Genomic DNA, 56,024 nt, shown 5'->3' on the forward strand with positions numbered 1-56,024 from the left:
CCACTTTCTCTCACTGGGAACTATTTCAGAGTTCACAGTAATAAGTGCCTCCGGTCTGTATTTCACTTTAATTTCATTGTCTTGCAGCGTAATGCTGTGAATAAACGTCTTAAAGAATTCACGAACTTTACCCGGGTTATTGGTGGTTTTGATGATATCAACCAGCAATTCGCTCAATTCGGTAAGGTCAGTTTCGGAAATTTCCAACTGTGGTGGTTTTTCCGTTTCGGCCACGGCTAATTCAGTATTTAATTTCCTAATCGTTTCGTTGTTAGAACGTAAACGCGGTGCAAGGTCTTGCACGTTGTAAATGCCTGTATCGTCTTCCAGTAGTTCATATAAGCGCGAATTCTTGCGCTCATACTCTTTAATTTGCTGAACGATTTCGTTGCATCTGTCTCGCTTTTTTTGCGCCCAAGAGCCGCACAGGTCGTTAAGCTGCAATAGCAAATCTTTCAAATTTCGCTCTGTAAGCACTTCTGCGCAGATAACATCCGTCATCCAAGGGTCGAATATGGCTGAATTAATTCTACGGTCTTCACAGCCCAAACCAGCCTGTTTAGTGCTGCAGTTGTAATAGTAGTAAGTCTTCGTTGCGCCTTTTGCCTTTTCTATCTTCATAGACTTACCGCATTTGCCGCATTTCAATAGGCCAGTAAAGAAACGAGTGCTTTTGGGTGAACCGCCCTCTTGCACCGCTTTTTGGGTTTGGCTATCCATTGTTTTTTGCACAGCGTCGTACAGTTCGAAAGCAACAATCGGTTCGTGGCTATCTACCACTATCCATTCAGAACGAGGCAGTGAACCATCGCGGCCTTTTTTACCGAAAGCGATACGGCCAACCACACGTTCGTTGCGCAGCAAGCCAAGAATTGAAGTCTTATTCCACTTCTTACCACGATTAAGACGCCCTTCAGCGTTAAGTAGCTCAGCTATTTGTTTTCCACCATAGCCAGAAAGCTTTAATTCGAATATTCGGTTAACAGTGCCAACTTCCATCGGGTTGGGAACTAACCTGGTCTTATTTTTCTCTCCCAGTACTTTTTCAACTTGGTATCCAAATGTCAGATAGCCACCATTGAAATAGCCCTTTTGGGCATTTGCGATCATAGAGCGCTTAGTGTCTTGTGAAACTTGGCGAGAATAGTACTCGTCGAATAGCTCTAAAATCCCCTCGTAAATAAAGCCAGAATCGCCTTTGTCGATGTTTTGGGATACATAGCTTATCTTGGTACTGCTATTCGCTAATCGTCGCTTATTTAGCTTTGCTTCAAGCGCATTCCTGGCAAAGCGTGAAGTACTCCAACAGATAAAATAATCAACGTCGAAGTTTTCACAGTATGAAATGGCTTGTTGGAATGCAGGACGGTTGTCAGTGGCGCCAGAGATACCTTCGTCTGTGAATACTTTCTTCACATCGGCCTCGAGCGATTTTGCGTGGGCTAGGCATTTGTCTATTTGGCTTTGAACAGGAAGTTCCTTTTCGGCTTGTTTCGCAGTGGAAACACGCGCATATATTACACAAGTGGTCATTGTTAGTTCCTAAAATCACTATCTAAGGGGTACTTCCCCCAATTCGTACTTTTTTGCTATTCGTCTTATTGTATCAGGAGAACGAGACATTCCATGTTTTTCTAGTTCTTTGGTTATCTCGGTGCAGGACATGTTGCTTTCAATGAAGCATTTGATGATTTGTACGCATTGAAACTCTTGGTACTTCTTAATGGAAGGTACATAAATTTTATCTTGCTTCCACTGGTTTTCGGGGCAGCTGGCGACACGCCATATTTTTATAAACATATCAGGGCCGGCGATTTGTAATATTTCTCGCCAAAACTTAGGTAAGTTCAGCTTATTCAGTTCGGCCATTTTCAGCGACTTTATCTCTGCTGCGCTTTCACTCATGATTTTTGCCTTATAACGAAGTTTAAAATCAGTGCAGATATGCTGGTACCCACCCTACCCTATCTGAGAAAGCCCTTATACTTGCCGAGCCCCCACCCCTTCTAATGATAATGCATGATGCTGGTAGATTGCAGGATATTCGTACAGTAAGTATGTGTTTAAGTTGTATTTCTATTTTTTATTGCGCTTTTTATTAAATGAGTGTGGCTACAGGCTGTGTTCTATCGTGTGGGTTCGGTTATGTATTGCGTATTTTGTATATAAAGCGCAGTAAGAGTTCCCGCGAACCAAAGTGCTATTGTCCGTTTAAAAAGAGAGTTTCAAGGGTTGCTGCGCACACCCTCAAACATTCATTATCTATTAGTTGGTGGTACAGACTATATAATTTCCACGCACCAGAAAAGAACCAAAGGCGTGTCTGTGTAAAGCTTTCTGGTAAATTTTAGGTTCTGGTGAGAGAGGGGTTTGCTTTAGCGCTGGGGTAATTGGCCCAGCGCTATAGTGATAGTGAGAGGTTATTTCTTCAGGGCGTTAAGAAGTGGCGTTACTGCAGTAGTAATCTTTCCTAGTGGATTACCCTTATCGACTTGCTTGGTTAGCTTACGTAATGCGAGTTGAGTATATATCTCTGTGGTCTTGGGGTCGCTGTGGCCTAGCAGTGTTTGCCTGGTAATAATGTCTAAGTCTTCCTCTGCGTATTCGGTACCAGTAAGGTGTCGTAGTGCATGAGGGTGAGCCTGATTGGTAGGAACGCCAGCTGCAATGCCTCGTTTATGAATCATTTTCTGAATAGTGCGCGGTGATATTCTTCTGTTTTCACCGTAATAATCCCAGGGCTTAACTCTACGGTTATTAGTGCTGATGAATAACACCTGATCACCATTGGGTAGTGTGCGGTCGATATGGCGTAAATCAGGATGGCCGATATAAACACGCAGGAATAGTTGCACTTCCATAGGCAAAGGAACCTGCCGTTCTTTCTTCCCCTTCTCAACAACGCGAATAGCTAAACGTTCAACACCGTCGTGCTCATAAGAAACAATGTTAGAGAGGTTTAGCGACACAATACCAGCCAAACGCAAACCACAGCCACCCATTAGCGCAATAATCGCAGCGTCTCGTATACCAATAAATGTTTCCAGGTCACAGCTTTGTAGCAGCTGCTCGAAAGAACGCAGGCCCATAGCAACGGGGATTTTTTGCGAAGATGCTGGGTAAGGTAATGAGGCGGTAAAATTGACGTGTGTATGGCCTTTATTAAATAGGTATTCATAAAATCCACGCAATGCAGCCACTGCAGTTCGCCGGCTTTGCGGTACCAGCTTCATTTGATGCAGGAATAACCCAGTAAACTGTTCAAGCTGCAGCTGTTTGGGTTCGTAAGGGTCTACTAGCGACTTTTCGCAAAATGCGAGATAGAGCGTTAGATAATAGCGGTACTTCTTAATAGTTTCGGCTGAACGGCCTTCATTCAGCTGTTTAAACTGCAACCACTCATTCACCAATATCTGCATTTTAAAGGATCCCCAGGGGCATATTTTCACGGACATTTGGACATTTAACCCTTTTTAGCGATGCAGGCCGCGCAGAACAAGGGCAAAGCACTGTCCAAAACTGTCCAAAATTTACGGACATGCTCTTTTTTTTCGGACAGTTCCGACCAGTGACGATTTTAAAACTGGACATCTCCCTTTTATCTATATTTCTTTATCTTATTAATTCTTAAAGAAAAATAATAATAATAAGAGAAACAATGAAACGCAGAAAAAAACAAAACTGACAGAAAACGACTGAAAACGGACAGAAAAACCAACAAAACTGACAACAATAAAAAGCGCAATAAAAAATAAGGCATAAAAAACATAAACATAGGCGATAAAAGAAGGATAAATGCTTCAAATGTCCAATGTCCAATAGTTGCGCCCCCGTATAAAATGTAAATAATGCGCGTCAGCAGCCTGTTTGGCTGTTTCAATTCGTAGGGTTCGGTTTGGCAGTGAGGTATACATGATTTGCCTGCCACCGTCGTTTGACGGTAAGCAATTAAGAGCTTTACGCAGGGAAGCTGGGCTTACTCAACAACAGATAGCAGAAAAGCTGTGCATTAGCAGGGAAACGGTTGTAGCTATTGAAAATAACAAGCCGTCGGCAATAGAGGGGTTGAAACTTAAAACTATTCAAATGTGGTGCTGCGCCTGCAGGCCCAGCGTGAGATATAGAACGTTGGATAGTTTTACCCATTACTTACTTAACTTAGTCAGCAAAAAAGAATATGAATAGCCTGGCTTATAGCTAAATGTTTAGTAATGTGAATTTGAATTAACAGATCGTACTACTTTAGGCTGATAGTATTGAATTGTTTACAGCGCAGTACTAAAGGAATAAACATGCAGCAAAACACCTTTCTTTTATCCAGCCTTTTATCCTCTATCAAATCTATGCTTATCAACATGGAAGAAACCGGCACAGACCACACAGCAGCATTGCACTGCCTTATTGAGCAGTGCGAACGGTTGATTTGCACTCACATTACGACCGATTGATTAACAGACCAATTACCATTGGTGTCGCCAGTTACAGTACAACCAAATTTAGTTCTGACGTGGCCCCCAAACATATTTTCAGCTGTAACAAATCCCAAAACTTGATAGGTATTTTGTCTCAGTTTTCCATCTGAACGAACGCTAGTATGTTTTGCAGTAGTATTTCGATGGTCAAAATCAGCTGATGAAGGGTTACTTAATTTATTTTCTATTGCGGTCATGCAAACGGCAATAGCCATACTTTTTGTTGGCTGATTTGTCTCATTTTTTTTGCTGCATGATATTAATAGTATAGAAAATGTCACGATGATGAGTGCTTTCAAAGCAAAGTCCTTTTATGGTTTAAAGCACTAAACTATGTGTTAAAAATAAAAAGCGCAATAAAAAAGCCCACTTTAATTTGTGGGCTTTCGTTTGTTTAACGTTCGGCTTTTACCAGTATTTCTATTTTTTCGGTGGCTGGTTTTAGCAGCTGCACCATCTGAAACGCCTGTAAGTGCTCTACTGGCCCATCATCCATGTTTTCAAATAAGCTTTGAAGGCCTTTTAAATATTCGCTAAGTTCGTAGGCGGTTTGATATCGGCTTTGATTTCTCATGCTACACCCCTAGTTCTAGCTGCTGACCTAGTAGCTCGGTGTTTGGCATGGGTTCACCCAGCTGGTTGCAGATGTTACGCAACGTAGTGATATAGGCACTTTTGGCAAACTGGTCGCGACAATTCACCAGTTCCTGAATGAGTTTGATTTTTTGGTTGCGCAGCGCAATAAGGTCTTTGGCTGGTAATGTGCCGAAATACCCCTGTTTACGAATAGAGGGTAATACTTCCTCGCACACCCACTGCGTAAATTTAACGGCTTCGGGTTTGTTAGAGCGAAATGCGATCATGTAAAGCGCTGGTTCGTTAATGAAAAAGGTCTCTTTTACACCAAAGCTAGTACGGAGATTGCGTACCACTTGCCACGTTTCTGGCAATTTTTGCAGGCTTTTTGTCCCTCTCCATGCAATTTCGAGGGCTTCAAATACCTCTTTTGCGACAAAAAATGCATCACCATTTTCATCGATGGCGGTATTTATTTCGGTATTGGAATACGAGAATGGGTTGTTGTTTGCCTTTAATTCGGCATTGAGAAATGTCGTCATTACTGACTCCTATTGTTTTTTAGTAAGTGTTGCCACCATTGGGTGGCGGGTCTCAACTAGAGCAACAATAGTAGCTCCGGGCCTATTTCCCCTAAGGGTGTTTTATTACGCCTCTCAACCCGCCATAGATAGATTTATGGCGTGCGACTGCTTTACAGGCACAAAAAAACCGCAAAGGCTAACGGGTGCGGATAACCGCTATTGTTTTCTAGTGCCTGTAAAACTACACCTGAATTATTCGGGTGTCAAATAACCTATTCCTCTTGTTGTTCTAATTCGCTTAATGCGTATTCGGCAACGCAATGGCAACCCGAACATGACATTATAATCATTGGTTCACCATTAGGTTTTTTGCCAGCTTCAATATAGGTGTCGTCAGAGTCACAATATTCACAGACAACTTTCAACGATGTGATTATGTAGCTTGGTAAGTTTTTAGCCATGTTTCACCTCACGCTTTACGATAAATGCACCTGCATTGAATTATTCGAACCCTTAAGGGTGCGAAGTTTCCGTTCCCGCCCCTACTTTTGGTGTTTCGTGGCGGGTTTAGAACCCTTTAAAGGGTTCTTATTGAGCAACTGCCCCCTCCTGTGAGGGCATCTGTTGGTTAATAGTACAATCTCATACATCAAGTGCACCTTGTTTGCCGATTGGAATGTCTAGGCCGTACTCTTTATTCAGATGCGCTGCCGCCCACCGCTTAAGCTCGGGGTTTCGTATGGCATCCACTTCTCTGACAAGCTTCAATATCAGGTCACGCCCCGGCTTCAATGAAAAACCTTTGGTCTCGTAGTCGTGTAGTGCGTTATCCCACTCTTTGTGTTTGGTTTCGAGCCAGTTTGCTGCATCGTTCTTATTGTGGCTTCTTAGTTGGCGGGGGTTAATTGCATTCAAGAACGCCATTACACGGTCTATTCTGATTAGATACGTGTCTTTTTTTACCCCCATATCGCGAATATGGGGGATGCTTTCATCCCCCAAGATGAAGCCAAGACGACCAGATGTGTATTCACATCCACTTATTTTTTTCTTCTGGTTATTCCAATCTATGCCTATTTCGTCACAGATTGGTTTAAGTGGAACCCGGTCATGGCCATCTGGGCACGGAACAACCGGAAGTAAAATCTCGCCATAGGCAATGCTTATATATATTGATTGGTTCATTGTTAGTTCCTTAAGGTTAGTAGTATGAGCGATAGAACGCCGAGCAATGCAGAGTAAAATAAGCCCGTTGATAAATGCTGCATTGTGTTTTTGAACCACTGGGGTTCGTGAGCGCAGCTTATCGCTGCGCAAATGCCAATGAGAACGTAGGCTTTCATTCGCTGTGTGCCCTCCATTCTTCGCAAAACATGTCTTTGCAACCATCAAAGGTGTATGGGTTGTACTGCCATGATATTTTCCCGCACGAAGGACAATTCCAACGTGTTTTACCAGATTCGCGACGCCTCTTTTGCTGCTTAAGCCATTCTGGCTGTTTGAGTCCAGCAGACTGAACCATTTTCCTTCTGTCGAACTTAGAAAAATCGAACGTTTTACGCTTTTTCTTTTCAGCCATTTCCAAAGGAATATAAACATTCCTATTTTTTACATGCGTTGGCAAACTACCGTATTTAAACTTCATAGCTTTGCTAAAATCTAAAGAGCGGCCTAGATGTTCTGTCTCAGAGCACCAATAAACGTCGTTTCCGTCCCACTTCCGAGCTATAAACGCTACGAAGACAGTGTTTTCGTCTACGTCTTCTGGAATATAAGTTTCAATTGGTATGTACTGACAGTCGACTTTATAAACGGTTAACGCATCCACGCTATCGGCACAAATAGGCTGGTCGATTTCTCTGCCACTATCCCAAGCACGCTGCGCTTCTTCTCTAGTGTATACATGGGCCTCTTCGACGTTTGTTGTGTAGCCTTTTCCATCTTTCCGATGAAATCCAACATTACTGCCTACGTTGTCTCTAAAGCATGCGAGATAAAATCTATCTTTCATTCGTAAAGCTCCCACACCTTTAAGCCCATTTGCTTTGCCATCTCAAAGTCTTCAATGCGGTGGCGCTGTTCACGAGTTACTTTTTTGCGTTCTTTCGAGCGCTTGGGAAGCGTGTTGTTGTTTCGGTTGCGTAGTGAACCTACTTGTAAAAATGGGTTTTCTTCAATCATTGCTAGTTCCTTGGTTTATTTATTAGTTGGCCCGTCTGGTCCACGGGGTTAATTAGCTTTGCCTTTCCACGAAGTTTCGAGAATGTTGTATTTGCATTCGTCGATATCTTCTAGGTAAGTCACTTCGGCTTTGATGGTGTAAACACCTTCTTCTGGCTTAACATGCTTTGGTAAGCGGTCGTGCCAGTCGTCGGTTCCCCAGTTCTCAATGTCGCCGGTGATTGTGTCTGGCGAATCTGAGGTGACACTTAAAACGCACACACCTAATAGGCCAGTGCATACAACAATTTCGGCTGTATCTATTTCAGTTTGCATCATTAGTTCCTTGGAAAATTAAGCCCGTCTGGTCCACGGGCATGGGTGTTAAATACCTTGTGCTTCTTTTTTGCCAAGCAGCTGCACGTCGCCGCTTTGGTCTACTATGATTTCGCAAATCGAGCGTTCTTGGCCGTTGCTGTCTTTGTATTCGCGTGTTTTCTTCTTACCTTCCACATACAACTGATCGCCTTTCATTCTGAACTGCCCGACAATCTCTGCGCGTTTTCCCCAAATGATGCAGCGGTGCCACTCGGTTTCCTCTTTGGCGTTACCGTTTCTGTCCTTGAATATTTCGGTATTTGCCAGGTTAACCACGCACTTAGCCGTACCATTTGGTAGATATTGAACTTCAGGGTCTGCACCCAAGTTGCCAATAATCTGGACCTTATTTAGTCCTTTTGTCGCCATTGATGCGCCTCCACATTTTGCTTTGTTGAACATGGCGAGAACGACGTTCTGCAACCAGCATCATAAAAATTAATAGAATTAAACACGCTTGTAGTGCGTCACTTTTAAAGTACACCGACGCTACTGTTACAAGCCCCAATAGCGCTAACAGAGCGTTAATCAATTTCACTTGTAAGCCCTCTTTAAAATACGGGTTCTGCGGTGAGGTAAACGGTGCTCACTGTGCAGTACTTCACCTGGTAACATTTCGCGCCACCCTTCCACCACGTTTGGCCCTTTGCCTTCCCACTCAAAATCCTTTGCTGGCCCTTCAAAAAAACTGTCGTCTTGCAGGATCACACTTACGTTCTGCTCTTCGCTAACAGGCATTTGCCCGAAATTTGGTAAAAATGACATCATAAAAAAATCCTCAATGGTTGTTGTTAGTTCACTTTAAGGTGTGACACGCAGACGCCCCCACTGCGGCCAGATAGTTTTACAAGGGCATGGCGGCTACTAGGGATGTCCCATGCTGGCGAAGAGGTACGCACAATTTCAAAGTTGTAATTCCCCTTCACAGGGAAATATTTAAATTGGGTACCTACTGGGTAAGTTTTGTTGAAGTATTGCGCTTTCATAACATCGGTTCTCTGTGGGCACGTAGCGTCTCTGGTGCAGTTACGCTAATGCCGTATTGTTCAAGTTTCTTAACGTCTAGCTGTTGCATGTGGCCGCTACGGGTACCGTTAATGCTGCGAACTACGCTGTCGTTGTGAATAACGCCTGCTTGCTCCATTTGGTGCTTAAGTACTCGCGCTGTTTTCACGGGCATGTTGTTGTATTTTTCACGCAGGGCCACGCTGGTAGATAAATGCGCCATCATGTGCTTAACACGCACACATAGGTAACGTGGCTCTTTATCGTTGTGAGGCTCACACTCAAATACATAGGGGTACACGTAACGGCCAGCGGCAATTTCGTCCATAATGATTTCAACAATCCAAATCCATGGGTCGCGGTCGTTAGTGGTGTCTGAAATGTGGCTGTTCATTTCTGCAATTAGGTCACGTTCGAAGTCGCCGTTAACGTCTTCGATACCTGTAAACGCGGTAAGCAAACGCCATGCAGTCATAAGCGCAGAATAGTTATCTACCATCCGATCGGCGCCCTTATCGTTGTCTTGTGCACGGTTGTAGGCTTTGCACTTCTGCTGTGCTATCTCATAATTTTCTTGCACCGTTTTACGGCCCAGCTTCGCTAACCATTCCATCCATTCATACATTGGGAACTTTGGTAGGCTCTCGTTAAGCATGGGGCCTTTACGGTTGCTTAAATCAGTGCGCACGGTTTTACCCGTAAGGCTTTCTACTGGCACGTCTTCACCTGCGAGTAATACAGGCGCGGCGATAAGGAACGGGGTTTGTGCACTGCCACGGGTTGTTTCGGTGTAGTTGTAGCTTTCTTGCAGTAATGAGACGGCTCGTGCAATAACGTCTGCTTTTTTGGCGCTCAGTTCTTCCCATCCTACGGGGTGGCTGGTACCTGATACCGACGTCATTAGTCGGTACTCGGTACCAATACTTTGACCACTGAGAATTTTCATGCCCGTGGTACGTGATAAGCGCTTAAGTAACGTTGATTTACCGCTGGCCTTGCCTGCTTGCATTATAAAATGCGGCCAAAAACCTAGATAAAGTTTCAATTGTGCGCCAACTATCCACACCAGGGCTCTGGCTGCAGCGTTGTCCTTGAATGTTTCCTGATAGGCTTCGACCACTTGCCCAGCATGTCCACGCATACCACGAGGAAACGCAAAATTGTGATACGGGCTTTGCTGTGCGGGTTCAGTGAAAAAGCAGTCTTTACCTTCGTTTACTTTTGGCTTACCTGCCAAGTAGCACAGGCCTACAAAGTTTGCCGCTTGCACACTGCCTATACCAATGGTGCGTTCGAATATGTTCAGCATGCGAGAAAACGCACGTGGGTTATAGATAGGGCCGCTTTTACGCCAGGTGTCTAAGTTGTGCAGCTGCTCGTCGTTCATTACTCTTCGCTGCAGCGCTTCATCGTGTCTGGCCGTTTGATACATGGCAACAAATTGAACATGAGGGCTGTCGTCATGCTCCCCAGTAGTCGTTGCGCTGGCACTGGCTATTTCAACACGGCTTAAGCCTGCGACTCTAAAGCCAGCCACATCAACAAATTCTAGTTTTTCTTGGCCGTCGTCGTCTCTCGACATTTTAGCCATGCTGGTAAAGTCGTCTTTTACGCGGTACTTCCAGTATTGCTGGTAGTCGTGAGTGGGCAACCATAAGCGCGGCTTGTGCGGTTTATCTTCACTGTTGCCGGCTAAGCCTGGTATTAACCACGGCTCACGCTTCTTAAAGGGCTCTTTACTTTGCGAGTCTTTATAAACGTCGTTAGCATCTTGCCCGTATTCCCACTCGCTGCGGTCGACAAAAAAACAAGGCACCCCCGCTGCAAGGCAACCTTCGTGAATGCGCCACTCGGCCTCTGCAGAATAACAACGGTCGGGTCCGGTGGGGTTTCTTTTATCTGGCTTAGGTTCGTCCTTGTCGTAACAACATATTACGGTTTTACCCAAGAATAGCTGCCAGTTCACTTGTACTTGGGTTCCTCTTAGCGCCACGGCACAGGTGGTAGGGTCGCTGCTAAACGCCGCTTCAATACTTAATGCATCTAACGGGCCTTCAACAACATAAACAGTTTTCGCTTGGCGCAGAGCACGGGGGTCTAGCATCCAAAACACGCCATTTTTTTGGCCTAATGATTTGGTTTTCATGCCGCCGTTTAGCTCGGGCACATAGTAGCGATAGTCAACAGCGGCTAGCATTTTGGTATTAGGCTGATAAGTGATAAAGCTTACCGCTTCGCCGCCCCAGTGCGGTTCACCTTGGGCCACGTTCGGGTTGGTGTAGTTTGTCCAACCTAACGTTTTCTGTTTAATACCTTCAGTAATGATGTGATCGGGAATACCACGTTCATTTTTTAGATAAACCCTGCAGCGCTCTTGGTCTTCTAGGCTTTTGCCAGCGATGTATGACAGCTTAGCCATGTCGTCGGTGGCTTCTTCGGTTTCTTCAGGCAGCGTTAAAAACGGTAAAAAATACAGTTGATGCACTTTTTTATTTGCCGCTGGGTAGTCTAAGTCGAATACCCACATAGCTAGGTCGATGATGTTACCGCCGTTCTGATTATCGCGGTCGCGCCATACATCAAACTTAACGCCAATAGTAATTTCTGGCCGTTCTGCGTGGGCGCGTTTCCATAGCTGCTGTTCGCCGTTATCGCTCACTTTTGTGAGGCCCATACGCTCGGCAGCGTTTGGCAGAGTGATACGTTCTCTTAACTGATCTAACGTCAGCATTTCTTACCTCGTTTTTTTAATTAAGTGGTGACGGCGTTTCTAAGCGACGGGCAAGCTTCAATACACCCGTTATAACAATGAGCTCAGCGAACTTTTCGATGATTTCCGTGTTATTAACAATGAAATCGCTTAGCGCTTCGGAATTAGGCAGTAATTCGCACCACTCCCCTTCAGACTTGTTTTTCAGCATTTTCAGCTGCTGCGACAACTCCGCTTCGGTCGCAGCAATTTGCTCTTCTAACTGTTGCAAATATTGTTGTGTAAAAGGGTTGTTGTTAGACATGTTGCTTAGCACCCAACCTTTAGCCATTCGCTCACAGTGCGAGTACTCGCGCCTGCATGCATAATTTGCTGAATCGCTTCTACGTTATGTTTTTCAGTGACTAGGCCTGTGTAGCTTTTCTGCATATTCCATTTGCCGGCGCATTTGTCTTCACAATTCACTGTGGCTAAATACACAGGCCCCATGCCAGGCATTTGCAATGGGAAGTAATTTACCCTGGCAAACGTAGTGCGCAGGTTTTTAAGCTGGTTGTATATGTAATTACTGCTCATGGTGAATAAGTCCTTGGCTGCGCTGGTTTTCTAATAACTTGTCTTCTTGCTCACGTCGCTTGGCATCGGCCAGCAACCGTTCACGCTGACTGGCTATTTCATCGCGCAGTGGCTTAAATGCTTTTTTCACGAAAATCATAGGGCTGCCTCCTGCATGCTTTTGCGCATGTCGTCTCGACTGGGCTGTGTATAAACTTGGGTGGTCGTAATGTGCTCGTGACCTAGCACCTCTTGCACTTCACGCAGCGCTGCGCCGGTTGATGCATTCTGTAAACGACGAACTGCCCACGTGTGGCGAAGCCAATGCGGTGACGCTTTTACGATGCCGGCAACATTACACCAATGCGTCATACGCTCCTGATAACTGCGAATACTCATGCGCTGGCGACGTCTAGATAGAATTAGCGCTGTATCGTCGTACGCTTTTTCAGGTGCTGCAGCAATCATACGCTTGCGAATTTTTAGCAGCGCTTCAAGAGCGCGACGGGCCGCATCGACAAGGTAAATTTCTTGCTTCTTATTTAAGCCGCGCTTGTTGCCTTGCTTACCACCTTTTTGCATGTGTGAGGCAATGTGCAGGTAGCCTTTATCTAGCGCTAGCAGTGCGTCGTCTACGTTCAGCAAATGCACCGTTTCAACACGACGAGCCGTATAGCGCATTAATAGCATCCAGTTAAGGTCGCGCTCTGCTTCAATGTCTTTGAATTTACGGATAGTACTAAACAGCACCTTTTCTTCTTCACGGGTGAAACTTTTAACCTCAGCCATGTGCCCGCTCCTTTTGCTGTTGCTTTGCCAATAAACGTTCTGCTAGTTCATCGCCAAAAAATAAACCTAATGCACCAGGCTTAAGGGCAATAGTTTGACTGGCGCCACAGTTCGTGCTTACTGAACGAATGCCAGCCTTGCGCAATGCGGTTGGAATGTTGGTTTCATTACTCATGGGGCAACTCCATTTTCAACATGCCAGCATTGATGCGCACAATTTCGTGCAGGCCTCTACGTTGACGCTCGTTAAGCTCTGCGTATTGCAGATTAAGCAGCGCTTTAAGCATGGTTTCTTTCAGTTGAAGCTGCATTTTCTGGCGTTTGATAATGAGCTGCAGTTGAAGTGGTGCCATTTCGCCTTGCTCTCGTTGTGTCGCATCAGCTGCAGCCACAGGTAACATTTCAACGTTTGAATGAGCCATGGTCAGCCTCCGCTTTGTTTTGAAGCACAATTTGCATTTTGAACCAGTGGGCAACTTTGATATTGCCAGCCCTGGTAATGCTGTTGAGCTCGGTTGGGGTAATTACGTCGTCTTCGATTGCGTCGTAAATGGTTTGGCAGGTCTGCCCTACAGACGCTTGCCACGAACAAAACTGGTCTAGCAATTTGCCCTCTGTCTTAGGGCTAGCATCAACCGGCACAGCAACGAATCCCAACATGGCGTTAATCTGATAAAGCAGCGAATAACATTGGGTGGTAGCCATCATTTCAATAGCGTCGATTAGTCCTAGCTTATAAGTGGGTAAATTAGGGTTGAGTTCGTTGCGTACTGTATTCGCCGTCTTACCCAATGCGCATGCAAACACCTCTGCAGCATGGGGGTGGCTTTTGAGTAGCAGGTGCGCAGAATGCAAAACTGCGTTATAATTCCTTGGACTTTGCATTAGATCATCCTCATGGTTATGCATTGTTAGTTCCTGCCATGGGCACCTGGTCCGTGCTCGTGGCAATCACCTCTTCTTCGCTTGTACCAAGCAAATTCAGTTCATCGTCTACCTTCTCGGGGTTAAATGCGTGAAATAACGCTGTGAAGTCGTTTAGTGAAATGGATTTAACGAACGCAATGCAGCCATCAAACATGAAGAACATTGACGCTTTCATTACATCGCCATCAGGCAAACTCACTTTAAAATTTCTAATTCTTAGCGACGAGCCGTAGGCCATTTGATAACGGCCAGAATCCATACACGTGATGCTGTAACCGTTGTTGTCTTTGTCCACGATGGCATTGCAAGAAAGTCTGACTCTCAGCTGGCCTTTGTCGGCATGTGAATTTTTAGACTTTTCTCTTACAGCCGAATTAGCGGGTGTGTGCTTTACTTCAGTTAATGAAGGCATGCAGGTTACTCCTGAATAGCAGCTGAAGTCGGGGCTTCAAAATTACTAATACCTGCCTCTACAGCCAACGCAATGATTTGCGAGTTAGAGCGCTTTTCACGCTTAGCGGCCGCCTTGATACGTTTTTCTAATTCAGCACTGGGGCGAAAACACATAGGTTTGTTTTTTACGCTAGACACTGCGAAATCCTCTTTTTTGAGTTAGTATGTTTACAAATGAATACAATGTTTATTATAGGTTCAATATTTGGGATTTGAATTCATTTATTGGGATTTTTAATACCGATTTTGAATAAGACTATGAATTATCCAAACGAAAAAGAATTTACGCCGCGTCTTGAATGGGTGTTGGCTGACAGAAAAATAACGCCATGGGCTAAAAAATTGGGCTTATCATCGGGTACGGCCGCACGATTATTAAGTAACGTGGTGCCAGGTACCGACATTCTAACGGCTATCATGCGCACTGAGCATGTGAACCTGAATTGGTTGCTGGAAGGGAAAGGCACGCCGTTTATGTTAGATAGCTATACGAACGCAGACACCTTCGAAAATATGTTATCTATTCACGCACAAGACGCCCAATACACTGCATATTTATCCGTTGATATGCAAAGCGGTATGGCTTCGGTTGTATTAATGCAGCCAGCTACGTTCGAATTTAAAAACAAGTCTATTGAATATCAGCAGATAGAAACACTCTATGGCCCGTGCAGAAACCCGTTGGCATTATCCGAGGCATTAAAGGGGTGTGACATTCACAGTTTCAGTTTAACGCAACTTGATGCAATGGCATTTAGCCGTGGGCAGTTCGGTACCTATAAGCTACTGGGCGACGACAAGCGTAAGGGATTGGTGAGTAAAAGTGGTGGCGTCGACTTCATGGTGCAAGACGGCAAGAGCGTCTACTTTGCTGAAATAAAAAATCAGACTAGAAAAGAAGGTGTGACAGTTAACCACCTTGTGCCTAAGAACTTTACTTTTTCTATAGATGATAAATTGGAAGTACTCAATATGGTGATCATGTGTGCCGAAGAGCATCATATTGCTGATAAACTGGATAAAGCCACGAAAATGGAAGTGGTAGAAACGCTGGAAGAAATGCATAAGCCCGCATCTGAACTTACTCCCACTGAAATAGAGTTCGCGCTACGGGCCAGTGTTCACTAAGCCCTTTTTTGTGGCCTTTGCCCAAACCACCAAAAGAATATAGTGGTGGCAATGTACGCCACCATTCGCCAAATCTCCATTGCGGCCGCTAAACGAACGTCTTCACCCAGTCCGTCGACTGATTCAACCAGCGCATTGGCTTCTACCAAAATAATAGTAATTGCAACAGCTACGTAAACCGTTAATGACGGTCGTACTAGCCCCCGTATCACATCAACTATACCAAGTAAGCCAATAATCCACGTTGGAGCCCCGTTCTCTGGCATGTATTGGCGCTTGTCGTGTTCGTAGCTTACGGTTTGCATGGTATAAGCGTTGCTGTCAGCTTGGGCGCTGGCTTCTTGCTGAAGAATACGCAGATTTGCGGTAGATTCTAGTTCTACCATTTTCGCGTCGTGTGCGAGGCGCACATTCTCTTGTTTAATATCCAATGCCCGGGTTTTGTATTGAAACAAGCTTTGCACTGCAGAGCCTAAAATACCCGTTGCCCCACCACCTACTACCGCCATTAATGCGTCACCTATCCACTCAATCATGCTGTTTCTCCCAAGCATTGATAATTGTTATGCGTGCTGGTTTGCCAGCAAGAATGTTGTTGAAGTCGCCTATTGCCCTGCGTGTATCGAAAATGGCGCGTTGGTTTTGGTAGGTACCGACGCGGTAACCCATTAATACACAGCCTAGAACGCTGGTCTTAAAGCCTTTTTCTTTGTTGCCGGCAAACGTGCCAGCATGAGCGAGAATACCGCTTCGTTCTGGCACATCTTCAATAAGATAAAGGTGTGAGCGGCCACCAATTGGTTTACGGGTTTTCACCAAACGCATTGAGTACGTGCCTGCAGTAATGCAGCTAAGATTGGGTAAGTTATTGCGCCACGGCAATTCAAGAGTGTGTGCAGACCAGGGGCCAATGTAGATATTGCCTGGTGTACCTTGGTCGTCGGTCTCGTGCCGTATTAGCTGAATATTCAAAATTTCAACTCTACTTTGACCAGGCGATCGTTAATGTCTTTGTTCACCAGCTGCTGTTCACGCATCTGCGTTTTGACTTCTTCAAACTGTCGACGCCATATTTCTTGATCACGTGCTGCGTCTTCGGTGGTATAGCGTTTTTGATTAACCAGATTAAAGGTGGTGATAATTGGCCCAATGCTAGCTTTAAGCTCGGCCATTTGAATATTGAGTTTTTTAACTTCTTCCTGCAGCTGATTATCTTTTGACTGAATATCTTCAAAAACAAAGTTACTCAGGAAGATTAATAACGACAGTATTAACGTTCCCGAGTTGTGATAGAACCAATTTGTAGGCCCTGTTTTGTCTATGTCTGCCATTACCTTACCTGTTCAACTAAAGTAGAAGTTAACAGGTTGCATTTTGACAATTGAATACGCGCAGTGTTAGGGCAATAGTGCTGTCTATTTCATCTTCATAGACGTAACAGCTTCGCGACCTCGGCCCCAATCAATGTGCTTTATTCCTCGTAGTTCAGCCCACTGACGAATAGCGACTTTTATAGGCAGTGATAGGTTACCGTGCCCTAGGTACACGGTAACGCCATCAACCCCTTCAGATTGAGCAATAAATTTAAACACGCCCTCTGGTGATTTCAGTCGCACAATCCTTGCTGTTATGTATTCTTCAACTTCAATATCGTTCAACTGCGTTACCTTATAAGACATGCTTATGTCCTCATTAACCTTGTTTTCTGAAATAAGACGCTTTCTGATATGGCTCTATGACTTTTGCTGTCATTACGAGACCGTCTTTATCGTCGGTGACATACAGCACGAATGTCAGTGTCAAATTACCGTTTTCATCCGTTTGCAAATCACCAATTCTAGCGGCGATAACATCACCACGTATCATGTGAGGGTCGTCGATAGAGCTTATTTTTGACGTTGGTGTAGATATGACTTCGACAGCATGTACACCTGGTTGGTCAAACAAAAAATATCCCTCTGCAGAGGTTTGTATTCCATCGCTTGGGGTAACTAGGAAGCGGAACGCTTCTCGGTTAGAGCGCCCTTCAAATGCTTGCACCGAACCGTCGTTAACCACAGTCCATTGACGTGTATCCAATAGTTTAAGCATTTCGCTAACAGCGAACGCGGCCACATCGATGTTCACGGTACCAGGACTACTTTCTGCACCTTCATCGTCAACAGTAACCAGCTGAAACGTTAAGCGCTGCGCTGTTGTTTTGCTTGGAGACGTTGCCGTAGGCCTTGCAGGGTCTTCTAGGTTAAGGATTACTGTATCACCCGCTGTTTGCGTCCACCGCCATTCGACTATAGTGCCGTCAGTATCTTGCGAACCTGCACCATCGAGCGTGAATTGCGTTGCTGCAGCTACCGATTGGTCGGGGCCAGCGTTTGCGGTTGGGGGGGTATTAGCTACTAGCGCTGAAACCTCATAATTACTGAAAGCACTGGCAACTAAGCTAAAATCACCTGCCCCGTTTGGTAATGAAATCGGCTGGCTTCGTGGGTAAGTAAGACTGCTCGCTGAACTTCCTTTACCCCAGGAAAACCAAACTTTGGCTGTCCCTGTTGGTATCTCGTTCACTGTAATCGTAGCAGTATTAGCATTTTTTCTTTCGAATGATGATACCGTGAGCGCACCAGAACTATCTTCTACATAAATACCTTCTGTCGAATAAGTGGTGTCTGTTAGTAGTAGATTGGCACTAAATGAAACATCAATTTCAGTAGATGAATCACCTGTATTGGCCGAGATAATAGAAGGGATAGAGCCACTAACCAGCCCTCTCATTACATAATACTGAGTAGCGACCTGTTGACCTAATTCAATATAAGCCGCGTCAGTTGCGTGAACTCCATCTTCATTTTGCGATGTGTAAACATTAACTGGGTAGGTATTATCATCTGAAACAATATAGTTAATTTGAGCGTCACGAATTGCTTGATGGCTTGTATTAGTAGCGCCTCCTCTGGTATCGCGACCAAATGTAGCCATAATAATTTCAAGTGTGCTACCGCCTTTACCCGAAAAAGTTCCTCTAACGCGAGTAAAGAACTCATTTAAGGCGCTTAGATACTGAGTCTCAGTCACACCTTCTAAGCTGTCTTTTGTTCCCTGATGCCACCACATAAACGCAATTTCATTAGCGCCTGATGTTGCCGTATTTACGGCATTTACAGTATCGGGCCACAACGAACCACCACTTGAGCGATTCCAGTAATCTGTCTGCCCTGATTCTTGCGTTAATGCAGTACCACCAACACCAGTATTAATAATAAAAACTGGACAATTTTCTGCTGTGATGATTGCTGACGCTATCGCATTAGCGCCAACTCCGGTAGTTGGAGTTACAAACCCGCCATTTGAGTAGACAAAATACCCATCCAATGGGGTTACTACGCCGTCTGTATTCATGTCTTCAGAAAGCGACTGGCCACCAATTAAAATAATATCCGCAACATACCAATCGTTTGTTTGTAAGTCGTTAACGCTCGGTTCGTTTGAAAATCTAACTTCAACGTGAATAGGCGTTAATGATGGTGAGCGGGTAATGCTTAACGTAGATGACACGCCAGATGGTGAAGTATCGAACGTCGCCCAATCTTGAAGCACAGTTGAATCATCAGACGCATCCAATAAACGATACTGCAATGAAGTAGGTGAGCCAGTATACGTGACATTAAAATCAACAGTTGCAGTACCACCACTGTCGCGCTGATATGGATGGTTGTTTTTGGGTGCTTCATCAATGGATATGGAATCTGTTTCAGCAGGAGGCTCAACTGTACTCGACTCAGTAAACTCAATACTATCAACATACTGATCTAACTTGTTAAGACGTATTCCGTGATGTGTCTGCGTCTGGTTAAAGTTAGTGGTTACAGTTACAGCAGCGCTACCCCCGATGCTAACTACTATGCTATCGCCATCCATATCAGCGCTAGGCAGATAAGAATTATTTTGAGTAAAATTAAAACTTCCCGCACCAATTTGAGAATAAGCTCCCGAGCTAAAGGTATAAACTCTTACCTCATCGTTGCCTAACGACATGTTAACAAATATATGTGACCCATCTGCAGGGTTGTACCGCAACACGAAACCCGCAGCACTGCCACTGTCTGCACCAACAAAAATAGGGGCAGATAAATTACCATCTGCTGTTCCCTCAAGCGTAAATACCCAGCGCGGGTTTGCTGGCTCTGGTGATGTGGCAACAGCATGATTATCCTGTATTTCAAACGTTCCGTTTCTAGCTGTTAACCCGCTTGGTAACGGATCACCATTCGCCCCTGTAAAATTAAAAATTGCCATCGCTTATTCTCATACTGTAATTGAAATTATGTTAGACCAACTACCGACTAGCGCACCGTTAAGGCATCGGCATCTGATCTGATATGTGCCTGAAGAAAAATTAACTGTTCGCTCAAATGCACCCACAACGCCAGGAAGACCAACATTTGGAACGGAAAGTGGTGACCAACTAGAACCACCGTCGCTAGAAACTTCAAATTGCATATCAGTCATAGCAACGCGGCAATAGTCGCTGATTGTTGGATAGGTTTTTAAGACTTCTACTGTTGGCGCATATAAACGAATAACTCCAACATCAGAATATGCTGAATGGTCAGCATTCACTTGATTACGCATCTGGTCGTTAGTGATACATCGAACTCCATCAACCACGCAGTTCCACACATTTACAAGACTCCACGAGTGCGTAGGCGCGATGGCCTCTTTTGTTCCATCAGTGCGCACAAACTCGCAGTTTGTAAGCAAGCCTGTACCTACATTATGAATACGAAACTGACGATACCCAGCGTAAAATAGTGAGTGATTAACCTCTGTTTTTTTCTTCGTATCAATAATGCCATCGGAAGCATTCCTACCATTCATGCCTAAAACAAATGCTTCTGCATCATACGTGGCGACATTTGCTAAGCCGTTGAAAACTAGAATATCGGAGTTGCCGAACTGACTGGTGTAACTGCCGCGACTAGAATCTAAGTACAAATCACCAGTTACATAACACGTCTGAATCTTATTGAAGTACGGGCCCTGGTTCATTTCCGCTGAAATTGCGTTCTGCCACTTTTCGTACTCACCAGTGTAACCACCAGTAACCGTTAACCGATAGACTTCTAAGTTATCCCCGCCACGCAAGTTAATTGCAGTTTTACGACCATTTGAATAAACATTTTCAAATAAGTAGCTACCGCCGTTATTATCGTAATAGCCATTCCTAGCGCTTTCGGCCAGCTCGCCTGTCTTGGTTACTCTTGGTGTAGTTTCATCTTTGAGTCTTGCTACCGGCTCAATAAACCATTCGAGCGTCACATCTGAACCGCTTTGGTTGTATTCGAGCAAAGGAACGGCGGGGGTTTCTGTTCGTAGCAACTTACGCACGTAAACGTTCAGCAAATCTCCTGTGTAGCTTTGGCCTAGTATTGTGACAGCCGTTGCGTTTGCTGGCGCACGAATTAGCCAAACTTCTGTACCTTCTAGGTTGTGGCTGTACTGTCCTTGTGCACTTCCAATAGACGGCAATACGCCACCCGAAGTCCTTCCCTCAAGTTTTAGCGAGATTTGATAAATCTCACCTTCTTCAAAAGCGTAATTAGCGCTTAATGAGTTATTGGTATTGCTCGCGGTATAACGCGCACCATCTTTAACCCAACCATTACCACTAACACTAAAGCTATCTGGCTGAACTACTTTTGCACCCACTTCAGGTGAAGGGTAAATTTCAAAGCGATGGGTATAGATATTTTCTTTTGTGGAATATCGAAAATAGTCTGTTGCCATTTCGCCAGGGTCCAAATGAAGAAATGCTTCACAGGGGTTATATCTCACACCACTTAACTTGTTTGGGGCTATCTTTGCGCCACTTGGTAACGCAATCACGTTATTAAAAGGGTCGTTATTCCCTTGCACTGAAACTGCTTCACTCATAAAAGGATCGTTATTCCCTTGCACTGAAACTGCTTCACTCATACGAGGAATGTGCTCATAAGGCATTTGTAACACTTGGTTGGCGTAAATCGGTAGAGGATCAGTGACAGATTCAGCCTTTTCACCTCGCCAACTTTCACCCAACAACAAGTCTATAGTTTCATTATAGAGAACACCGTTAATAGTAACGTTGTTTAAAACTACGGTTGAATTACCTATTGCAGTAGCAAAAGGTAAAGGTAGATTTAACTGATAATCCCCACCGTTAATGGTAACGGTTGAGCCTTCACCCATTACAACAACACCTAACCCGCCCGTTTCATCTAAGTTGCAACCGCAGTTGTTTAGTTCACCATCTTTTTCAAAGTAATAACCGTAGCTATCGCCTTCGATTTGGCGTAGGAACGTAACCATGCAATCACGCGCCGTGGCGTATTCGGCGAAGTAAATGCCAGCGCCGCACTTGTCCATTACCAAGCCTTTTGCGTCGACTTCGCAGTAAAATTTAAAGGCGTTGCCGCTAAAGCCATTTATAGTGGTGTAGCGAACCGTTGCTTTGCCACCGCTATTAAAAAAAACCCCATGATATAGAATCGCATCGTCGTCAAATTGGTGGTCTTCGTTATTGATAGTAAGGGCAATAACTTCAACTTCACTGTGAAGAATGCCCACTGTTAAACCACAATCACCCTCGCCCGTTCCGTGAATATCTTGTAAAGAGACATTGCTAGAAAATAGTGGCACATCGAGCATTTTGGCTATCACGCCTATAAATGTGATATTACGCAATACCCACCCAATCATTCGGTAGCCCTCAGTTTTTATAAGCGGCGTATTGATAAGCACGGCATCTTGAACGGTGATACCTTCAACTTGCGCGGTTAACTCAATAGCGGGATCGGAGTCTTTCATTTTTAGGCCAAAAATGCGGTAATAATCCGCACTTATTTCCAAGAAAGAATTAACGTTGTTAACAATGTATGGCGCGTGGTTTTCAAGGTTTATATCAATGTCAGACACACCTTTTTGAATACCGAAGAAGAAAGACAGCGGTGCAGCTTGAGTGCCAGGTATATCAAGAATCCAAGGGTCGCGAACGGGGTGCCAATCACGAATAAGGCTTTTGTCTGCCCCGATGTAAAAACTGTCTCCGGCTTCCACCCTATAAGTCGGAATGTCATCTTCAGCACTAGCGCCGTAAATGCGGTGAAAAACTTCATTGAAATCTTGGGGCGTATTACATTCCGCCCAGTCCTCGCCTTCAGTCCAATTAGGTTGGCTAAGTAAGTTGATATCAAACAATCTATTCATAAGCTTTTACTCGCAGCCTTAAGGACTCAATTCTTATTGCGCCTGTAAGCGGTGCAAATGCCGCCTGGCGCTTAAAATAAAGCCGCTCGTTTTCGATGATGAAACGATATACACCCTCAAATGGAATTGTGTATTCGGGAGTGTTGCTATTGGTAAGCGCCATTGGCTTAGGAACGGTTGACACAACCAGCATTTCAAAATCAAATTTATCCCAACTATCACTAAAAATCCGTAAAGCATCAGTACCGCCACTGGCTTCGTTTACACTGAATAAGCGCGGATCTTGTGCATCCTGTGCCCAACTTGCACCCATCGAATAAGGCGTGGCTGGCATAACGTCTTCGCTGTACCAATCACCGTCTTGTCTTAACGTGAATCGCATGAATTGATTAGGCGCTTTGCTGCCATCACTTTCACCGTAGTAAGCATCAATAGAAGGGAAACGACTTCTTGCAGTTGATAAGGTTTCAAAACCATCATCGGTTTCTATGTAATCGATAAGGCCTACGAATGAGCTGCCAAATGAAGTGACGCTTGTCAGTGTCGTAGTTACCGTGTGCCACTGGTAATCATCCAATGCTGGGTTATCGGGTAAGCCGGTACCACCATTGCCCATAGGGTAAACGCGGAGGGTTAAACTGCCAGTGTACGCACTGTTAAACCAGATTCGCTTGCCGTTGGTTGTCAAAAGAAACTCTCGTTTTTCGACAATGTTTGATATTGGTAACCATTCATCAGTTAACGCTACATAAGCAACCTGTCTAACATCATCAAATAACATTTCTCGTTTGTTATTTGGTGACTGCGTAGGGATATCAACGGTCTTTTTAAGCGTTGGATAATCGCTCAGGATGTGAGTTAAGCTGGCGTTTTGTCGTACTGGTGGACTTAACGCCTGAGTACGTTTGTTATCTGTGTCGATATCATCGGGCAGCTGCTCGACAGACACCTTGCCGCCGATTTCAGGAAAATTCGGGAAACGCTTTGCTGTCTCAGGCAGTACTTCATTTATATCGCCTTGTACTTGCACCCAAGTGGGCCACTGTGTAGCGGTCACAGGGGGATCGACAATCATTGAAAAGCTAATTTCACCTACGGTACCAGGACCGTCACCGTATGCTTCAGCAAGTCCGTTTTGTGCCTCTGTTAGTGAAGTGATAGCTGCCAATAAAGCATCGTTCTGACCAAGCGGTATCAAGGTCGCGCTTTTCTCTACTATGTCATTGCCCGTATAAGCAATGGCCAGCGTTAAAGTACGATTTACTGTATCGCCGCTTGTAACTACTCTCGGCCTATCCCCTGCGATAAAAATCACACTCCCCGGCACTACTGAGAAATTTGAGTCATTGGTGTTGATCTGTACCAGATTATTGTTGTTTGTAAGCGTAACGCTTGGGAACTCTCTCACTACGCTCATGACGGACGTCCTTCTACGCTAATTAAACTCAATCTTTGAGAGTCGATAAATTGCTGCATTAGAGCACGCTGTTGACCTGTAACCCTCAGGCGGTATGAAAACGTTCCCAGTGAGGCATTAGTATCTGTATAAGTGAATGAACCTCCCGTTCTATCTCTTTGATTACAACTGGGCTCACTTCTATCATCCTGACGAAACTCATTGTACTCGACTGTACCTGTGATAACTTTTCGCTGAAGCTCGGACCATCCCCCACCACCAAGGCTACGTTCAAGAATTAGTGTGGCTTGGGGTACGAAGCTTGAATCTGTGGGGCAAGCACCATCAGATGTATGGTTTCCATCCCACCCAAAACTGCAACTAACCGTTTTAGGATTTCCATTAGTAGTAAATGGGCCCACTTCTACAGATGGGTTAAGAGTTAGAAGTGTTGAGTCACCACCGTTAATTAACTCACCCGTTGTTAACGAGCCTCCCAGATATTCATTAGCAAAGCTGTCTTTCCAGCCATATTTACCATTGGATTTGCTAAGCTGACTGTAGTCTGGCTCACCGTCTGCATTTAAAATAGGATCGCCTTCCCATATCACTAAATTATCTGGGCCAAAACCGTCGTAGTCTTGAACACGCATAAAATGCTCACGAACGGTGACTTCCCGAGCTGCTCTAATAGTTCCCGTAAACTCTGTGTTTGCACCAATTTCTAACTTGCCAGTAATTGTATTGAGGTTAAAAAACACTACGCCTGCTTGGCTGGCGAACTTAAGGTTGTCCATGTAAAGGTGAATTGATGAATTGTTGTTCCCGCCCTGAATACTTAAGCCTGTGAACTCTTCGTTTTCGTCTACCACGCCTAAGTAGTAAGTGCCGCCCAGCTCACCAAGCTGATTTTCCAAAGCCTGCATGAAGTTAATAACAGAAAGTTCTTCACCCGCACTGTTCGTTACTTTTACTTCTTCAAACGAACGAACCAAGGGTGCGCCGGCAATCCATTCACCATTTTCATCTTCATAGCCGATATTCACCTGCTTGAACTCAGTAAATTGCGCCTCAACTGTCTTGGTACCTACCTTCTGCTTCAGCCCGATTATCTCCGTGCTGTTTATCTGGTTTGCGCTTACCGCTTCAGTAACGTTGTAAATAAGCTGTTGGTACTGGTCGCCCTGCTCACTGGTTTGGGTACTCCAATAAGACACATCATTAGTAATCGCTTCAATGTGATCACCCAGTGCTGCGGGTAAGCCAGGCCACTGCACCAAAGCAAAGGTTTCTGGCACAAAATCTTGTGCATCAATACCAATCAGGTTGGGAATAGTCACCGATAACCAATTAGGGTCTGCAGCTGTGTCGTTTACCAGTCGGTACCAAACCGTTACCGTGCCGTTGTGCGGCGTGTTGGTTATAGTAATTGTGAGGTTACGACCAGCATTAATGGCGGCGTCAAAGTTCTCTTGTGTACTACCTTCAAATGAGTACTTCCATTCGTAGGTTGCTCGGCCATTCGGTGGAGTTGGGCCATTCACTATTACGCGCCCTGGCAAAATATTAATGCCAATGTCATCGGTCGGGGTTGATGTCGCTCCTACGTTAAACGCCCTTTGTGTAGCCACACTGTTTTTTTCAAAGCGGTTCTGAGCAGAAATTGCAACGCTGTAGTCACCCAATGCTAAATTGTTTATATCCAATGCAGGTTGCGTCGGGTAATAGACCTGGCTAAAACTATCTGCAGGTTGTTTGGTTATTAGCACCACGTAACGGCGAACACTATCTGGGGCGCTATGCTCCCACGTTAGTAACCCTTGCCGATAAGCATCGTTTGGCGTTGGCGAGTAATTAATATTCTGTGGCGCAGACACGTACGTATTGTCTATGTCAGTGTTTGGCGTTAAATCTCGCTCTGAAGGTATAACACTATCGCTATAAATCTCTGCAGTTGTTTCTTGTAGAACCAATGTCCAAGTAAATGATTCAGTGTCAAAGTCGAAGTCGATAACTTCGTATTCTTTACCGATAATATTGTGCTCTTTGAACTCAATATTCACCACTTTGCCAGGCGAACACTTAATACCTTTCCAGCCAACCACGACCTTAAGCGTATCACCCGCGGCTAACCGTTCCATGTAGACTCTATTTAAGCGCTGACACATGGTGTCAGAATTGGTGAATGCCAATTGCCTTGCATGCTGCAGATATTTTTTATCGCGAGTATCACGGTAATATTCACTGAAGATTTCAGTGCTATTCGTTTCTTGATAAAAGGAATCAGGGTCGATGAATTTGGCAACAACAGCATTGCAGCGGTCTTCAAGTGGAGTGTATGGCTGACGGTCTACGTCTGCCTTTAAATCATCTTCAGTTAGTGTAACGGTTGCAGGTCCTCGATAAGCCGCAGTTAAAAGCCAATACTTACCGCCAGCTTCAACCCAGCGACCACCGCAGCTTTTAAGTAGCTCGTCTTCAACAATCCGTTGCCCTTGTGATAGGTCTATTACACCGTTACAAGTCCAGCGCTTTTCAGTGTACGTGTCGCCATTCTTATCTTCGAAGCTAATAACTTCATCGCATAAATTTGCCTCATATGCCAAGTTAGCCAGGTCAAACATTTCAATGGGTAATACTTCATCACCGCCGAAGCGCTTCCAGTACAAATTGATAAGAACAGGGTTTTCGGTCCATTCCCACGTACTTTGGTCATCGGCTCTATGGTCACCGCTGCCCCCTACGATACTGTCTTTTCTTGGGTCGTAGCACTTTATGCCGGCAACTAAAAATTTAACGTCCTGTACGCCGTTCGGGAAGATATCAGGGTTCACTTCGTACTTGTGATAAGCGTACGTTATGCCGAAACCTATGCAGTTCTCATCTACATTGGTCATTTCTGTACGGGCAGTAGCGTTTGCTGTTGTTTGGTCACCTAACGCCACTTGAATTCTGTAGCCGTTACCACTTAGTGAAGACGTGTCTTTCCCATCAAGCTGGTAAAGCTCTACGCTTTGACAAGGGTGTGCGGCCAATGGCGTGAAGAACAAGTTGTATTCTTTCTTATTAAGCGTGCGCTTTTGGTACTTAGTAATAGGTCCACTTGTCACTGTTTTGCCTACAATCATAAGTCGCGGTGAATTACTTTCTGTACGCAGGTCTTGGTGGCCTGTGCCAAGGGCGCTGGTATCTGGTATTTCTGGCTGAAGCAGTGAGCCAAACACACCGCTAATCAACCCAAAGGCAAATTTTAGACCGCCGCCGACTAAGCCAACCAATGCGCCACCAACAGCTTCAACCGCTTTACCCACTAGCCAACCCTCCAAACTTTTTTAATTAAAAGTGGAGAGAATGTTTCTATCCCATATTCACCCGGGGCGAGTACTTCACCAAACATAACGCCTGCTATGTCTCTGCCGTCATTTTCAAATAAAACAACATCACCGCGACGCACCTCTAGCCTTGAAACGGTAGAACCAAATGCGTGGGTTAGTACCGCTTCTACACTATCGAAGCCCTGCTTTTTCAATTGTTTCATAGCGCCAAGTTCGCTCTTGTATTTGCCGCGAAACGTAGCTGCAGGATCAACACCTGTAATAGCAAGCGCCATGTCAGCTACAAACAAACAGCAGTCATTCATACCCCATTCAAACGGTGTGTGCTTTTTACTTTTAACGAAATCTGTCAGGCGAACTGTCCAGTCTGTGTGTCTTATCATCGCTGCCTCGTTGTTGTTGTTCCACCGCCACCGCGACCACCACTGCTCACGGCGTTACTTCCGCTGTAACTGCTAAGCGGCCCTTTTGCTACGGCTTCAACGTCATCTAGAAAACTGTCGTTAGGATAAATTGCACGCTGACTCGCTGCGCTGTACGTGGTGTAGCGTTTTGGTTGGCTCCATCGATGGGTGTAGCTAACACATTCGACAGAAATAGTCGGTGGAGCGCTGTACTTAGCAGGGGTATTGTTAACGATGCCGAGATAGATAAGCTGCTTTGCAACCAGCTGCTGGTCGTCATTAAAGACGCCAAGGTACAAGCGTACTTCGCCGCCTGCCGCATCATCTTTAAGCGCTTCAGCAAGTACCGACGTGTCAGGGGTTATCAGAGTTAGTGTTACTCGAGGAGCGCTACCCTCTTTAATTACACTTACCATTCCATTGTTAGCTACGCCCCAATAGGTTTCGCCGTCTGATTTGATTGGGCCTGCACCATTGTGAAACCGCGCCATGCCAGCAGGCCATTCGATAGTACCCATAATGCAGGCGCACTTTTCAGACTGGCTAATAATGGCTTCAACTTGCGGTTCTAAGTGATAGGTCATGCGCGAATACTCGTGTAGCCGCTGATAGAAAAATCATTCAGCACCAGTTTTCGTTGCGCAAAGCTCGGCCCCTGCTGGTTGTCAGGCAGCATCATTTTATTCATTGGGTCGTTAACGACTAAACCTGTGCCGCTTATCGGAATACTTAGCAATTGAGGCCTGAAACGAAGCGTACATTCACCGATGTTGTCGGCAACGGCATCCTCTAAAAGTTTGTATAGATAGTTGTCTAACTGGAAACGATCGCCAGCTGGCGCTATCAATGCGTTTGGAATGGCGTTTTTGATTTTTAACACCGTGCCTGATTGGTCGTTTCCATCAACGACGATGTTACCTGCCCAGTCGCCTAACTGAGTATGGGTACTATCCCACATCATAAATTCGCCGCGGCTACCGTCTAAAGCGTCTATGAAGTTTGAAAGTTCTCGCCCTTGTGCATAACGAACCTTCGACCATGAACCGCTAAAGGTCCAATAAGCACCTGGTCGCGTCCACACTTCAGACGTTCGTCCAGGGCCAGTCGATACACTTGAATTGGGTACAATTTTAAATTGCAGAGATGAAGGCAAAATATGCCGAGGAAAAATAGGTAAACTCATCGCGATGCCCTATAACCTGAATACACTGGGCCTGTACCCGTCTTAAATTGCTGACCGACTTTCGCTAGCGTTTCTTGTTGTTGACGTTCAAGAATAGGTGCTAGCTGCGTCATTACCTCTTCAGCATTGCCACCTGAAACATTGATTGTTCTGTTGTCGTTGAATACAACGCTGCGCCCACCGCCATCGTTGGCCGCTTGCCTGTTTAAAATATTGGCTGTATCTACACGGCTAGTAACGGTCGCTGGGCCTTTCACGAATTCAGGGCCATATTCGCCGGCAATACCGAACTTACCTGATGGGATATGCCCACCTTTATCGAATAAACCTGCAAACATTGCGGCCATGGCTGCGCCTACTGCGGCAATGGCTGCTATTGAGCCTATTGAGTTTGTACCAGCTGTTGCTAAGGTGGTGGCCGCTGCAGCTGGGGCCATGGCACCAGTAATAGCGGTTGCTGAACTTGTTGCCGCTGTGGTGGCCACGGTGTTTTCGGTAATTGCTGCTTTTGAGTTGATTGCAGCCAGCACTAAACGTCTAGCACCTATTTCAATAAGGCTAGCAACAACTTGCTTAGCCGTGCTTTTGAATACATTGCGTAGTCCATCACCAAGGTTCTCGCTTTCAAACAACGCGTCTGCGGTAGCTTGCCCAATACGCATAGAGAAGTTATCAATTGTGCTGTCCCATACTTCTCTAAATTCAGCTGCTAGTCCGTCTTGAATGTCCTGCATTGCATCAGAATGGCGACGCTGTTCAGCTTCAATAAGTTGGTTTATTTCTTGGCGTTGTGCTAAATCCTGCTGAGGTAAGCTGTCACGATAGGTTTCTAAATCATTTATGTTGTTTTTATGATTGTTAACTTCGCGTTGCGCAGGCGTCATTACACCTACGGCAATGCTTTCAACACGAGATTGCAGTGACTTCGCTTCACTTAGGTTATCGAGCTCTTTCGCTTGTAGAATAAGTTTTTGTTTCAGCGCATCGTTAATGTCTTTAAGTGCACCATGCTCGATGTCGTAACGAATTTTTGCTTCACGGCTGGTATCACCGTATAGCGCAATTTCTTCATTATTTTTGGTAATTAAGCTAGCAACCTCTTGCTCTAACGATTTGACCGCGTCTCGTTGGGCAACTCTCGCGTCTATCTCTTTTTTGTGCGCATCAAGCTTTTTAGCTGATTGCAGTAACGCTGCTTTTTCCGCTTCGCTAAGGTTCTTTAATGAGCCATGCGTTGTTTCGTAAGCAATTCTAGCGGCTTCTCCAACTTCTCCGTATAGCGCTCGCTGTTGCTCAAGCTTATCAAGCAGGCCTTGTACCTCTGCGCTAATAGTTGGCTCTAACGTCGGCATTTGCCATCCGTCAGTAGGCAAGCCTGCCTCAAAAAGTGCAGAGCGCTTTTGACTTAAGCTGTTCAGCAGTTCTTCAACTTGCTCTATCTCTTCACGAAGCTCACCAACTAAAGGGTTAGCTCGCTTCCTTCTAAGCTTGGCTGTTTTTTCTTCTTCATCTCTTAACTGCTGAGTAAGTGAAACTAAGCGTTCCCTTGCGCGGTATTCTTTTTGAGCAATTTCGTCTAAACGTAGTTCTTTGCCAGCTTTATTAAGGCTTTTATACTCTGCAACAAGTTTGTTTATTTCTGTTGCTAGCTGAAAACTGACTTCCTTCAATTCAGTGGCTTTTTCAGTCGCATCTTCGGTATTTGTCGCCCACTCATAAATGGCGTAAGCACCAAGCAGAACGACACCGGGAATACCGCCAATTGCTGCCCACAAACCTCGGGCAACGGTTGTTGCAGCGCGGCCTACTATTGAGTATTGCGCGGTAGCCACATTGAGGGCAGTCTGGCTGGCAGTTACAGCCTGATTGGCCGCTGCTAAACGCGTTAATGCGCCGGCACGCAATGTGTCATTTGCGGCAACTTCCAGCGAGCGCTTCGCAGCTAGCTGTAAAGACAGATTATGTTCATGCTGCTTTTTGGCCGCTGCTAGCGTTGCTGCTGTTGCAGTCTGTTGGGCTACGGCTTTTCTGCCTAACGCAATACTATAATTGCTGACAGCAGCTGCACCACGCACTAATGCAACGGCTGTTAATGTCTCGACCGCGGTAGTAAGTGTTTCGGCGTTGTATCTTACAAACGTTAACGCTTCGCCTGTGGTTTCAAGCAACGTGCCGTAGGCATCACTAATAGGCTGTTCAAACGCCGCTATGGTTTGAACGCGTAAATTTTCTAGCGCGTTCTCTTGTGCGGTAATGTTGTCGATATTGGCTTTTGCAGCACCGTCGTATTCTCCCAACGCCTTAATAAGATCATCACGAAACATGGCGCTGGTTACTTCGCCCTCTAAGACCAAATCACGGTATGTTTTACCCTGCAGGCCAGCCGCTTTCGTAATGGCCTGCATTAAACCAGGTATTGGCTCCATCACTTGGTTAAATTCAGCGGTTTGTACTGTAGGCTGTGAAAGTGCTTGCCCCAAACCATACATTAGGTTGCCCAGCTGGTCGGTGCTAACACCCAGCGCGCTTTGCGCATTACTTAAGCCCGTCATTAGCTGGTACTGTTGCTGCTGATTAATAATATCGCCTTTGCGAAGCGCTGCGAGGCTGGCATAACTTTCGCCCATAACCAGTACAGACTTGCCGTGCTCTTCCGCTAGTTGCGTTAAGAATGACATCGAGCGTCCATAATCCGCTGTGTCTTCACTTAAGAAACGAAGGCGAGTGCTGAACTGCTGATAATCAGAAAGGGTGTCTTTGATATTTACCGCGGCATTTTGCGCTGCAAGCACACCAAAAGCACCGGCAATGTAACCACCAAGTGGCCGAACGGCTGCGCCCAGGCTTCGGCTTTGTACTTCAAGTTGTTTAATGTTTCGCGTTGCTGCAGCTGCTGACGTATCAGTAGTACGTAAACTACGAGATAAACTGTTTTGGCTGGCAATAACGTCGCGCATTTCGCGCTGTAATTGCTCTAACACTTGCTCATAACGGTCTAGGCCATCGCGGGCGGCATTCGTGTTTTGCTTAGAAAGGCTAACTTCCTTGTTAAGTGCGGCCTGTTGGCTCACTAATTCCTTTAGATGGTTATCCAACTTACCAACCGCGTTTTCCAAAGCGGTAAAACTGCCAGCTTGGCTAGTGGCTTGCGAGGTGCCACGGGTAAGCTCTTTATTAAGGGCTACCTGCTGTGCAATGGCCTGCTGATACTCCTTGCGCATACCTTTAGTATTGGCAAGTAAGTTAATCATTATATCTAGGTCACTTCTGCTCACTGGCACGCTCGTTAAGTGTTGAGACTACGTGACGGCTAAGAACCCTTAACTTTTGGTAGTCCAATTTGCTGTACTTGCGGCCTGTTGCTTGTGCATCGGCCATTACTGCAGGGATATCTAGCGCAACTCTGAAACCTTCGGTGTAAACCCATAGGTCATCAACATCTAAAAACCAGTAAAATGCAGCTTGGTTTTCAGGAAGAAGTTCTAGCACTCGGTCTTGGAAGTCTTCGTCTTCTTGGAGAACCGCTTTTATCTGCGCTTCGTCCATCCCGTAGCCGTCTCTTAATTGCGCTATATATTCCTGTTTGTCGCTACTTGTAACGCTAGGGCCTACCCAAAACTGGGCGGCCTCTAGGAGTTTTTTTCCGCTACGCCTGCGTCCATCTTTAAGTAGGCGTTATAAAGACCAACACGGTAGTTGGTATCTGAAAGCAACTCTGCTTTGTCTTCATCACTTAGCTTTTCTAGATTGGCTTCAGTTTCACCAGCTTCTAGCATCACAGCTTTAAGTAACGGGGTTTGGCCTTCCTTGGCCGCAGCATCGAACTCTTTTTCAGATAAGCGCTTAAACCGAGCAAAGAAGTTATGTTCTTCAAGCGCCCCGCCGTCTGCAGGTACCTTTACAGATACAGGCCACACGACACTTTCTTTTCGTTTAATTTTTAGTTGCATTAGCTCACCGTAATTTTGTTTTTGCCTATGGCGCCATACGGCATCACAAACGTACGTTTACCTTCAAATTCACCGTAGCCCACACCTAGAATTTGTAGCTGGGGGTTGGAAAAGGTAACGATATTGCCTGCTGTGGTACCGTGCTGAAGCGAGAAAGGTAGGAATACCTCCGCTTCGCTGTTCACAATGGCGAACGGGTCGAAGTCACTGTGCGCCGGCACAAGAATTTCAATTTCACCTTCTGGCGCAATGTCATCAATGCTCACGCCTTCATAACCAGGCAAATCGGTGTAATTCACTTCGTTGTTCTGGTCAGAAGAATAGTTAACCAGTACATATTCACTGCCATCTAGCGTGAACGTGGTGTATTGGTTACCCACTTTTACAGGCTTAATTTGGCTGAATGAGGGGGTTGGCATAGCCTCTTCTAATACACCGCCGTAGGTACCTGTAATGGTTAGGGTGTAGGTAGGAAGTGCGCCGTTGGCAACAGCAACACTTACATTAGCCTGTGCACTTAAAACTTTGTGGTTTCGGCCAGCATGATAGAAATAAATAGTCGCATCAGGCCAACTATCATCGTCCAGTTGTTCGTACTGCACATCAGTGCCGGCATTCACCGTTTCTGAGAACGCACCAATTTTAATTAGGTCGTTATAGACCGGGGCGTTACCTGCAGTACCAGAGCCAGCAATTTCAACTTCCGTTGAAATAGTAAAATGCTGGCCCACTAGCATTTGGGGCTTATAACCTAACGTTGCATCGTCCAGTTCACGGTCAAGCGTTTCAACTTCTAAAGAAAGTTCGGCGTTTTTGGTTTGGATGTGCTTCGGCGTTTCACCTGCCGCAATATAATCCTCACCAATGACTAGGGCTGGATTCGCTGCAGCGTTAAACCCTGCCATGGTGAGCAGAAGGCGTTTCACCTTATACTTTTGATACTTAGCACTCATTGCTTAGGCTCCTTTGCTGATTTAGCGACAGGTGCCTGCTTTTCGGTGTACTTTGCGCTTAGTGCCTTAACTGGCGCTAATTGGGCTAGTTGGGCACTGGAAAGCTCACCGTCTTCAAAAGTGTTTACACCTGGTGCGAAGTTAATGCCGGCGCTGCGCACTGGCTTCGTAGATGAATTGGTTACTGTAATAGGCATGGTCGCCCCCTTTTTCTGTAGTGCTCAGTGTCGCAATGAGGGGGGCGCAGCGTTAGGGCAAAAGTTAAAGAAAACCCCTCGTGTTGAGGGGCTAATATAAAGGCTTAGTTTAATGTGGTGGGCTTAGCGTTCTGCACGAACTAGTGCCGTTATCTTTTCGGTGGCTGGCTTTAACAGCTGCACCATTTGAAAGGCTTGTAAGTGTTCAACAGGGCCGTCGTTCATATTTTCGAACAAGCTTTGCAAACCCAACAAATACTCTTGTAGCTCAAAAGCCGTCTGGTATCGGTTGTCTCTAGCCATGTTACACCTCAAGCGCTAGCTGGTCGGGCTTCTTAGTTAGCAGGCTTAAGTCTGGCTGCATATCGCCAATTAAGTCGCTTAAGTGTAAAAGCCGTGCTTCCAGCACTTTATACACCATGGCATTTTTAGTGTTGGCCAACTGCGAGGCAATAGAAACAATGGTTTTGGAAATGGCCAGAATTTGTGACGTGGTCATATCGGCACGTTTGCGTGTGGCCTCTGAGTAGTGGAACACAAAATGCGCCACTGCTTCTTTCATGGCTTTCGCTTTTGCCTGAGAAGATTCCATGACGATCAGCAAGAAACCGATGGGGTGATAGACCTTTGTAAGGTAATTTTTACCGTCAGTAGCCGTCATATTGACGGTAACTGAATAGTTTTCGATGTGCGGATTTCGCTCAATAATCTTATCAACAGCCTTTTGAGGAACAGCATATTCTAGCCACTCGCCAACCGCTAATCGGGTTGTGTGAGGTACGCCCTCAAGGGTAACAGTTTGAGATAAGGCAATGTCGCCCCATTGAAAGGCAGCAAGGCTGTCGTGGGTATTGCTTTGCAGATAAGTCATGGAAGACTCCTTCTTGATATTTTCGAATTAAGACTTGGGTGTCAGGAGGTTCGAAACCTGCAAGAAGACAGGTGGGCTTATTTCCCAAAGGGTATTATATTCACCGCCCTCCCGACGTAGTAAGGATAACGCATTGAGCCATAAATAGCAGGCACAAAAAAACCGCATACTGTCGGGGCGGGGTTCCGCTTCTTGAAAAGGTTTCGACACCTCAAGGCAGAGACTAGCGCGAGTGTGTGGCGTTGTCAACTATTGCGCTTTTTGTTTTGAAAACGCAATAGCTATAAATCGTTAAAACGTAGTTCGAAGAGTACCCAAGCGTGTATCGGATCCATCTGGCGCGAGGTTCTGGCGCTAACCAGTTCAAGGTTAAGCGGTTCGTTTGTTTCACCATCTTGGGCAACTAATTCTTTAATTACCTCGAGCATAGAAAATTCAATGGCTTCTTTTTGCTCGCCAGTGGTGCTCTCGTTCACCAGCTGCTGGGCCACTATCATAAAGTTGTGCACTTCGTCTTCAGTGTCGTACAAGCTACCGAACTGCGGAAAGCCAGAAGACAATACGGCATAAATGCGTTCGTGCTTGTCCATTTCGGTGTCTAAATCGCTGTAATTTCGTGTGACATGGTGAATGCCAACTATTTGCTTAAGGTTATCTTTAACCGTGTTAAGCCGCTGTTCGGGGGTCATTTTGTTTTAACCTCTAATGCAGATTTAAAGTAAGTCAACGCTAGGTTTGGTGCTTTCGCTTTGATATGTTCAAGCGCTGGCTTCATAAACGGCTGCGCTGGGGTGCCTTGATAGAAAATTTTGGTCTGTATGAGATAGGCCAGCTGTTCAATGCTCATGTCTTCGTCGTCGGGGGTAATACCTTTAACGTCCATCCAATCTAAAATAGTTTGGTCTGGTACCCATCCACCGCGGCCCGTTCCCTCTTCTACATACCTAGCATAATGAACACCAGCTACCACTTGATGAAAACTAGCGGATTGCTGCTTAGCGCGAATTGAATTGGTTAGGGTGCTTTCTGCTTTAGGGGTGTGGCGCTTCGCTTCTCTGGTACCTTCTTGCGATAAACGGCGAAGTAATTTTGCGGTAGTTCCATCGATGGCGTTAACACTGCGCTCTAAATAGTTGATTAGAGCGCGAGTATTAAGGTCTAGAATAATTTCGTTCATAGCGTTTCAGCTATACGGCCAGCTTCCTCTTGAAGCGCTTCAAACGCTAATTTGGGGCTGCCATACTGAATCTTGCCTGCATTCCCTTTGGTTGTAACCTGCGTGCCAGGCTCTCTTAGCACTAACAGTTTCATAAACTCCATTTGGCAGAGTAAAAGTAATAGTGCCTGTTTGCGTGGCTCTATCTCAATAGCGCCATTATTCACTTGGTAGCGAGCATAGTAGAAATAGGTAAATCGGCTGCCTAAGTTACTAATCATCTGCGCGGTAGGTGCAAAGCTAAAGTAGATATTCCCCTCGTTATACGTCACATCAGGTAACCGAGAAATATAGCCTGGTTCCCATGGTGCTACGCGCTGGTCAAAGCCCCACGCCGTTTCCTTGTACGCCCAAATGTTAGAGGGCGCTGGGTAAATCTGCACGCCAGGCTGCAAAGAAATGGTGTCGATACCTGTTGCCGGCGCAAGTCGTGACAGCGCATCAAGTGCGTTATCAACAATGGTGCTGGTTATCGTGATATCGTCAGTATCAAGCAGTTTAGTACTGCTTGATACCGATACCAATAAGCTTGCTACAAGATCCGCTTTACTGATTGACATGCTTTTGTTGCTCTGCCCGTTTTGCTATTTCATCGTTTACCATTGCCACTTTGGCTTCATCTTTAGCAACGTCAAGCAGCAATGCATCTAAGTCTTCAACGCTAGACAATGCTAATGAAAATTCCTCTAGCTCAACGCTATACTCACGAGACTTAATTTCATCAGTAATCGCATCAATCGCGCTAGCACGTTTTTGGCCTTGTTCCTCTTCAGCCTGAAGCTGTTGAAGTTGGTCTTGGGTGAACGATTCAAGCTTTTCTTTCAATTTAGCTACTGTTGTAGCCAGTTCGCCCTTAGCATCAAACGACATAGCTACCACTTGGCTAGATGCTGCTTGCTTTGGTACTTCAACAATACGTGTTTCGCCAGGAGGAATCATTTTACCAGCTACAAACATAATTGCTGCAGAGGTATTGGTAATCGCTTTTTTAACTTTCATGGTTTTTACCTTTTAGCCAGTTAATAAAAAAGGCAGGCAATGTGGCCTGCCCTTTTTGGGTTACATGACTGGCTTAGCGGCCAGTGCCCGAGTACACAACAACCGAGGTATAACGATCGGCCAGTGGCTTAGGCGTATGAACAGCGTTGTATTCTTCACCGTAGGCTTCTTTGGTACCGTTCATTTCACCCGTAGCAGGGTCGCGGCCTTCTTGCATTTCGCTCATTTCAAACGCTTTTGCTACACGATAGTGCGTAGTGCCACGCTGGCCCATTAGGATACGTTCGTCACCTAAGTCGATGCCTGGCGCATTTGTTGACCATGCTGGCAACGCTTTAATGGCCGCCAAATCGCCCATGCCGTTCGTGTCGCTACCATCACGCTTAAGGCTAACAACAAATTGGTCTGCGTTAGTACACATGTCGTTAAGCGTGTTGCTCATAAGCAGGAAGTTAGGCGCTTGGAAGCGGTCATCTTTCATTACCGCTTTACGGTTACCAATCTTACGCAGCAGGCCGTTTAAGTGGTGTTCAAGCTTAGTGTCTGCTGGCAGGTCAATGTCGAACATTGCCACGTTAGTTGCACGAGAGTATGAAATTGTTGCATTTGTCTCGTTAGGTGTAACCACTTCACCCGTTTCATCAACAAACTGAATGTAACCCAAGTTACAGTTGGCCAAGACGTAATACGTACCCGATGCCTGGTTACCTGTCCCATCAAAAGGAAGAATTTCAGTGGCACCGAACATGATCGTGATTGGGTTCGAAGCATTGCCCACGGTATTGCCTTGAAGGTCAAATACCTGGTGAGGACGAACTACAGGGAACGCACTGGTTTTCACCACCGTATTTGAACCATCAAGCTGTGAAGCAATATTTTCTGCAGTAACTTCAACCGCCGCTAGGCTGTCAGAAATACGTAGCATTTCATTGGCTAGGCGACGGACTACAATCTCACGTAAAATACGTGAGCAAGATGCCACATGGCGGCCCCATGCATCCCAGTTAATGCCGCTTACGCGAGTAAAATGCATCATTTCGTTAGACACATTGAACGCAATTTTCATAGCATTCACATACGCTAAATCCATTCTTTGGAATACACCAGCCTTTGGAATGCCACCGCGTTCAAACACTAAGCCATCGTTACGGCCTTTGAACGGTTTACGCTCTTCATACGGAATTTGCGTGGTTGATTGTGCGTTCGGGTCTGTCTCAGCTGCTACTAACTGAAGAATATTCATGTCGTGCAGGGCTTCACGAATCACTTCACGACGGAAAGCATAAGGTAGTGAGGTGTCAGAAACGCTACCCTCTTCACCACTTAGCACCTTGTATTCACGGTTCAGCTGCTGGTTATACTGACCATCGAACAAAGTAAGTACCTTATCTACAAACGGGTCAACCGTTTCAGATAAGCGAATGGCGCCGTTTGAGAATGACGACGTTTGTTTAAGTTGCTTACGCACATCTTCAGCAAGTTTCATTGCATTAGCATTGTGACCAGAAGCCAGTACAACAGAGCCCATCGGGCCATTGCCGCCTTGGAAACCCATGCCAGCCAGTTTGGTTTGCGCTTCTAGCTCTTCACCCAGCACAATTTGCTGTGTTGCCAGTGCTTTTACTTGGCCTTCTGTCATCTCTGCAGTAATAAGATCAGCCGATTTAAGCAGCTTCGCTTTTACACCATCAGAAAGGCCTTCGGTGCCATTTACTTGCTCAGTGAACAGCTTAACGTTTGCATCGCGCTTAGTTTGAGCGTCAGACAGCACTTTGGCTTTGTCTGCTTCTAGCTTTTCGAATAGCGCTTTAACGTCAGATTCAGACAGGCCAGTACTGTTTACGTTAACAACAGGAACTGCTTCTGGTGAGGTTTCAGCAAGTGCTAACGCCGTTTCTTGAAGACTCGCCATTAACGTTTTTTGTTGGGTTTCGTCTGAAATGCCTTCAAGCACTTTCTTAGCTGTATCTACCCATTTAGATATTGCCGACTCGCTTAGCTTTTTATTCGCAAGCGCCTCTTTAAATAACTTAAGTAATTTTTCCACGTTTGATTCCTTAGAGAATTGAACCGCCAGCTGCTGTGAAATTAGCTGCATGCCATCGAAGTCTTCACCTTCCGATAGCTCTACACGGTCTAGATTTTTAATACAGGGGCGAACCACCAAGCCAGCCGCCAAAAGCGTGGGGCCAAATTCGGTATGGGGCTCTTCGTTGCTGACGAAATTTTCAATAAATTCCGCTGACAAGTAGCGATAACCTTTCTTTTCAATCAGTTCTTGACCGAAAGGCGTCCACGCCACTTCACCACGCAGTTTGTTCCCATCCAGGAATAAGCGTGTAATTGTGCCTGCCGCACCGTCACTCGGGTTGTGGGCTTTATCTATGAAAATGTCCTGACCATAAACACCTTTATTGAAGTTATTCACCATGCTTTGCAGCATTGTGGTGCTAATTTCAAAGTGTCCGTAGCGAGGGTCAAAGAATTTACCCGTTCGGGTGATAGTAACCACTGAGGTCTTTTGTTCGGCATCCACCGAAACTGCAGAGGCAAGAAAGCGCACCGTCTTCGTATGAGTAGGTGCTTCCAATTGGATTTTTCGGTTGTGTTGGGGCATGTCCACACTCAACTATTATTAACCTAGTTTGAGTGTGGCAGTGTAGAAAACGCAGCGTTAGGGCAAACTTTTAACCAAAACGTTTTTTCAAGGTCTTCACTTTTGACCTGATCATGGTTTCTTTTAACAGGTCATTTTGTAGCAAATTGTTCTTATAAACACCCAGCACACCAATGCGAATATTGCCCGATTGATTGCTTAACCACTCTATTCGGTCTTGCTTGGTGGCTCGGTCTTCGTCGGTCACTTCATCGGTAAATACCGCTTCTACATAGCTAAGGGTATTCGGGTGAGCAGGCCACGGGTTTTTGCCTTTTGGATAAACGCCTCTGCCTAGGCCAAATCGGTTCACACTTGCATGCATGTCGCAAATATCCACCCTTGGATGATTAGGGCTAAGCATAAAGCGTGTACCTATAATGTCGTCATCCTCTTCCAGGCTATTTTGATACGCCATGCCATGAGCGCGATTTAGCTCTGTTCTAAACAAACGCCTGGCTTGCCAATAAGCTGCATCTTCATCCTTACCTTGTGCTTTGAGTACGTTTCCTATTTTCTCTGAAGATGCATTATTAACTTTGTTTTTAATTTCTTTAGTGGGCAACTCGTTGTTGGCTACCAAACTGGCCGCTGCTTCGCTGGCTGAATGCCCTTGAATAACTGCGCTGTTTATCGCTCTTAGCACTTTATTCTTGTTGTTGTCGTTGATTATCCAAAGTCGGTCAGATAGCTGTAATCCGTCTTCGCCAGTGAATTGCTTAACGAACCGCGTTGTTCGCTGGGCAATATCTAGCGCAGACGCTGCAGCGGAATGCGACAAAAAAGGTTTTACACCAATATTAGCCGATGCCAACAAACTTCTGTTTAGCAGTTCGGTTTGCAGACTTGCCAAATTATTAAGCGCACGTTCTATGTCGGTGCGTAGTGCGGAAAGCTGTTGTAAGCGAATAATGCCAATACTGTCAGCGTAGAAAAGAAGAATGCTTATCACCTCTTCTAAGCTGCTCTCGTAGTAGCTTTGCAGTTCAGCCAGAGCGCTAAGGTCGAGGGCGAAGTACTCTTTTAAAGCCAACGCCTGTGCCCGTTTTATTATTGCTTTCTTGCGTGATAATTCACTCATGATCACTCACTCATAATATGGCTTGTACATCATTAATAGAAAGCAGGCGTACCGTGGTATCAGCAAGTTCATACCTAAATCCAGCATACCTACCTAGTAAAACTCTATCCCCTGGCTTAACTATCATCGGCGCCCTTTTACCGTTTTTAAGCACGCGGCCTTCGCCAACCGCTAACACAGTGGCTTGGTTTGACGGGCGACTGTCAATAACATCTAAGACAGACGACGAATTTTCCGGTTTTTCATCAGTAACAACTAAATTATCACCAATGGGTTTAAGCGTTTCGGACATAGGTTGCAGACTCACCTTTAGGCTCATTACCTGGTGTAACTTTAACACGAGGTTTTGGGCTGTCGTTAGTTGGTGTGCCGTCATCATCGTCTTGTTCGCCAGGATAAGGATCACCACTTGATTTCTGGTCTTTGATTTTATCCATAACGTAAGCAGGTTCGAAGCCTGCCGTCTCCCATACTAATGAGTCTGGTACACCCAGCGCTTGATACTTAAGCGCCAAGTCTGCTTTCTGATTACGTGTTTCTGTTTTGCGCTCGGTAAACTGCACATTGAAGTTATAAGAGTCGGGATTAATGCCGGATAACAGCAGCTGCAGGCGAAACCCCTCAAAGTAAACCTGTGAAAGCACATCCTGTAAATCTTCAACTTCTTCAAAATAGTCTTTTTTGAGGTCTTCTAAAATGTCGCGATTTAATCCGTCTGCGTATCCGAACAAACCTTTTGGTGCAGGGGCGCCGCTAAAGAACGTGTCGAGCAAATGCACAACGTCGTTAATTTGGTCTAAGTTGGCATCACCATTTACCCCAGTTACCCCACCCTTCCTGTTTGAGTAGAAATCTGTGGTCATTAACCCCTTTTCGTTTTCAATGCCGTTTTTATACTTCTGAAGCTCTTCCGCTGTGGCACCATCAAGAACGTGGCTAAAGCGTTGGGGTGCGCGTGTTCGTCTGCGAATAACTAAATCGTCTTCGGTCATTTGCAGCTGCTTCCACGTTTTTCGTGCGGCATCTAAATAAGGGCGACCATTACAACCAAAATCGTCGTAGTTGTCGGGGTCAAGCCTTGCGACAGATAGCTGCCAAAAAGCAAACTCAGCAATAATTTGGTACCCACCAACGGGGTCTAGTTGTTTATACGCCGCGGCGATGTTTTTAAGTTGGCCTGTGGGCAGGGTATCAGCAAGAATGGTTTCTGCTGGCATGCGAAGGCCTGATACCATGTTTCGCTGGTCGTTCACAACCCATTGCATGGCAAGTGCACCTTCCATGACTGTGCCTCGAGCATCAGAACGAAGTTTTTCAGGGTTATTAAGGCCAAGACGGGCAACCCATACCTTGAATAGCCGGCTAATGCGGTCGTTTTCTTTTCCATTCCACTGCAGACGAATACCATTTTTTGTTGCATCTCGGGCCATGCGCCTATGAATTCGTTTAACACGAGGGTCGGTGCGGTCCATTTCTCTAATGTGGTGTACTGCCGCTTTATAGTCAGGAGAAACATAAAGTTCGTTGTATAAACGTCTTACATAATTTTCAGTGTTAACCGTGGTACCACCACGCGTGTTTGCTTTGTGCTGGGCTTCTTCGCTCTTACTTACAGCGTCTACCGAGGAAGTATGGCGGCCAAGCGCTCGGTTAATTGTTGAAATAATTCCCATACTCTCTATACCCCTGGTAATAAAATGGTGGTGCCTAGCAACTCTTCGCGACTTCGGGAAGATGACATTACGGCTGTATTTGGTTTTGGTTGTCCTCGCGTAGCAAGCGCCCACACAGAAGCCATAGCTGCGTCAAATAAGTCATCGCCTATTTTCTTTAGCACCATTACGTAACTTGAATAACTCTTACTGGTTTCTTCTGGCTTGATGTTCGATAGCTGCTTAATAAAGGTTTTCATATCTGAAATCGCTAAACTATCGATATCTAAACCGGACGGCTCTAAATGTTCGACGTAAGGAATAACGGCGTGGCCGTGGTGGAAAACCCCTCTTAATGCTTGCGCCATACTGTGTTTTATTGATCCCTCAAAACGCAAAGGTGCAAAGGCCCAGTCATTCCATGCTGAAGCATTCGACTCACCATCGTTAATCGCTCGTATATCAACTGGGGTGAGGCCTTCATAATAAAGGTCGTGGTTTAACTGGGTAAGCATACCTAAGCCGTAAGCATCGCCTATGGCGTAGTCGGGGCGAAAGTAACGCCAGAACGCAAGCAAGTCGTTTTTAACAACCGAATCGTCGGTACCTGCGGCCCATGTCTTGGCAAACACAAAAACAACATAGTTTCCCACTTGCTCAGTAACAATGAATGCATGCTTTGATGCCGTAGCGCTCTCACCATGGCCTGCAGCATCGTAACCAAAACTTAATAAACCGCGTTTTCTATATCTGGCACCAGGCTCGGGGATAACCATTTCAATGTTGGTTTTTGCGCCCATCTGAATGGCTGCACGAATATACTTTTCCCAAATTAGGTTAGTAGAACTGGTATTAATGCACAGCAGCTGGCGAATGTACTCTTCGGGTGAAAGCTGCACTTTCATGTCGTCGATAAATTTACCGTTTAGGATCCCCAGCTCTACACCCAAGTGACAATCTACAGTGGGCAACAAGTGATATTTTTTTGTTTCCAGCAAATTAGAAAGTACCGACGCCCCTTTAAATACACCCGTAATTCTAATTATTGGTTCGTTCTTGGCGTTTTCATCTGCACCTAAGCGGCGTGTCGAACCCATGGTAAGTAGGAAACGGGAATTAAGGCGCTCTTGGTCTAAGTCGTCGACTTCTTCAATAGAGGCTAAAGTTAAATCGCCCCCGTCGATTTGGGAGAAGATACCGTAACCTCGGGCTATGCTTCGGTTGCAGAACCTAAAATACGTATCGCTCATTTGCTTACGGCCATTACGGTATTCAATAAAGTTACCGAGAATTTCAGACCGACGAATAGCGTCTAGGTGGTAGTTAAGGTTAACCAGGCTTTGTGCTTCTTTGGGCGCCACAATCCCCAGTTCTTGGTCGGGATTCGTTGCCAGGTATTCAAGGTTCCACATTTCTTTAACTGCGGTTTTACCTGTACGACGGCAACTGTTATCGATGGTGTTTGGGTACCTATCCATTTCATAGCACTTAAGTACCTGCATTGGGTCTAGTGTTATGTCGTGAACATGCTTATGCCAAAGGGAATGGTCACCCTTGTAACGCATAATTTCAGCTTCAGCCAAATGCTGCAGGCGCTGCCTTTCTTTTGCGGTTACACGTTCAGCCATCGCCGTTCGCTTTCTTGTGTTCTAGCAATATTTCATCTTGGCTAAGCGCATTCTGAGAATTCACTATTTTTTCGCGCAAGCTATCGAGTAATTCATGCTGTTTATTTTGGAAGTCGGCCAAGCTCTGCTTATCTTTTCCTTCTTGCTGCAAGCGGCCCATTTGAATTTCATTCTCTTCACGCACTTTTTGCGTCATGCCCAAATCAGCCAGGGTAAGATTGTTTTTGCTCATTAGGTCGAAGATATGCTTAAGCAGCGGGTTGGCTTTCGTATCCATAATGGTGGTTTTCTTGCCAGTTTCACTATCAGTGTACTGAGCAAGGTGAAAGCCACCGTCTTTATCAAATGAGAATGCCGGTGTTTCTAGCACGACACCTTTATTAATTACGCTTATCAGCATGTCATCCATTAACGAAGCAAAGTTAGCCTGTTGCATCGCTTGGTGCTCTCGCAGCATTTTTGGGTCGTGACTTTCAATGGCGATCAGATGGCGCATAAATAATTCAGTTTTGCGCATGCATGCCACTTGCTGGCTGCAGTAGTCAAAATCGATATCGCATGTTTCACACGCATCATATTTGCCAGGCTTCGCAGGAAAATAGAGCGCTTGCTTTGCCGCTGCGCCGTGTTTCAACGCATTAAATCGCGTTCTTAACGCTTCCTCTGGCGTAGGGTGGCCGTCCAAGTTTGCTGCAGAGGCCGCTTTACCTTCCAGTGTTTTGGGGCCTGTTGATTTTACATAGCTGCTGAATAAGCCGCGCTGCCATGGAATTTGCTGCGAATGCGATCTACATGACGGGCAAGTGGCAAAATAACGGTAAGGGTGAGCTAAATTTTCATCACTAACCACTTCCTCGGGCTCTGAATCCCACACGTGCAAACACACATCACATTTAAATGTAATGTGGTTACGTGGCTCTAAGAACTTGCTTTTGTCCGTTTTCATACTGCCATTTTGGTGCAGCAGAAAAAGCAGCGTTAGGGCAAATTCACATTAGGGGGAACTATTTAAAAAATATACAGCTATGCCACTTTTCTCAATTGTGGCGGCAACTTACGCCTAAATTCGACCATTGGCACGTTAATAGTTCCCAGTAAGGAGGGCTCGGGGAGCCACTTAGTTGGCTCTCAATCGCATTTCAATGCACCATTCTATTTTAATTCCTAAAACAACGCGTTTAGACATTAAATAACCCTAATTCAATCAAGTTGTTAAACCCGTTCTAAAAAGGGATAATAGGCACAATCTATCTTTCTTTTTTAAACTACGGGCAATGTCCGTGAAGATTCCTCAAAGGAATTGCATTATTCATGACTGAATTTTTACTGCTATTGATTGGTACAGTACTGGTTAACAATTTCGTGTTGGTTAAGTTTCTTGGATTATGTCCGTTCATGGGCGTATCTGGAAAACTAGAAACCGCCATGGGCATGTCTATGGCAACCACATTCGTGCTTACCCTCGCCTCTGCAACAAGCTATCTCGTTGAAACTTATTTGCTTGCACCTTTGGGTATTGGCTATTTAAGAACGCTTGCTTTTATTCTTGTTATCGCGGTAGTCGTGCAATTCACAGAAATGGTAGTTCATAAAACTAGCCCCACCTTATACAGACTCTTGGGGATATTTCTTCCTCTGATTACTACTAACTGCGCGGTACTAGGTGTTGCACTGTTGAATCTCACCGAACAGCATAACTTTATGCAAAGCCTTATTTATGGTTTTGGCGCAGCGGCAGGTTTTTCTCTAGTCCTAGTACTTTTTGCCGCGATGCGCGAGCGTCTCGCGGCGGCCGATGTTCCTGTGTCGTTTAAAGGCGCATCAATTGCCATGATTACTGCCGGTCTTATGTCTCTCGCCTTTATGGGCTTCAGCGGATTGGTGAAACTATAATGATGATATCGACCGCCATTATTTTTGCCGTTGTCGCTATCGGTGCGCTGGCCCTGATTTTTGGGCTCGTTTTAGGATATGCCAGTATACGCTTCAAAGTGGAGGGCGATCCGCTGGTAGAGCAGATAGATGCCGTACTGCCACAAACTCAATGTGGACAATGTGGCTATCCAGGCTGTAAACCCTACGCTGAAGCAATCGCTGATGGCGATGACATTAACAAATGTCCACCAGGCGGCGAAGCGACAATTAAGAAACTTGCAGACTTAATGGGTGTTGAGCCTAAACCCCTTGATGCAGCGCACGGCGAAGAAGACGTTAAAAAAGTAGCCTTCATACGCGAAGACGAATGTATTGGCTGCACCAAATGCATTCAAGCATGTCCTGTTGATGCTATCTTGGGCGCAGCAAAGCATATGCACACTGTAATTACCGACGAATGCACGGGATGTGATCTGTGTGTAGACCCCTGCCCTGTTGATTGTATTGATATGGTTCCCATCACGCAAACAACCTCTACGTGGAAGTGGGATTTTTCCTCGTCACCTAAAGGTGATATCCCAATAAAAATGGTGTCGTAATTGTGATGTACCCTAGCTTTGATTCAATTATAGAAACCCTCAATGCGGGAAAAATGTACTCGTTTCCTGGAGGCGTACACCCTGACGATAAGAAATCCATCTCCAATAAGTCAGCGATACAAAAGCCTTCCATGCCTGACCTATTGGTGGTGCCCCTAAGACAGCACATTGGCTCAGACGGCGTTTGCTGCGTACAAGTCGGCGATACAGTTTTAAAGGGACAAATATTGTCACAAAGCTCGTCGCCGTTTTCAGTTCCTGTTCATGCCCCAACATCAGGGGAAATCATTTCGATAGCACCGCACGTTGTCGCCCATCCAAGCGGGCTCACAGAAATGTGTGTTTCAATACGCCCAGACGGCAAAGATACATGGTGCGAACTGTCTCCTATCACCAATTACGGTAATGTTGATAAAAACCAGCTCATTGATGCTATCTGTCAGTCTGGCATTTCAGGAATGGGTGGGGCGGGTTTCCCTACACACATTAAGACATCAACGTCGAAGCCCGTTGAATTTCTCATTTTAAATGGCATTGAATGCGAGCCTTACATTACCTCTGATGATCGCCTTATGCGCGAGCATGCTTGGCAAATACGCCAGGGACTGGATATTCTTGCGCACTTAATCGACCCCAGCGCAATTATTGTGGCTGTAGAGGACAACAAACCAGAGGCGTTCGAGGCCTTAAATATTGCCTGCCAAGATAAGAAAGAGTATCGGGTGGTCAGTGTCGAAACTAAATACCCTGCTGGCGGTGAGAAGCAGCTTATACAAGTTATTACCGGCCGCGAAGTCCCGAGAAACGGTCTACCGGCTGACGTCGGCGTGATGATGTTTAATGTCGGCACCTGCTATGCTATTGCTGATGCTATTCTGCATGGCAAACCCCTTATTGAACGGATTGTTACGGTTACCGGTGAAGCTGTTGAGTCACCGAGCAACTTTCGAGCATTAATCGGCACGCCTGTTTCTCATTTGCTGACAGAGGCGAAATACAACCCGAAAAAGCAAACCACGCCGAAAGTCATTATGGGCGGCCCTATGATGGGGTTCACCCTATCTGATGCATCCATACCTGTGGTTAAAACAACGAACTGTTTACTCGTGCCTGCGAAAAAAGAACTGGTGGATGACAACGCAGAGCGTCCATGCATTCGCTGTAGCGCTTGTGCCGATGCTTGTCCAGCATCATTACTTCCACAGCAAATGTTCTGGCACGCGAAAGCCAAAGAGTTCGATAAGGCTGAGGAATATGATCTTTTCGACTGCATTGAATGTGGCGCTTGCGCATATGTCTGCCCAAGTGAAATACCCTTAGTTCATTATTATCGCCAAGCTAAAGCTGAAATTCGTTTACAGCGCGATGAAAAGAACAAAGCAGAAAAAGCGAAGCAACGTTTTGAGGCGCGCAAAGAACGTCTAGAGCGAGAAAAGCTTGAACGAGAAGAAAAACATAGAAAAGCGAAAGAAGCACGCCTAGCCGCGAATAAAGCGAAAGAGAAAAACGCAGCTGATAACGCGCAGAGCGTCAACGACACAGGCACAACCGACGCGAAAGATAAAGTGGCAGCAGCACTGGCACGAGCGAAAGCGAAGAAAGCAGCAATGCAGTCCAATAGCGAAAGTGCCAGTTCACACAACGACGAAACAAACGCTGCCGCAGATGACAAAAAAGCCCAGGTAGCTGCCGCTATTGCGAGGGCCAAGGCGAAAAAAGCGGCGCAGGCTCAAAATGAAGACTCTGACGAATCATCAACAGCATCACAGCCTGTAGACCAGGTGTCGTCGCCAGAGGATGAGAAAAAAGCCAAAGTCGCAGCAGCCATCGCCAGAGCGAAGGCGAAAAAAGCGGCGCAGGCTCAAAATGAAAACTCTGACGAATCATCAACAGCATCACAGCCTGTAGACCAAGTGTCGTCGCCAGAGGATGAGAAAAAAGCCAAAGTCGCAGCAGCCATCGCCAGAGCTAAGGCGAAAAAAGCGGCGAAAGCCAATCAGTCTGTAGAGGCCCCCTCAGAAAAACACGAGGATAAAGACGAAGAAAAATCCGCTGGACTATCCAATACTGAGAACAATGCAGACCTTTCGGCTGAAGAACAGAAAAAAGCCCGAATCGCGGCAGCTGTGGCCAAAGCAAAGGCCCAAAAAACGGCGAAAGCCGATCAGTCTGTGGAAACGCCTTCAGAAAAACACGGGGATAAAGAGGAAGAAAAATCCGCCGGACTTTCCAATACTGAGCACAATGCTGACCTTTCGGCTGAAGAACAGAAAAAAGCCCGAATTGCGGCAGCGGTGGCCAAAGCAAAGGCGAAAAAACTCGCCCAAGTAAAAACTGAAAAAACATCGTCGACAGAGACCACAGAGACAGAGAGCACTGCGACGCGAGAGCAGAGTAAGTCATCATCGGAAGACGAAACAGAAACAAGCACCAGAGACAATTCTGACGCGTCACCTCAAGATGAAAAGAAAGCGCGTATTGCCGCAGCTGTTGCTAAAGCTAAGGCGAAAAAAGCGGCCGCTGATAAAGAGAATGAATCACAATGAAGTTAAGTTTATCGAGTTCACCACATCAGCGGGTTAGACGCGATACCGGTCAAGTTATGCGCATGGTGATTTATGCCATGATCCCCGGGATGATAGCGCAGTCCTTCTTTTTCGGTTGGGGCATGTTAATTCAGTCAGTGATTGCTGTCGTGAGTGCACTGGTTATTGAAGGGGTTATTTTATATCTACGAAAACGCCCGATAGAGCGAACACTTACCGACTATAGCGCCGTGCTCACCGGGCTTTTGATTGCAATAAGTATTCCGCCAACTCTTCCTTGGTGGATGACGGTAACCGGCGTTTTTTTCGCCATCGCCGTCGCTAAACAAGTTTACGGTGGCCTAGGGTTTAACATTTTTAACCCGGCGATGATTGCTTATGTAGTATTGCTTATTTCTTTTCCTGCGGCCATGAGCCTGTGGTTACCTCCCGCTACGCACGCGGGTATCACTCCAACTTTCTTTGATTCTGTATCACTGATATTCACAGGGTTTACGACAAGTGGATACGACGTTACTCAGCTAAAAACCATTGCTGACGGTGTGACTATGGCCACACCGCTAGACACGTTAAAAACCGACCTAACCCAAGGCGTTACCTACACAGAATCACTGAGTAAGCCCATTTTCGACGGCGGTTTCTTCGAAGCCGCTGGCGCAGGCTGGGGAATAGTAAGTATTGTGTATCTATTAGGTGGGCTGTATCTGGTGAAAACCCGTGTAATTAGCTGGCACATACCCGGCGGCATGTTGATAAGCGTGTTGATTTGCGCTTCACTGCTTCATTTAATCAACGCTGACTACTATGCCTCGCCACTCTTTCACTTGTTTAATGGTGCCGTTATGGTTGGCGCATTTTTTATTGCCACTGATCCCGTATCAGCTTCAACCACCCCAAAAGGGCGTGTCATTTTTGGTGCAGCGATCGGTTTTTGGATCGTTATCATTCGCACATTTGGTGGTTATCCTGATGCTGTTGCTTTTGCCGTGATCATAATGAACATGGCCGTACCGCTTATCGATTATTACACTCGCCCACGGGTGTATGGAAAAAATGTAGGCAAAGGTCGAGGTAAGCAGCAATGATGAAAGAAAGCTTAACCAAAAATGGCTTTATGTTAGGTGCATTTGCCGTTGTGACTACCGCGCTTATCGCTGCGACATTTTACGGTACGAAAGACAAGATTGAGCAGCAAAAGCAACAAAAATTACTTAGCGTGCTCAATGAGGTCGTACCGAGTACATTTCACGACAATGCTCTTTATGCAAATTGCACCCAAGTCACGGCGGATGAATTAGGCGCTAATAAAGCGCACAAAGTATACCGCGCAACGTTGAACGGTGAACCAAGCGCGCTGGTGCTAGAGGCAACGGCCCCAGACGGGTATAGCGGTGATATCGATCTTGTTGTGGGTGTGAATATCAGTGCGTCTAGCAATTCAGATTCAACGACCAATGACGAAGTAGGTATGATTGAGGAAGATAAGAGTGTACCTATCAATCATAAAATGACCGTGCTTGGTGTAAGAATTATCGAGCACAAAGAAACGCCTGGGTTAGGCGACAAGATTGAGCTTGCCGTGAGCAACTGGATCACCTCGTTTACCGGCAAGTCTTTTTCTAAGGATAACTTGGCGGCATGGCAAGTTAAAAAGGATGGTGGGGAGTTTGATCAATTTACTGGCGCAACCATTACACCCCGAGCGGTAGTCGGTGCAGTGCGTAACGCTTTAATGTATGCACAAGCCAATCAATCTGCGTTATTTTCTGCCCCAAATACCTGTGAACGCAAAGATGACATAAACACTTCCGAGCCCAAAGATATTGAAAAGGCGCACCCTCAACACTTAGAGGAGCTTTAAACGTGACCGATTTTCGCGATTTGTCCCTCCAAGGACTTTGGAAAAATAACCCAGCACTTGTTCAACTTTTAGGCCTTTGTCCACTGCTGGCTGTTACTGCAACGTTTATCAACGGATTGGGGCTAGGTCTTGCCACCATGCTAGTTCTGATTGGCAGCAACGTTACCGTATCATTAGTACGTAACCTCGTCAGAAATGAAATTCGTATCCCCGTTTTCGTAATGATTATTGCTGCGTTTGTAACCATTGTTCAGTTATTAATGAACGCTTTTACCTATGAACTGTATTTGGCATTGGGCATCTTTATTCCACTCATTGTGACTAATTGCGCCATCATTGGTCGTGCAGAAGCATTCGCTTCTAAAAATGGGCCCCTCGCCTCTGCTTACGACGGCTTAATGATGGGCCTAGGCTTTACCGCCGTACTGGTCATTTTAGGGGGTATGCGTGAAGTATTGGGTGCAGGTACATTATTTGCCGGCGCAGACCGTCTATTTGGGCCTATTGCAGAAAACTGGACGATAGCCCTTTTCAATACAGAAAATCCGTTTCTACTGGCCGTTCTACCGCCGGGTGCGTTTTTAGGAATGGGATTACTCATCGCGATAAAAAATATTATTGACGCAAAACTAGCGGCTCAACAAACCATGCCGAAAGAAAAGGCTACGCGAGTGCGTGTAACTGCCGAAAGCTAGTCTGCCCGTAGAGGGATCACAAGAAAAGAGTAAGAGACTGTTTTAATGTTAGATGTAACTAAATCCATCACAAAACAAGAAAAAGTCAAAGAAATCATGCGTATTTTGGATGAACTCTATCCAGAGGTCCCTATTTTCTTAGACCATAAAGATCCCTACACATTGCTTATCGCCGTACTGTTATCAGCTCAATGTACAGATGAACGGGTCAACCAAATTACCCCTAAGCTCTTTGCTAGGGCTGACAACCCCTATGATATGGTGATGATGAGCATTGAAGAGATCCAGGACATTATTCGCCCATGTGGTTTATCGCCAATGAAATCTAAGGGCATCTGGCACCTATCTGACATGATCATCAAACTGCACAACGGTCAAGTGCCTGCCAACTTTGAGGCATTAGAGGCCATGCCCGCTGTAGGCCACAAAACCGCAGCGGTTGTGATGTCTCAAGGTTTTGGCATTCCTGCATTTCCGGTAGATACCCATATCCATCGACTCATGTATCGCTGGGGCCTTTCGAATGGCAAAAGCGTAGAGCAAACCGAGCGAGATGCAAAGCGTCTGTTCCCTAAGGAAAGATGGAACGATCTTCACCTCCAAATAATACTCTATGGCAGAGAGTACTGCCCTGCCCGCGGATTCGACCTAAATAAATGCATCATCACGCGAGAATTCGGCAGAAAGAGTTTCATTAATGATGTGCTAAAAGAACAAGAGAAAAAACAAAAACTGGCCCTTAAGAAAAGGCGTACTTAGACGCTTTTTAAAGTGGAGTCTATCGACTCCTTTGCTGTCTCACTCTCTCGCATAAACACGTGTGGCACAATGTCTTTGCGATTAATGCACGACTTATGCTCGTGGTTTGCCTCGTAAGCCTCTATCAAATTGGCTATGATGTTTACACTATCTTTGTGCCCGGGCACATTAAATAAAAATACAAAAATAAACCACGGAGAACACATGTCTCGATTAAATACTTTCGCTAAAAACTTAGCGTTGGGTGCATTAGTCAGTGCTTGCAGCTTTGGCGTTTTCGCTGAAACGACGCCTATTACCCCACAACAAAAGAAAAACGCAGAAGCATTAATTCAAAAAGCACTGGAAAGTGACTTAGGCTACCGCATTGTAGAATCACTTACTACAGAGATAGGCCCACGCCTAGGCGGCTCTGAAGCTGAAAAACGCGCTAGAGATTGGGGTGTTTTGGTTGGTAAACGACTAGGGTTTGATAAAGTCAGTGTAGAAGAATTTACTATGCCGTTTTGGGATAGAGGCCATTTACATATTTCACTCACCTCGCCTTATGCACAGCCGCTTTATGGAACTGCACTTGGCGGTGCAGCCCCTTCAGAAAGCGAAATAAATGCAGACGTGGTGTATTTTAGAGATATCCATGCCTTAACAGCCGTTGAAGACGGAACGCTAAAAGGCAAAATTGCGTTTGTGGATGGCGACGCGATGGTAAAAAGTCAAACAGGTGCAGGATATGGGCAGGCAAATCAACGCCGACGTATAGGCTGGCAACATGCTCAGCGCGGCGGTGCAGAAGCCTTGGTGGTGCGTTCAGTAGGTTCTGATTCACACCGCTTTCCACACTCAGGAATGATGAGCTCAGACGGCGAAAACTGGGCGGATATTCCGGTGATAGCAATTTCAAATCCAGATGCCGACCACTTGCGACGCCTACACAATCTGGGTAAGCCACTTTCACTTTCACTTCACTCTGAATCAAAGTGGAAAGGCGAAGTAAGCAGCGGGAATGTAATTTTAGATTTAGTGGGCAGCGAAAAGCCTGAAGAAATTGTGCTTATTGGTGGTCACCTAGACAGCTGGGATCTCGGCACAGGCGCGGTTGATGACGGTGCAGGCATCGCAATTACCACTGCTGCAGCAGCGCTAATTGCTTCTCTCCCCGAACGCCCTAAGCGCACTATTCGTGTCGTAATGTTCGGCGCAGAAGAGGTCGGCTTATTGGGCGCATTTGCTTATGCAAAACAGCATGAGAACAACCTTGATAATCACGTACTGGCAACGGAGTCAGATTTTGGTGCTCAAACTATTTGGCAACTGGTGTCTAACGTTAATACCGAAGCAACGGTGCTAGTTGATGAAATCGCAAAGATTTTATCTCCACTAGGTATTATTCGTGGCGGTTCAGACATCGCTGGCGGCGGCCCGGATATTATTCCACTTGCAGCGAAAGGCGTGCCTACAATTAGGCTGAACCAGAATGGTAGAGATTATTTCGATCTTCACCACACGCCAGACGACACGCTAGATAAAATCAATCCCGATGAGCTTGCGCAAAACATCGCGGCTTATGCGGCGAGCATATACTTGCTTGCAGATTCAGAGATAGATTTGAAGGCAAAATAATTGCCTCAAAACGTCCGTCGTTTCAAACAGACGATGCGCTTTTAGGTCAGCATGCACAATAGGTATGCTGGCCTTTGTCTTTGACTAAATACCACTCAAAAATGGTCTTATGTAGTTCACATGACGAGTGTCAATATTGATAACGTTAAAACCAGAAAATACAGAGCTAGGTTTGGCTTTGTTTATATGGTTATGAAGCTTTTACTAACTCAGCAACAAATCGTCTGACTTCTTGACGTGAAGTAAGAACAACGTGGCGGTACGTGTTTGCTTCTTTAAAAGCGACCGTTGTTTTATTAGTAGAGATATTTGAGATTAACGCGGTAGACGTGGCGTTATGGCATGTAGAAATAGAATGTTGGATTTGCATATTAGGTACTTCTTTATAGATATTGTTTGTTTTGAATTCCTCGCAGGTTGGGTTAAGAAATTTTAAAACGAAAAGTAGGCTCTTTAGCCCTCGCTGTGCGAGTTAAAGAGCCCGATTTACTAGATAAACGTTATGAGCTTATCGAACTACTACGTTAGCAGCTTGTGGACCTTTTTGGCCTTGTTCAACTTCAAAGCTAACTTCTTGGCCTTCAGCAAGAGTTTTGAAACCGTCAGAAGTGATTGAGCGGAAGTGTACGAATACGTCTTTGCCGCCAGCTTCAGGTGTTAGGAAACCGAAACCTTTTTCTTCGTTGAACCATTTAACTGTGCCGTTTACTGAATTAGACATAATAAAAACCTTTTTTTAAAAAATTGATGTAGTGGTGAAAATCACCGATAGCAATAGACATAACCAAGCTAGTAAAGCAGTTGTATATCTAAATAGAACTTCAATTTGAAGGAATAAAGAAAGGTACAGCGCAGTATTAGGTAAAGCATATAACATATCTAGAGCGAGACAGAAGGTACAGGTAAAACTCATCGATGTCCAATCATTTCGCGTTTATTTTTTAGTCGCCTCACTCCAACTACTACTAAATGATTTTTATAAAAAATTGTAATACTGTCTTAAAGCGTTAACATTCTTCCATTAAAGTCACGGTGCGATGTTTTTCACGCTCTCTTCTTTGCCCAAACAACACGATGAACCATAGGTTGCTGCAAGGTGTTTTCGTTTGAATTGAGCGACGTCCAATACGCACACACCATACAAGTAGGCCGTTAGTCAGTGCTCTCACTCTTTCGGCAACATAGGAGTTTGTTATGCGAATGCTTCACACTATGCTTCGAGTTGAAAATTTAGAATCATCTCTTCATTTTTACACCTCGCTTATGGGTATGCGTCTTCTTCGTCAGTCTGAGAATAAAGAGTACGAATATACCCTAGCCTTCGTTGGTTATGGCGATGAGTCTGATAGTACAGTCCTAGAGCTTACTTACAATTGGGGCGAAAACACCTACGAAAAAGGCAATGCCTATGGGCATATCGCCATTGAGGTTGATGATATTTATCGTTTTTGTGAAAACTTAGCGGCAAACGGTGCTGACGTTTACAGAGAGCCCGGTCCGGTAAAAGGAGGCGCTACAGTGATTGCATTCGTTCGCGACCCTGATGGCTACGCGATTGAACTCATTCAAAACAAAGCTATTCCTCTTCAGCCCTCAACTTAGTTCACAAGTTGAAAGCCTGATAGTAAA

64 protein-coding genes are annotated in these 56,024 nt (G+C 45.5%); 12 read left to right on the top strand and 52 right to left on the bottom strand.

From position 1 onward, the window contains the following. The 3 genes from GVO63_RS06630 to GVO63_RS06640 form a co-directional block, all read right to left on the bottom strand. On the bottom strand, positions 1–1,533 hold a 1,533-nt coding region (locus GVO63_RS06630; protein WP_159578640.1), incomplete at its 3' end, for a recombinase family protein. Between the two features lie 18 nt (positions 1,534–1,551). Then, positions 1,552–1,905 carry a hypothetical protein gene (locus GVO63_RS06635; RefSeq protein WP_159578642.1) on the bottom strand — a complete coding sequence of 118 codons (354 nt, stop codon included), beginning with the start codon at positions 1,903–1,905 and terminating at the stop codon, positions 1,552–1,554. Positions 1,906–2,420: 515 nt separating this feature from the next. Next, entirely contained in the window at positions 2,421–3,419 is a 999-nt protein-coding gene (locus GVO63_RS06640; RefSeq protein ID WP_159578644.1) for a tyrosine-type recombinase/integrase, read from the bottom strand. 493 nt (positions 3,420–3,912) lie between these two features. Here GVO63_RS06640 and GVO63_RS06645 point away from each other — a divergent pair, with 493 nt between their 5' ends. Both GVO63_RS06645 and GVO63_RS06650 read left to right on the top strand, forming a co-directional pair. Continuing rightward, positions 3,913–4,185, top strand: a complete 273-nt coding sequence (locus GVO63_RS06645) for a helix-turn-helix transcriptional regulator (RefSeq protein ID WP_159578646.1) — start codon at positions 3,913–3,915, stop codon at positions 4,183–4,185. 107 nt (positions 4,186–4,292) lie between these two features. Next, on the top strand, positions 4,293–4,448 hold the full coding sequence (locus tag GVO63_RS06650) for a hypothetical protein (RefSeq protein ID WP_159578648.1): 156 nt from the start codon (positions 4,293–4,295) through the stop codon (positions 4,446–4,448). Here GVO63_RS06650 and GVO63_RS06655 read toward each other — a convergent pair. The 20 genes from GVO63_RS06655 to GVO63_RS06750 all read right to left on the bottom strand — a co-directional run bounded on the left by GVO63_RS06655 (position 4,430) and on the right by GVO63_RS06750 (position 14,687). Next, positions 4,430–4,771: a hypothetical protein gene (locus GVO63_RS06655; protein ID WP_159578650.1), complete on the bottom strand. Its 342-nt coding sequence runs from the start codon at positions 4,769–4,771 to the stop codon at positions 4,430–4,432. The two genes, GVO63_RS06650 and GVO63_RS06655, sit on opposite strands and share 19 nt — an antisense overlap. A gap of 95 nt (positions 4,772–4,866) precedes the next feature. Next, a complete protein-coding gene (locus GVO63_RS06660; protein ID WP_159578652.1) occupies positions 4,867–5,046 on the bottom strand; it encodes a hypothetical protein in 180 nt (59 codons plus the stop codon). A gap of 1 nt (position 5,047) precedes the next feature. Further along, a complete protein-coding gene (locus tag GVO63_RS06665; protein ID WP_159578654.1) occupies positions 5,048–5,590 on the bottom strand; it encodes a BRO family protein in 543 nt (180 codons plus the stop codon). Positions 5,591–6,214: 624 nt separating this feature from the next. Then, entirely contained in the window at positions 6,215–6,757 is a 543-nt protein-coding gene (locus GVO63_RS06670; protein ID WP_159578656.1) for a phage antirepressor N-terminal domain-containing protein, read from the bottom strand. Positions 6,758–6,911: 154 nt separating this feature from the next. Continuing rightward, on the bottom strand, positions 6,912–7,583 hold the full coding sequence (locus GVO63_RS06675) for a hypothetical protein (RefSeq protein ID WP_159578658.1): 672 nt from the start codon (positions 7,581–7,583) through the stop codon (positions 6,912–6,914). After that, complete coding sequence (locus tag GVO63_RS06680) at positions 7,580–7,753, bottom strand: hypothetical protein (RefSeq protein ID WP_159578660.1); 174 nt, start codon at positions 7,751–7,753, stop codon at positions 7,580–7,582. Before GVO63_RS06680 ends, GVO63_RS06675 begins: the two co-directional genes overlap by 4 nt. 48 nt (positions 7,754–7,801) lie before the next feature. Then, positions 7,802–8,068 (bottom strand): hypothetical protein, encoded by a 267-nt coding sequence (locus GVO63_RS06685; RefSeq protein ID WP_159118114.1) that lies wholly within the window; start codon positions 8,066–8,068, stop codon positions 7,802–7,804. Between the two features lie 48 nt (positions 8,069–8,116). Continuing rightward, positions 8,117–8,533 (bottom strand): single-stranded DNA-binding protein, encoded by a 417-nt coding sequence (locus GVO63_RS06690; RefSeq protein WP_159578662.1) that lies wholly within the window; start codon positions 8,531–8,533, stop codon positions 8,117–8,119. A gap of 111 nt (positions 8,534–8,644) precedes the next feature. Beyond that, complete coding sequence (locus GVO63_RS06695; protein ID WP_159118119.1) at positions 8,645–8,878, bottom strand: hypothetical protein; 234 nt, start codon at positions 8,876–8,878, stop codon at positions 8,645–8,647. A gap of 23 nt (positions 8,879–8,901) precedes the next feature. Then, a complete protein-coding gene (locus GVO63_RS06700) occupies positions 8,902–9,096 on the bottom strand; it encodes a hypothetical protein (RefSeq protein WP_159118120.1) in 195 nt (64 codons plus the stop codon). Then, positions 9,093–11,846, bottom strand: a complete 2,754-nt coding sequence (locus GVO63_RS06705) for a toprim domain-containing protein (protein ID WP_159578664.1) — start codon at positions 11,844–11,846, stop codon at positions 9,093–9,095. The genes GVO63_RS06700 and GVO63_RS06705 overlap by 4 nt, the downstream gene beginning before the upstream one ends. Positions 11,847–11,862: 16 nt before the next feature. Then, complete coding sequence (locus GVO63_RS06710) at positions 11,863–12,129, bottom strand: hypothetical protein (protein WP_159578666.1); 267 nt, start codon at positions 12,127–12,129, stop codon at positions 11,863–11,865. A 5-nt stretch (positions 12,130–12,134) separates the two neighbouring features. Further along, positions 12,135–12,401 (bottom strand): hypothetical protein, encoded by a 267-nt coding sequence (locus GVO63_RS06715; protein WP_159578668.1) that lies wholly within the window; start codon positions 12,399–12,401, stop codon positions 12,135–12,137. Further along, on the bottom strand, positions 12,391–12,540 hold the full coding sequence (locus GVO63_RS06720) for a hypothetical protein (RefSeq protein ID WP_159578670.1): 150 nt from the start codon (positions 12,538–12,540) through the stop codon (positions 12,391–12,393). The genes GVO63_RS06715 and GVO63_RS06720 overlap by 11 nt, the downstream gene beginning before the upstream one ends. After that, positions 12,537–13,169, bottom strand: a complete 633-nt coding sequence (locus GVO63_RS06725; protein ID WP_159578672.1) for a tyrosine-type recombinase/integrase — start codon at positions 13,167–13,169, stop codon at positions 12,537–12,539. Before GVO63_RS06725 ends, GVO63_RS06720 begins: the two co-directional genes overlap by 4 nt. Next, complete coding sequence (locus GVO63_RS06730; protein ID WP_159578674.1) at positions 13,162–13,344, bottom strand: hypothetical protein; 183 nt, start codon at positions 13,342–13,344, stop codon at positions 13,162–13,164. The genes GVO63_RS06725 and GVO63_RS06730 overlap by 8 nt, the downstream gene beginning before the upstream one ends. After that, positions 13,337–13,591, bottom strand: coding sequence for a hypothetical protein (locus GVO63_RS06735; RefSeq protein WP_159578676.1), 255 nt, complete (start codon positions 13,589–13,591; stop codon positions 13,337–13,339). The genes GVO63_RS06730 and GVO63_RS06735 overlap by 8 nt, the downstream gene beginning before the upstream one ends. Then, positions 13,572–14,078 carry a phage regulatory CII family protein gene (locus tag GVO63_RS06740; protein ID WP_159578678.1) on the bottom strand — a complete coding sequence of 169 codons (507 nt, stop codon included), beginning with the start codon at positions 14,076–14,078 and terminating at the stop codon, positions 13,572–13,574. Before GVO63_RS06740 ends, GVO63_RS06735 begins: the two co-directional genes overlap by 20 nt. Then, positions 14,071–14,508 carry a hypothetical protein gene (locus GVO63_RS06745; RefSeq protein ID WP_159578680.1) on the bottom strand — a complete coding sequence of 146 codons (438 nt, stop codon included), beginning with the start codon at positions 14,506–14,508 and terminating at the stop codon, positions 14,071–14,073. The genes GVO63_RS06740 and GVO63_RS06745 overlap by 8 nt, the downstream gene beginning before the upstream one ends. Before the next feature lie 5 nt (positions 14,509–14,513). After that, entirely contained in the window at positions 14,514–14,687 is a 174-nt protein-coding gene (locus GVO63_RS06750; RefSeq protein ID WP_159578682.1) for a hypothetical protein, read from the bottom strand. A gap of 120 nt (positions 14,688–14,807) precedes the next feature. On the opposite strand from GVO63_RS06750, the gene GVO63_RS06755 reads away from it, so the two are divergent. Then, on the top strand, positions 14,808–15,677 hold the full coding sequence (locus tag GVO63_RS06755; protein WP_159578684.1) for a hypothetical protein: 870 nt from the start codon (positions 14,808–14,810) through the stop codon (positions 15,675–15,677). On the opposite strand, the gene GVO63_RS06760 is transcribed toward GVO63_RS06755, so the two are convergent. The 28 genes from GVO63_RS06760 to GVO63_RS06895 form a co-directional block, all read right to left on the bottom strand. Next, positions 15,674–16,213 carry a hypothetical protein gene (locus tag GVO63_RS06760; protein ID WP_159578686.1) on the bottom strand — a complete coding sequence of 180 codons (540 nt, stop codon included), beginning with the start codon at positions 16,211–16,213 and terminating at the stop codon, positions 15,674–15,676. The two genes, GVO63_RS06755 and GVO63_RS06760, sit on opposite strands and share 4 nt — an antisense overlap. Continuing rightward, on the bottom strand, positions 16,206–16,649 hold the full coding sequence (locus GVO63_RS06765; protein ID WP_159578688.1) for a DUF5675 family protein: 444 nt from the start codon (positions 16,647–16,649) through the stop codon (positions 16,206–16,208). The genes GVO63_RS06760 and GVO63_RS06765 overlap by 8 nt, the downstream gene beginning before the upstream one ends. After that, on the bottom strand, positions 16,646–17,008 hold the full coding sequence (locus tag GVO63_RS06770; protein ID WP_159118134.1) for a hypothetical protein: 363 nt from the start codon (positions 17,006–17,008) through the stop codon (positions 16,646–16,648). Before GVO63_RS06770 ends, GVO63_RS06765 begins: the two co-directional genes overlap by 4 nt. Positions 17,009–17,092: 84 nt before the next feature. After that, on the bottom strand, positions 17,093–17,356 hold the full coding sequence (locus tag GVO63_RS06775; protein WP_159578690.1) for a hypothetical protein: 264 nt from the start codon (positions 17,354–17,356) through the stop codon (positions 17,093–17,095). 13 nt (positions 17,357–17,369) lie between these two features. Next, the gene (locus GVO63_RS06780; protein ID WP_159578692.1) at positions 17,370–19,970 is read right to left on the bottom strand and encodes a sialate O-acetylesterase; all 2,601 of its coding nucleotides are present in this window, start codon (positions 19,968–19,970) and stop codon (positions 17,370–17,372) included. A 9-nt stretch (positions 19,971–19,979) separates the two neighbouring features. Further along, positions 19,980–22,919 (bottom strand): hypothetical protein, encoded by a 2,940-nt coding sequence (locus GVO63_RS06785; RefSeq protein WP_159578694.1) that lies wholly within the window; start codon positions 22,917–22,919, stop codon positions 19,980–19,982. Then, positions 22,912–24,336: a hypothetical protein gene (locus tag GVO63_RS06790; protein WP_159578696.1), complete on the bottom strand. Its 1,425-nt coding sequence runs from the start codon at positions 24,334–24,336 to the stop codon at positions 22,912–22,914. The genes GVO63_RS06785 and GVO63_RS06790 overlap by 8 nt, the downstream gene beginning before the upstream one ends. Further along, positions 24,333–27,626, bottom strand: coding sequence for a phage tail protein (locus GVO63_RS06795; protein ID WP_159578698.1), 3,294 nt, complete (start codon positions 27,624–27,626; stop codon positions 24,333–24,335). The genes GVO63_RS06790 and GVO63_RS06795 overlap by 4 nt, the downstream gene beginning before the upstream one ends. Beyond that, complete coding sequence (locus tag GVO63_RS06800) at positions 27,626–28,033, bottom strand: hypothetical protein (RefSeq protein WP_159578700.1); 408 nt, start codon at positions 28,031–28,033, stop codon at positions 27,626–27,628. The genes GVO63_RS06795 and GVO63_RS06800 overlap by 1 nt, the downstream gene beginning before the upstream one ends. Continuing rightward, positions 28,030–28,638, bottom strand: coding sequence for a hypothetical protein (locus tag GVO63_RS06805; protein ID WP_159578702.1), 609 nt, complete (start codon positions 28,636–28,638; stop codon positions 28,030–28,032). The genes GVO63_RS06800 and GVO63_RS06805 overlap by 4 nt, the downstream gene beginning before the upstream one ends. Continuing rightward, positions 28,635–29,237: a hypothetical protein gene (locus GVO63_RS06810; protein ID WP_159578704.1), complete on the bottom strand. Its 603-nt coding sequence runs from the start codon at positions 29,235–29,237 to the stop codon at positions 28,635–28,637. The genes GVO63_RS06805 and GVO63_RS06810 overlap by 4 nt, the downstream gene beginning before the upstream one ends. Then, on the bottom strand, positions 29,234–32,512 hold the full coding sequence (locus GVO63_RS06815; RefSeq protein ID WP_159578706.1) for a tape measure protein: 3,279 nt from the start codon (positions 32,510–32,512) through the stop codon (positions 29,234–29,236). Before GVO63_RS06815 ends, GVO63_RS06810 begins: the two co-directional genes overlap by 4 nt. Further along, positions 32,499–32,783, bottom strand: a complete 285-nt coding sequence (locus tag GVO63_RS06820; RefSeq protein WP_159118144.1) for a DUF1799 domain-containing protein — start codon at positions 32,781–32,783, stop codon at positions 32,499–32,501. Before GVO63_RS06820 ends, GVO63_RS06815 begins: the two co-directional genes overlap by 14 nt. Before the next feature lie 83 nt (positions 32,784–32,866). Next, complete coding sequence (locus tag GVO63_RS06825; RefSeq protein ID WP_159118145.1) at positions 32,867–33,187, bottom strand: hypothetical protein; 321 nt, start codon at positions 33,185–33,187, stop codon at positions 32,867–32,869. Further along, complete coding sequence (locus tag GVO63_RS06830; RefSeq protein WP_159578708.1) at positions 33,187–34,140, bottom strand: hypothetical protein; 954 nt, start codon at positions 34,138–34,140, stop codon at positions 33,187–33,189. Before GVO63_RS06830 ends, GVO63_RS06825 begins: the two co-directional genes overlap by 1 nt. Further along, complete coding sequence (locus GVO63_RS06835) at positions 34,137–34,337, bottom strand: hypothetical protein (RefSeq protein ID WP_159578710.1); 201 nt, start codon at positions 34,335–34,337, stop codon at positions 34,137–34,139. The genes GVO63_RS06830 and GVO63_RS06835 overlap by 4 nt, the downstream gene beginning before the upstream one ends. A 123-nt stretch (positions 34,338–34,460) precedes the next feature. Continuing rightward, positions 34,461–34,640 (bottom strand): hypothetical protein, encoded by a 180-nt coding sequence (locus GVO63_RS06840; RefSeq protein WP_159578712.1) that lies wholly within the window; start codon positions 34,638–34,640, stop codon positions 34,461–34,463. A gap of 1 nt (position 34,641) precedes the next feature. Continuing rightward, positions 34,642–35,208, bottom strand: a complete 567-nt coding sequence (locus tag GVO63_RS06845; RefSeq protein ID WP_159578714.1) for a hypothetical protein — start codon at positions 35,206–35,208, stop codon at positions 34,642–34,644. Positions 35,209–35,489: 281 nt separating this feature from the next. Beyond that, positions 35,490–35,897 carry a hypothetical protein gene (locus GVO63_RS06850; protein WP_159578716.1) on the bottom strand — a complete coding sequence of 136 codons (408 nt, stop codon included), beginning with the start codon at positions 35,895–35,897 and terminating at the stop codon, positions 35,490–35,492. Then, positions 35,894–36,385: an HK97-gp10 family putative phage morphogenesis protein gene (locus GVO63_RS06855; protein ID WP_159578718.1), complete on the bottom strand. Its 492-nt coding sequence runs from the start codon at positions 36,383–36,385 to the stop codon at positions 35,894–35,896. The genes GVO63_RS06850 and GVO63_RS06855 overlap by 4 nt, the downstream gene beginning before the upstream one ends. Continuing rightward, positions 36,382–36,984 carry a hypothetical protein gene (locus GVO63_RS06860; RefSeq protein ID WP_159578720.1) on the bottom strand — a complete coding sequence of 201 codons (603 nt, stop codon included), beginning with the start codon at positions 36,982–36,984 and terminating at the stop codon, positions 36,382–36,384. Before GVO63_RS06860 ends, GVO63_RS06855 begins: the two co-directional genes overlap by 4 nt. Continuing rightward, positions 36,971–37,423, bottom strand: a complete 453-nt coding sequence (locus GVO63_RS06865; protein WP_159578722.1) for a hypothetical protein — start codon at positions 37,421–37,423, stop codon at positions 36,971–36,973. The genes GVO63_RS06860 and GVO63_RS06865 overlap by 14 nt, the downstream gene beginning before the upstream one ends. A 73-nt stretch (positions 37,424–37,496) precedes the next feature. Beyond that, on the bottom strand, positions 37,497–40,040 hold the full coding sequence (locus GVO63_RS06870; RefSeq protein WP_159578724.1) for a phage protease: 2,544 nt from the start codon (positions 40,038–40,040) through the stop codon (positions 37,497–37,499). 70 nt (positions 40,041–40,110) lie between these two features. Further along, entirely contained in the window at positions 40,111–41,160 is a 1,050-nt protein-coding gene (locus tag GVO63_RS06875; RefSeq protein WP_159578726.1) for a hypothetical protein, read from the bottom strand. A 10-nt stretch (positions 41,161–41,170) separates the two neighbouring features. Further along, complete coding sequence (locus tag GVO63_RS06880; protein WP_159118154.1) at positions 41,171–41,452, bottom strand: co-chaperone GroES; 282 nt, start codon at positions 41,450–41,452, stop codon at positions 41,171–41,173. Next, positions 41,436–42,833 carry a portal protein gene (locus tag GVO63_RS06885; protein ID WP_159578728.1) on the bottom strand — a complete coding sequence of 466 codons (1,398 nt, stop codon included), beginning with the start codon at positions 42,831–42,833 and terminating at the stop codon, positions 41,436–41,438. Before GVO63_RS06885 ends, GVO63_RS06880 begins: the two co-directional genes overlap by 17 nt. 5 nt (positions 42,834–42,838) lie before the next feature. After that, the gene (locus GVO63_RS06890) at positions 42,839–44,440 is read right to left on the bottom strand and encodes a hypothetical protein (protein WP_159578730.1); all 1,602 of its coding nucleotides are present in this window, start codon (positions 44,438–44,440) and stop codon (positions 42,839–42,841) included. After that, the gene (locus tag GVO63_RS06895) at positions 44,433–45,386 is read right to left on the bottom strand and encodes a hypothetical protein (protein ID WP_159578732.1); all 954 of its coding nucleotides are present in this window, start codon (positions 45,384–45,386) and stop codon (positions 44,433–44,435) included. Before GVO63_RS06895 ends, GVO63_RS06890 begins: the two co-directional genes overlap by 8 nt. Positions 45,387–45,751: 365 nt before the next feature. Between GVO63_RS06895 and rsxA the strand changes: the two genes are divergently transcribed. The 8 genes from rsxA to GVO63_RS06935 all read left to right on the top strand — a co-directional run bounded on the left by rsxA (position 45,752) and on the right by GVO63_RS06935 (position 54,395). Further along, entirely contained in the window at positions 45,752–46,333 is a 582-nt protein-coding gene (gene rsxA, locus GVO63_RS06900) for an electron transport complex subunit RsxA (protein WP_159493397.1), read from the top strand. Then, positions 46,333–46,914 carry an electron transport complex subunit RsxB gene (gene rsxB / locus GVO63_RS06905; RefSeq protein WP_159493398.1) on the top strand — a complete coding sequence of 194 codons (582 nt, stop codon included), beginning with the start codon at positions 46,333–46,335 and terminating at the stop codon, positions 46,912–46,914. Before rsxA ends, rsxB begins: the two co-directional genes overlap by 1 nt. 5 nt (positions 46,915–46,919) lie before the next feature. Continuing rightward, on the top strand, positions 46,920–49,460 hold the full coding sequence (gene rsxC, locus GVO63_RS06910) for an electron transport complex subunit RsxC (protein WP_159578868.1): 2,541 nt from the start codon (positions 46,920–46,922) through the stop codon (positions 49,458–49,460). After that, a complete protein-coding gene (rsxD, locus tag GVO63_RS06915; protein ID WP_159578734.1) occupies positions 49,457–50,545 on the top strand; it encodes an electron transport complex subunit RsxD in 1,089 nt (362 codons plus the stop codon). The genes rsxC and rsxD overlap by 4 nt, the downstream gene beginning before the upstream one ends. Further along, complete coding sequence (locus GVO63_RS06920; RefSeq protein WP_159578736.1) at positions 50,542–51,321, top strand: electron transport complex subunit G; 780 nt, start codon at positions 50,542–50,544, stop codon at positions 51,319–51,321. Before rsxD ends, GVO63_RS06920 begins: the two co-directional genes overlap by 4 nt. A 2-nt stretch (positions 51,322–51,323) precedes the next feature. Then, positions 51,324–52,016 (top strand): electron transport complex subunit E, encoded by a 693-nt coding sequence (locus tag GVO63_RS06925; protein ID WP_159578738.1) that lies wholly within the window; start codon positions 51,324–51,326, stop codon positions 52,014–52,016. A gap of 45 nt (positions 52,017–52,061) precedes the next feature. After that, a complete protein-coding gene (gene nth / locus GVO63_RS06930) occupies positions 52,062–52,775 on the top strand; it encodes an endonuclease III (RefSeq protein ID WP_201281885.1) in 714 nt (237 codons plus the stop codon). Positions 52,776–52,979: 204 nt separating this feature from the next. Beyond that, positions 52,980–54,395, top strand: coding sequence for a M20/M25/M40 family metallo-hydrolase (locus GVO63_RS06935; protein ID WP_159578740.1), 1,416 nt, complete (start codon positions 52,980–52,982; stop codon positions 54,393–54,395). Between the two features lie 508 nt (positions 54,396–54,903). On the opposite strand, the gene GVO63_RS06940 is transcribed toward GVO63_RS06935, so the two are convergent. After that, positions 54,904–55,116, bottom strand: coding sequence for a cold-shock protein (locus tag GVO63_RS06940; RefSeq protein WP_105932040.1), 213 nt, complete (start codon positions 55,114–55,116; stop codon positions 54,904–54,906). A gap of 473 nt (positions 55,117–55,589) precedes the next feature. Between GVO63_RS06940 and gloA the strand changes: the two genes are divergently transcribed. Continuing rightward, entirely contained in the window at positions 55,590–55,997 is a 408-nt protein-coding gene (gene gloA / locus GVO63_RS06945; RefSeq protein WP_159578742.1) for a lactoylglutathione lyase, read from the top strand. The last annotated feature ends 27 nt before the right edge of the window (positions 55,998–56,024 follow it).

This window comes from Alteromonas sp. KUL106 (assembly GCF_009811415.1).
Lineage (GTDB): Bacteria > Pseudomonadota > Gammaproteobacteria > Enterobacterales > Alteromonadaceae > Alteromonas.

What these genes read in the sequence shown, in the direction of transcription:
- GVO63_RS06635 (WP_159578642.1), bottom strand. Translation starts at nt 1,905, where the DNA reads ATGAGTGAAAGCGCAGCAGAGATAAAGTCGCTGAAAATGGCCGAACTG.
- GVO63_RS06640 (WP_159578644.1), bottom strand. Translation starts at nt 3,419, where the DNA reads ATGCAGATATTGGTGAATGAGTGGTTGCAGTTTAAACAGCTGAATGAA.
- GVO63_RS06645 (WP_159578646.1), top strand. Translation starts at nt 3,913, where the DNA reads ATGATTTGCCTGCCACCGTCGTTTGACGGTAAGCAATTAAGAGCTTTA.
- GVO63_RS06650 (WP_159578648.1), top strand. Translation starts at nt 4,293, where the DNA reads ATGCAGCAAAACACCTTTCTTTTATCCAGCCTTTTATCCTCTATCAAA.
- GVO63_RS06660 (WP_159578652.1), bottom strand. Translation starts at nt 5,046, where the DNA reads ATGAGAAATCAAAGCCGATATCAAACCGCCTACGAACTTAGCGAATAT.
- GVO63_RS06665 (WP_159578654.1), bottom strand. Translation starts at nt 5,590, where the DNA reads ATGACGACATTTCTCAATGCCGAATTAAAGGCAAACAACAACCCATTC.
- GVO63_RS06670 (WP_159578656.1), bottom strand. Translation starts at nt 6,757, where the DNA reads ATGAACCAATCAATATATATAAGCATTGCCTATGGCGAGATTTTACTT.
- GVO63_RS06675 (WP_159578658.1), bottom strand. Translation starts at nt 7,583, where the DNA reads ATGAAAGATAGATTTTATCTCGCATGCTTTAGAGACAACGTAGGCAGT.
- GVO63_RS06680 (WP_159578660.1), bottom strand. Translation starts at nt 7,753, where the DNA reads ATGATTGAAGAAAACCCATTTTTACAAGTAGGTTCACTACGCAACCGA.
- GVO63_RS06685 (WP_159118114.1), bottom strand. Translation starts at nt 8,068, where the DNA reads ATGCAAACTGAAATAGATACAGCCGAAATTGTTGTATGCACTGGCCTA.
- GVO63_RS06695 (WP_159118119.1), bottom strand. Translation starts at nt 8,878, where the DNA reads ATGATGTCATTTTTACCAAATTTCGGGCAAATGCCTGTTAGCGAAGAG.
- GVO63_RS06700 (WP_159118120.1), bottom strand. Translation starts at nt 9,096, where the DNA reads ATGAAAGCGCAATACTTCAACAAAACTTACCCAGTAGGTACCCAATTT.
- GVO63_RS06705 (WP_159578664.1), bottom strand. Translation starts at nt 11,846, where the DNA reads ATGCTGACGTTAGATCAGTTAAGAGAACGTATCACTCTGCCAAACGCT.
- GVO63_RS06710 (WP_159578666.1), bottom strand. Translation starts at nt 12,129, where the DNA reads ATGTCTAACAACAACCCTTTTACACAACAATATTTGCAACAGTTAGAA.
- GVO63_RS06715 (WP_159578668.1), bottom strand. Translation starts at nt 12,401, where the DNA reads ATGAGCAGTAATTACATATACAACCAGCTTAAAAACCTGCGCACTACG.
- GVO63_RS06720 (WP_159578670.1), bottom strand. Translation starts at nt 12,540, where the DNA reads ATGATTTTCGTGAAAAAAGCATTTAAGCCACTGCGCGATGAAATAGCC.
- GVO63_RS06725 (WP_159578672.1), bottom strand. Translation starts at nt 13,169, where the DNA reads ATGGCTGAGGTTAAAAGTTTCACCCGTGAAGAAGAAAAGGTGCTGTTT.
- GVO63_RS06730 (WP_159578674.1), bottom strand. Translation starts at nt 13,344, where the DNA reads ATGAGTAATGAAACCAACATTCCAACCGCATTGCGCAAGGCTGGCATT.
- GVO63_RS06735 (WP_159578676.1), bottom strand. Translation starts at nt 13,591, where the DNA reads ATGGCTCATTCAAACGTTGAAATGTTACCTGTGGCTGCAGCTGATGCG.
- GVO63_RS06740 (WP_159578678.1), bottom strand. Translation starts at nt 14,078, where the DNA reads ATGCATAACCATGAGGATGATCTAATGCAAAGTCCAAGGAATTATAAC.
- GVO63_RS06745 (WP_159578680.1), bottom strand. Translation starts at nt 14,508, where the DNA reads ATGCCTTCATTAACTGAAGTAAAGCACACACCCGCTAATTCGGCTGTA.
- GVO63_RS06755 (WP_159578684.1), top strand. Translation starts at nt 14,808, where the DNA reads ATGAATTATCCAAACGAAAAAGAATTTACGCCGCGTCTTGAATGGGTG.
- GVO63_RS06760 (WP_159578686.1), bottom strand. Translation starts at nt 16,213, where the DNA reads ATGATTGAGTGGATAGGTGACGCATTAATGGCGGTAGTAGGTGGTGGG.
- GVO63_RS06770 (WP_159118134.1), bottom strand. Translation starts at nt 17,008, where the DNA reads ATGGCAGACATAGACAAAACAGGGCCTACAAATTGGTTCTATCACAAC.
- GVO63_RS06775 (WP_159578690.1), bottom strand. Translation starts at nt 17,356, where the DNA reads ATGTCTTATAAGGTAACGCAGTTGAACGATATTGAAGTTGAAGAATAC.
- GVO63_RS06780 (WP_159578692.1), bottom strand. Translation starts at nt 19,970, where the DNA reads ATGGCAATTTTTAATTTTACAGGGGCGAATGGTGATCCGTTACCAAGC.
- GVO63_RS06785 (WP_159578694.1), bottom strand. Translation starts at nt 22,919, where the DNA reads ATGAATAGATTGTTTGATATCAACTTACTTAGCCAACCTAATTGGACT.
- GVO63_RS06790 (WP_159578696.1), bottom strand. Translation starts at nt 24,336, where the DNA reads ATGAGCGTAGTGAGAGAGTTCCCAAGCGTTACGCTTACAAACAACAAT.
- GVO63_RS06800 (WP_159578700.1), bottom strand. Translation starts at nt 28,033, where the DNA reads ATGATAAGACACACAGACTGGACAGTTCGCCTGACAGATTTCGTTAAA.
- GVO63_RS06805 (WP_159578702.1), bottom strand. Translation starts at nt 28,638, where the DNA reads ATGACCTATCACTTAGAACCGCAAGTTGAAGCCATTATTAGCCAGTCT.
- GVO63_RS06810 (WP_159578704.1), bottom strand. Translation starts at nt 29,237, where the DNA reads ATGAGTTTACCTATTTTTCCTCGGCATATTTTGCCTTCATCTCTGCAA.
- GVO63_RS06820 (WP_159118144.1), bottom strand. Translation starts at nt 32,783, where the DNA reads ATGGACGAAGCGCAGATAAAAGCGGTTCTCCAAGAAGACGAAGACTTC.
- GVO63_RS06825 (WP_159118145.1), bottom strand. Translation starts at nt 33,187, where the DNA reads ATGCAACTAAAAATTAAACGAAAAGAAAGTGTCGTGTGGCCTGTATCT.
- GVO63_RS06830 (WP_159578708.1), bottom strand. Translation starts at nt 34,140, where the DNA reads ATGAGTGCTAAGTATCAAAAGTATAAGGTGAAACGCCTTCTGCTCACC.
- GVO63_RS06835 (WP_159578710.1), bottom strand. Translation starts at nt 34,337, where the DNA reads ATGCCTATTACAGTAACCAATTCATCTACGAAGCCAGTGCGCAGCGCC.
- GVO63_RS06840 (WP_159578712.1), bottom strand. Translation starts at nt 34,640, where the DNA reads ATGGCTAGAGACAACCGATACCAGACGGCTTTTGAGCTACAAGAGTAT.
- GVO63_RS06845 (WP_159578714.1), bottom strand. Translation starts at nt 35,208, where the DNA reads ATGACTTATCTGCAAAGCAATACCCACGACAGCCTTGCTGCCTTTCAA.
- GVO63_RS06850 (WP_159578716.1), bottom strand. Translation starts at nt 35,897, where the DNA reads ATGACCCCCGAACAGCGGCTTAACACGGTTAAAGATAACCTTAAGCAA.
- GVO63_RS06855 (WP_159578718.1), bottom strand. Translation starts at nt 36,385, where the DNA reads ATGAACGAAATTATTCTAGACCTTAATACTCGCGCTCTAATCAACTAT.
- GVO63_RS06860 (WP_159578720.1), bottom strand. Translation starts at nt 36,984, where the DNA reads ATGTCAATCAGTAAAGCGGATCTTGTAGCAAGCTTATTGGTATCGGTA.
- GVO63_RS06865 (WP_159578722.1), bottom strand. Translation starts at nt 37,423, where the DNA reads ATGAAAGTTAAAAAAGCGATTACCAATACCTCTGCAGCAATTATGTTT.
- GVO63_RS06870 (WP_159578724.1), bottom strand. Translation starts at nt 40,040, where the DNA reads ATGCCCCAACACAACCGAAAAATCCAATTGGAAGCACCTACTCATACG.
- GVO63_RS06875 (WP_159578726.1), bottom strand. Translation starts at nt 41,160, where the DNA reads ATGAGTGAATTATCACGCAAGAAAGCAATAATAAAACGGGCACAGGCG.
- GVO63_RS06880 (WP_159118154.1), bottom strand. Translation starts at nt 41,452, where the DNA reads ATGTCCGAAACGCTTAAACCCATTGGTGATAATTTAGTTGTTACTGAT.
- GVO63_RS06885 (WP_159578728.1), bottom strand. Translation starts at nt 42,833, where the DNA reads ATGGGAATTATTTCAACAATTAACCGAGCGCTTGGCCGCCATACTTCC.
- GVO63_RS06890 (WP_159578730.1), bottom strand. Translation starts at nt 44,440, where the DNA reads ATGGCTGAACGTGTAACCGCAAAAGAAAGGCAGCGCCTGCAGCATTTG.
- GVO63_RS06895 (WP_159578732.1), bottom strand. Translation starts at nt 45,386, where the DNA reads ATGAAAACGGACAAAAGCAAGTTCTTAGAGCCACGTAACCACATTACA.
- rsxA (WP_159493397.1), top strand. Translation starts at nt 45,752, where the DNA reads ATGACTGAATTTTTACTGCTATTGATTGGTACAGTACTGGTTAACAAT.
- rsxB (WP_159493398.1), top strand. Translation starts at nt 46,333, where the DNA reads ATGATGATATCGACCGCCATTATTTTTGCCGTTGTCGCTATCGGTGCG.
- rsxC (WP_159578868.1), top strand. Translation starts at nt 46,920, where the DNA reads ATGTACCCTAGCTTTGATTCAATTATAGAAACCCTCAATGCGGGAAAA.
- rsxD (WP_159578734.1), top strand. Translation starts at nt 49,457, where the DNA reads ATGAAGTTAAGTTTATCGAGTTCACCACATCAGCGGGTTAGACGCGAT.
- GVO63_RS06920 (WP_159578736.1), top strand. Translation starts at nt 50,542, where the DNA reads ATGATGAAAGAAAGCTTAACCAAAAATGGCTTTATGTTAGGTGCATTT.
- nth (WP_201281885.1), top strand. Translation starts at nt 52,062, where the DNA reads ATGTTAGATGTAACTAAATCCATCACAAAACAAGAAAAAGTCAAAGAA.
- GVO63_RS06935 (WP_159578740.1), top strand. Translation starts at nt 52,980, where the DNA reads ATGTCTCGATTAAATACTTTCGCTAAAAACTTAGCGTTGGGTGCATTA.
- GVO63_RS06940 (WP_105932040.1), bottom strand. Translation starts at nt 55,116, where the DNA reads ATGTCTAATTCAGTAAACGGCACAGTTAAATGGTTCAACGAAGAAAAA.
- gloA (WP_159578742.1), top strand. Translation starts at nt 55,590, where the DNA reads ATGCGAATGCTTCACACTATGCTTCGAGTTGAAAATTTAGAATCATCT.